This is a genomic window from Streptomyces sp. NPDC087859 (assembly GCF_044742595.1).
Classification (GTDB): Bacteria; Actinomycetota; Actinomycetes; order Streptomycetales; family Streptomycetaceae; genus Streptomyces; species Streptomyces canus_F.
This window is the reverse complement of sequence record NZ_JBIUUU010000009.1, coordinates 397,614-455,284: the sequence shown is the minus strand read 5'-3', so window position 1 is coordinate 455,284 and position 57,671 is coordinate 397,614. Positions and strand designations below refer to the sequence as shown.

Below are 57,671 nucleotides of genomic sequence, written 5' to 3'. Positions count from 1 at the left end.
GCCACGGGGCCGAGCCATGGCTACGACCTCAAGCGACGCCACGACGAACGCTTCCCGCAGGCCCGCCCACTGGCCTACGGGCAGGTCTACACAACCCTTCAACGACTCGTCCGCGACGGACTGGCCGAGATCGAGGGCACCGACTCGGACGGCGGACCGGAGCGCACGATGTACCGCTCCACCGCCGACGGGCAGCGCGAACTCGCCGAGTGGGCCGGGGAGATCACCCCGCCCGCGCCCTTCGTGACCAACGAGATCTTCGCCAAGGTCGTCGTCGCGATCCTCGCCGGCGGCGACCCGGAGGCCTATCTCAGCGCCCAACGCACCGCCCATATGGCGCGGATGCGTGAACTCACCCAGCTCAAGACGGCCAAGGGCGCGGATCTCGCGACCGTGCTCTCGGCGGACTACGCCCTCAACCACCTCGACGCGGACCTCCGTTGGATGACCACCACGGCGGGCCGGCTGACCACCCTGACCGCGGAGGTCGACACAGCATGAGCAACGAAGTGCCGCTTCTGGCGGCCCGTGACCTCGTCAAGGCGCACGGCAGGACCGAGGCCCTGCGCGGCGCCTCGGTCGAGCTGCGGGCCGGCGAGATCCTCGCCGTCACCGGCGCCAGCGGCAGCGGGAAGTCGACGCTGCTGCACTGCCTGGCGGGCATCGTCCGCCCGGACGGCGGCTCGGTCTCCTACGCCGGTGAGCGGCTCGACACCCTGCCCGAGAAGCGGTTGAGCGAGCTGCGCCGGACCGAGTTCGGGGTGGTCTTCCAGTTCGGCCAGCTGATCCCCGAGCTGACCGCGCTCGACAATGTCGCCCTGCCGCTGATGCTGGCGGGCGCCTCACGCGGGGACGCCCACGAGACGGCCGGTGAGTGGCTGGAGCGGTTCGGGGTGCGCGGGCAGGAAGGGCTGCGGCCCGGCGAGATGAGCGGCGGACAGGCCCAGCGGACCTCGCTGGCCCGGGCCCTGGTCACCCAGCCGAAGGTGGTCTTCGCCGACGAGCCCACCGGCGCGCTGGACTCGCTGGCCGGCGAGCAGGTCATGACAGCCCTGGTGCACACGGCCCGCGAGCAGGGCACCGCGGTCCTCCTCATCACCCACGACGCGCAGGTGGCGGCGTACGCGGACCGCGAGGCACGCCTGAGCGACGGCCTCGTGGCACCAGCAGGGGTGACGGTGTGACAACCGGCCCGCACACCGGCAGCGACGGCGCGAGCTCCACGGACACCGATCCGGGCACCGGGCCCGTCGAACCTCCCGAGAACGGCAGGCCCCGACCCCTGCGGACCACGCGGCCCGCCCCGGACGCCCAACCCGACGGCAGCCCCGAGAACACCAGGACCCACCCTCCACAGGCCGCCCCCACCACGCGGCTCACCCGCACCGGACCCGGCGGCCCCACCGGCAACACCGACACCCGACCCGCACGGACCGAGCCGGGCGGCCCGCCCGGCGACACGCGACCCGGCCGGCACGTCGGCCCGACCAGAGACGGCACCATGCGATCCCCGCACACCGACCCCACCACCCCGCTCGGCGGCACGAGTCCCCAAGGCACCCAGGCGGGCCGACGCCCCGGCGGCAACGGCTCCCTGGGCGCCGACCTCCGCCTCGCCTGGCTGCTCACCCGCGGTTCCGACCGGCACGAGTGGTGGCGGGTCGGACTCACGGCGCTGGGCGCGGGGCTCGCGACCGGGTTCGCGCTGGCCGCGGTGAGCCTCGCCGCGCTCCAGGGCCGCTACGACGTGTCCGTGGGCGCGGGTCTCCTCGACGACCCCGGCACCCGCTCCGGCGTCATCGTGGTCCTGCTGCTCCTGCTGATCCCCGTCCTCGGCTTCCTCGGCCAGTGCGCCCGCATCGGGGCCGTGCACCGCGACCGGCGACTGGCCGGGCTGCGGCTGGCAGGAGCCTCGGCCGGACAGGTGCGGCGGATCGCGGCACTGGAGACGGGACTGGCCTGTCTGCTCGGCTCGCTGCTCGCCACCGTCGCCTCGGTCGCGGCCCTGCTGCGCCAGTGGCAGCACCCGACCTGGCTCGCCTGGGCCGGGATCACGCTGGTCACCCTCGGTGTGCCGGTGCTCGGCGCTGCGGCGGGTGTGCTGGCGCTGCGCCGGGTGGTGGCCTCGCCGCTCGGCTGGGTCCGCCGGGTGCGGACGGGGTCCGGGCGCGAGTTCTGGGCGCTGTTCACCGGCGGGGTGCTGGTCGTGGCGGCGGTGGCGCTGGCCGCGACACGCAGCACGGCCTCCGGTATGCCCGGCGGGGGCGGCTCGTACGCGAACGGACCGCTGATCGTGGCGGGGGCACTTCTCCTGGTCGGCGTGGCCGCGGTGGGGATCGCCGGGGCGGTGGCCACGCTGACCGGCCGGTGGCTGGCCCGCCGGGCCCGGACCGCGGCAACGCTGATCGCGGCGGAGAGGCTGCGCGACGACCCTTGGGCCGCGGCCCGCACCCATGCGGCGGTGCTGCTGGTGACGGTCGTCGGGACGGGTTTCGTGGGCGTGCGCCAGGTGCTGCTCGCCGAGCTGGACTCCAGGAAGCCCGACGAGCTCGCCGCGAGCATGTCGTACTACACCACGGGCGTGAACCTGGTCGCCGCCGCGATCGCCGCCACTCTCGTGATCACCCTCTCCGGCCTCGCCGTCGGCACCGCCGAGTCGCTGGCCACCCGCCGCCGGGGCCTGGCCGCGCAGACCGCCGCCGGGGTGCCGCGGCAGGTGCTCGGCCGGGCGCTGCTCCTGGAGACGGCGCTGCCGCTGGCGCCCGCACTGCTGCTGGGCGGCGGCGGGGGCATGGCGATCGGGGTCGGGTACTCCCGGCTGGTCGGGGACGGGCCCGCCGTCACGCCGTACGCCGCGCTCCTGGTCCCCTTCGCGGTGTACGCCTGCTGTCTGCTCGCCGCCGCCACGTCGCTCCCGCTGCTGCGCCGCTCCCTCAATCCCGCGGAGCTGCGCTACGCGTGAGCGGTGAACGACCGGTCCCGGGGGCACGGGGGACCCCCGGGACCGGTGCGCAACCGTCCGCGGCAACACGAAGGCCCGGATCGTCGTCAGGCAGAGATGCCGTCGATCCGGGCCATGGCGTCCTCCGCGCCGTACGGTTGCAAGTACGGCAGCCAGCGCGGGTCCCTGTGTCCGGTCCCGATGATGCGCCAGGCCAGACCGGTGGGCGGGGCGGGTTTGTGGCGCAGCCGCCATCCGATCTCGAACAGGTGTCGGTCGGCCTTCACGTGGTTGCAGCGGCGGCAGGACGCCACCACGTTGTCCCAGACGTGCTTGCCCCCGCGGCTGCGCGGGATGACGTGGTCGACGCTGGTTGCGACGCCACCGCAGTACATGCACCGGCCCCCGTCGCGCGCGAAGAGCGCCCTGCGGGTCAGAGGAACGGGCCCCCGATAGGGAACCCGGACGAATCGCTTGAGCCGGACCACGCTTGGTGCGGGGACTGTGACGGTTGCACTGTGCATGAAGGCGCCGGATTCCTCGAGGGAGACCGCTTTGTTCTCCAGGACGAGGACGAGCGCGCGACGGAGCGGTACGACGCCCAGTGGCTCGTACGACGCGTTGAGGACCAGGACATGCGGCACGGATGCCTCCTTGGGCGTCGGCGGCGCGTGGCTCGCGCCGGGACGATCTGTAGTCAGTGTCCCCTCATGCCTGGTGGAAACGCCACCATCTCCCGGTAACGGGCTGAGAGTGTTTTCGACCACACCTTTCTTCATCCCCAGGTGAGGACGGTCTCTCCCCCGAACATTGCAACGATCCACACACGATGCACCGTTAGTGTGGTGGGTCTGCCGCCCGGTGACCTTTCCGTGACCTTCACGATCTTTGACCGCCGTACCGGGAGGCAGGCGCTGCACCTGGAGGTACCTGCCGTGTCGTTGTCCGCCGCCCTATCGGCCGCGGTGTCGCCGTCCCCGTCCCCTTCGGACACGTCGACGCCCGCCGTCCCCTCACTTCAGGACGCCCAGGAGAGCGCGACGAACGCCGCCAGCTGGGTCGAGCAGAACTGGTCGACCTGGCTGGCGATCGGTCTGCGCGTTCTGCTGATCCTGGTGATCGCGGCGGTGCTGAGAGTGGTGGTGCGGCGGGCGATCACCAAGCTCATAGATCGCATGAACCGCACGGTCCAGGCGGTCGACGGCACGGCCCTCGGCGGCCTCCTGGTCAACGTCGAGCGGCGCCGTCAGCGCTCCCAGGCGATCGGCTCGGTGCTCCGCTCGGTGGCGAGCTTCATCATCATGGGCACCGCGGCCCTGATGATCCTCGGCACCTTCGAGATCAACCTGGCCCCGCTCCTCGCCTCCGCGGGTGTGGCGGGCGTGGCGATCGGTTTCGGCGCCCGCAACCTGGTCACCGACTTCCTCTCCGGTGTCTTCATGATCCTGGAGGACCAGTACGGCGTCGGGGACACCGTCGACGCGGGCGTGGCCTCCGGCGAGGTCATCGAGGTCGGCCTGCGCGTGACGAAGCTCCGGGGTGACAACGGCGAGATCTGGTACGTCCGCAACGGCGAGGTCAAGCGCATCGGCAACCTCTCCCAGGGCTGGGCGACGGCCGCCGTGGACGTCACGGTCCGGTCGGACGAGGACCTGGACAAGGTGAAGGGGACCCTCGACGACGTCGCCGAGCGGATGAGCAAGGACGAGCCCTGGAACGAGCTCCTCTGGGGCCCGATCGAGGTCCTGGGCCTCGACAACGTCCTGCTGGACTCGATGGTCGTCCGCGTCTCGGCGAAGACCATGCCGGGCAAGGCCCTGACGGTCGAGCGCGAACTCCGCTGGCGCATCAAGCGGGCGTTCGACGCGGCCGAGATCCCCATCGTGGGCGGCCCGGCCGTCCTCACGGACGCCACCGCGGACACCGACCCGACGGCGGGCATGGCGGCCCCGTCGGCCTACGCGAACACCTCCTCCCCGCAGGCCCAGGCGGCCACTCCGATAGCGCCGCCGAGCGTGACGAAGTAAGACGCCACACCTCACCTACGGAAAAGCCTGATCGCGATGACGGCGTGACGGCTCCCGAAATAATCTTGTTCACAGCTTCTCCGCATTCCCAACAGCGCCCTCCGCCGCTTAGGTTCAGGCCATCAGCGGGTCCTTGTTCTGAGCGCAACGCCCAGGGGCCCGCCCTGAATGTGGGGAAAAGCATGAGAAAGCTCGCCATAGGCGCCGTCGTCTCCGGTGCCCTGGCTCTGTCCGCGCTGGCCGTGCCCGCCGCCCAGGCCGCCACGCCGGACCTCGTCTTCGCGGACGTCGTCGTGAACAACGGCAAGACGATCGTCGTGGGCACCACCAACGCGGTGACGGTCCCGGTGACGTACACCCTGACCCGCCCCGCCGACCTGACGATCGACTACGAGAACAACGCGGCGGGCGTCCTGCTCTACCGCGGCTCGCTCGCGACCTTCGAGAACGAGCTCGAGAGCGACGCCTCGCCGGCCTGCACCACCACGGCGACGACGGACACCACGGTGACGGAGTCCTGCTCCGACACCCTCGTCATCGACCCGTCGTACGGCGACCTCTTCGAGGCCGCGGACGCCACCACCTGGAAGGTCGGCGGCTTCTACGGCCAGGCCGCCTCCGACCTGGACGACTCGGACGACAAGGTCAGCTTCGAGTACGGCTTCGCGGCCTGGGGCAACAAGGGCACCGCCAAGATCCAGCGTGCCGCCAAGGTCACCGCCAACGCCTCGCCGGAGCTGGTGAAGAAGGGCAGGACCATCACGGTCACCGGCAAGCTGACCCGCGCCAACTGGGAGACCGGCAGCTACAGCGGCTATGTCTCCCAGAAGGCCACCCTGCAGTTCCGCGCCAAGGGCTCGGAGACCTACAGCACCGTCAAGACGGTGACCTCCTCGACCGGCGGCTACCTCAAGTCGACCGTGACGGCGTCGAAGGACGGCTACTACCGCTACGTCTTCGCGGGCACCGCCACGACCGCCGCCGCGAAGGCCACCGGCGACTACATCGACGTCCAGTAGTCACCCCCGCACCACCCCTGACCGCCCCCGCAGGTAACGACTCCGTTTCCTGCGGGGGCGGTTTGTTCTACCCCCCTTGACTCCCCCACGACCGGGACCTATGTTCCCTGCATCCGATAGGAAACCTTCCTAACAGTTACCTTCCGTAAAGTCTGCTGCGGAACCGTCCCGGGAGAGGGGTACACATGGCCGGCACCCCGAGCACGCTGCGCGCCATGAACGACCGCGCCGCGCTGGACCTCCTCCTGGAGCACGGCCCGCTGTCCCGCACCCGGATCGGCAAGCTCACCGGCCTCTCCAAGCCGACCGCCTCCCAGCTCCTGGCCCGCCTCGAAGCCGCGGGACTGGTCCTCGCCACCGGCACCACCGAGGGACGACCCGGCCCCAACGCCCAGCTGTACGAGGTCAATCCGGCCGCCGGACACGCCGCCGGACTCGACGTCACCCCCGAACGAATCCTCGCCGCCGTCGCCGACATCACCGGCCGCACGGTGGGGTCGTACGAACTGCCCACCCCCGGCAGACGCCCCGCGCAACCCGTCGTCCAGCAGGTCACCGATGCCCTCGACGGCGCCGTGAAGGCGGCCGGGCTCGCCCGCGCCGACGTCCACCGCCTCGTCATCGGCACCCCCGGCGCCTTCGACCCCAACACCGGCCGGCTGCGCTACGCCTCCCACCTCCCGGGCTGGCACACCCCGACCCTGCTCGACGAACTCGCCGCCGCGCTGCCGATGCCGGTGGAGTACGAGAACGACGTCAACCTCGTCGCCGTGGCCGAGCAGCGGCTCGGTGCCGCGCGCGGCCATGAGGACTTCGTGCTGCTGTGGAACGAGGGCGGCCTCGGTGCGGCCCTCGTCCTCGGCGGCCGGCTGCACCGCGGCTGGACCGGCGGCGCCGGCGAGGTCGGCTTCCTGCCCGTGCCCGGCGCACCCCTGGTCCGGCAGGTCACCAAGGCCAACAGCGGCGGCTACCAGGAACTCGCCGGCTCGCAGGCCATCCCGAAGCTCGCCCGCGAGCTGGGCATCGACGACATCCCCGCCGGCCCCTACGCCGAGGTCGCCGCCGCCCTCGTACAGCGGGCGGCGGAGTCCGAAGACCCGCGCCACCAGCGCCTGTTGGAGACCTACGCGACCCACCTCGCCACCGGTCTCGCCTCCCTCGTCTCCGTTCTCGACCCCGAACTCGTGGTCCTGAGCGGCGCCTCGCTCGCCTCCGGCGGCGAAGTGCTGCGTTCCCTCGTCCAGTCCGAGCTGGAGGAGCTGGCCGCGGCCAGGCCCAAGCTCGTCCTCGGCGACGTACCCGAACACCCTGTGCTGCGCGGCGCGCTGGAGAGCGCGCTGGCGGCCACCCGCGACGAGGTCTTCGACACCTCGCGCTGAGCCCTCACCCCCGGTAAGCCCCCCTCTCGTCCCAGCCCTCTCATCCGTTCCCCGCCCCAGGGAGACCTCGCCATGCCCAAGCGCGCCCGAATAACGGCTTTTGCCCTGATCGCCTCCGCGGCTCTTCTCACCACCTCCGCCTGTACCGGCCAGTCGAGCTCCGGCGCCGACGACGACGCCTCGAAGGAGACGACCCTCAACTTCTGGCACGCCTGGAGCGCGCCCGCCGAGGTGAAGGCGGTCAAGTCCCTGATCGCCGGCTTCGAGAAGGCGCACCCCAACATCCACGTCAACGTCGTCGGCAACATGACGGACGACAAGATCAACCAGGCGCTGCGCGCGGGCGGTTCCAAGGCGCCCGACGTGATGTCCTCCTTCACCACCAACGCCGTCGGCAAGTTCTGCTCCTCCGGCGCCCTGGTCGACCTCAACCCGTTCTTCGAGAAGTCCGGCATCGACCCGTCCAAGACGTTCCCGACGGCGATGAACGAGTACACCCAGTTCGAGGGCAACCGCTGCACGGCTCCCCTGCTCGGTGACGCGTACGGCCTCTACTACAACAAGACCGCGTTCGAGAAGGCGGGCATCAGCGGTCCGCCCAAGACCTGGTCCGAGTTCGCGGCCGACGCCAAGAAGCTGACGATCACTCAGGGAGACAGCTACAAGCAGCTCGGCTTCATGCCGAACTACCACGGCTGGGAGACCACGACCGAGCACTACATGGGCCAGTTCTCCCCGACGTACTTCGACAAGAGCGGCAAGTCGACGGTCGCCACGGATCCGGCGGTGTCCTCGGCCTTCACCCTCCAGAAGAAGCTGGTCGACGAGCTCGGCGGCTACCAGAAGCTGGAGAAGTACCGCACCAAGCTCGGTGACGAATGGGGCCCCAAGCACCCCTTCCACACCGGCCAGGTGGCGATGCAGCTCGACGGCGAATGGCGCCTCGGCATGGCCCTGGAGGCCAAGCCCGACTTCGAGATCGGCGTCGCCCCGCTGCCCGTCCCCGACGACCAGGCGGACCAGTACGGCAAGGGCTACATCACCGGCACGATCACCGGCATCGCCGCGACCAGCAAGAAGCAGAACGCGGCCTGGGAGCTGGTCAAGTACATCACCACGGACACGGACGCGGTGGTGGGCTTCTCCAACGCCATCCACAACGTGCCCTCCACGCTGGCCGCCCTGAAGTCCCCGAAGCTGAAGTACGACCCGCGCTTCAAGACGTTCCTGGACATCGCGGCGAACCCGGACTCCACGACGAGCCCCGCCTCCCTCAACGGCGGCGTGTACCTCACCACGATCCAGAACTTCGGCTACGAGTACGAAAGCGGCAAGACCAAGGACCTCAAGGCAGGTCTGGCCGCCACGGCCAAGCAGATCGACACGGACATCGCGCAGGCGAAGTAGCGATGAGCACCAACACGTTGAGGTCGAAGCGCCGCCGTTCGGCGCTTCGCACCGCCGCCTTCATGTCGCCCTGGCTGATCGGTTTCACGGTCTTCTTCGCGTACCCGATGATCTCGACCCTCTACTTCTCCTTCATGCACTACGACGGCTTCAAGCCGCCGACCTGGAGCGGAACGAAGAACTGGACCTACGTCTTCGAGAACTACCCCTACTTCTGGCCCGCCCTGCGCAACACCCTGTGGCTGGTGGTGATCACGGTGACCCTGCGGGTCCTCTTCGGACTCGGCATCGGTCTCCTGATCACGAAGATCAGGACCGGCACAGGTGTCTTCCGCACCCTCTTCTACCTGCCCTACCTGGCCCCGCCGGTCGCGGCCACGATGGCCTTCGCCTTCCTCCTCAACCCCGGTACGGGCCCGGTCAACTCGATCCTGGAGAAGATCGGCATCCCGGCCCCCGGCTGGTTCAACGACCCGAGCTGGTCCAAGCCGGCCCTCACTCTGCTGTTCCTGTGGGGGGTGGGCGACCTGATGGTCATCTTCATGGCCGCGCTGCTCGACGTACCGAAGGAGCAGTACGAGGCGGCGGAGCTGGACGGGGCCTCGGCGTGGCAGCGGTTCCGGTTCGTCACCATCCCCAATATCTCGCCGATCATCATGTTCGCGGTGGTCACCGGGGTGATCGCGGCGATGCAGTGCTACACCCAGCCGCTGGTCGCCGGAAAGGTCGCCTCGGGGGTGATCCAGGGCGCGGGCACCATGTTCGAGCCCGGCTACCCGGACAAGTCGACCCTGACGCTCCCCCAACTCGTCTACAACCTGGGCTTCCAGCGCTTCGACTACGGCGCGGCCTGTGTCGTGGCCCTCGTCCTCTTCGCCCTCTCCATGGCCTTCACCGCGATCCTGATGCGGCGCCGCGGCGGTCTCATCCAGGCAGGTGACTGACTCATGACCCAAGTACTGGACCGGCCGGTGGAGTTGAAGACCCCGGCCTCCCCCGCCGAACGCACGGCCCGCCGCAAGGCGCTCCTGGAATGGATCGCGATCCACTCCCTCGGGATCGCCGCGGCCCTGTTCTTCACGCTTCCCTTCGTGTTCGTCTTCCTGACCTCGCTCATGAGCGACGACCAGGCCCTGAGCCGGGACCTGATCCCGCACACCTGGGAGTGGGCCAACTACCGCAAGGTCTTCGACACCCCGGGCTTTCTGACCTGGTGGAAGAACACGCTCCTGTACGCCGGGCTCGGCACCGTCCTCGTGGTCGTGTCGTCGGTCCCGGTGGCGTACGCGCTCGCCAAGTTCCGCTTCCGGGGCCGCAGTCTCTCCCTGATGCTGGTGATCTCGATGATGATGCTGCCGCCGCAGGTGGTCGTCATCCCGATGTACCTGTTCTGGGCGAAGCAGCTGGACCTCTCCGGCACCCTGTGGCCGATGATCATCCCGCTGGCCTTCGGGGACGCCTTCTCGATCTTCCTGCTGCGCCAGTTCCTGATGACGATCCCCAACGAGTACCTGGACGCGGCGAAGGTGGACGGCTGCGGGGACCTGCGCACCCTGCTGAAGGTCGTCCTGCCCATGGCGAAGCCGGGCATCGCCGCGGTGGCCCTCTTCCAGTTCTTCAACGCCTGGAACGACTACTTCGGCCCCCAGATCTACGCCTCGGAGAACCCGGGCGCCTGGACGCTGAGTTACGGCCTGGAGTCCTTCAAGGGCGCCCACCACACCGACTGGAACCTGACCATGGCCGCGACCGTACTGGTCATGGCCCCCGTGATCCTCGTGTTCTTCTTCGCCCAGAAGGCGTTCGTGGAGGGTGTCACGCTCACCGGAGTAAAGGGCTGAACGCATGAAACTCACCGTGGTCGGCGGAGGCTCGACCTACACACCCGAACTCATCGACGGCTTCGCCCGGTTGCGGGACACCCTCCCGATCGGGGAACTGGTCCTGGTCGACCCTTCGGCGGACCGTCTGGAGCTGGTCGGCGCCCTGGCCCGCCGCATCTTCGCCCGGCAGGGCCACCCGGGCCGGATCGTGACGACCTCCGACCTCGACGCGGGCGTGGACGGCGCCGACGCGGTGCTCCTCCAGCTCCGCGTCGGCGGCCAGGCGGCCCGCGAACAGGACGAGACCTGGCCGCTGGAGTGCGGCTGCGTGGGCCAGGAGACCACCGGCGCGGGCGGCCTCGCCAAGGCGCTGCGCACGGTCCCGATCGTCCTGGACATCGCGGAACGGGTCCGCCGTACGAACCCGAACGCCTGGATCATCGACTTCACCAACCCGGTGGGCATCGTCACCAGGGCCCTTCTCCAGGCCGGCCACAAGGCGGTGGGTCTGTGCAACGTGGCCATCGGCTTCCAGCGCAAGTTCGCGGCCCTGCTCGACGTGGCACCGCGGGAGATCTTCCTCGACCACGTGGGCCTCAACCACCTCACCTGGGAGACGGGCGTACGCCTGGGCGGCCCCGAGGGCAAGGACGTACTGCCCGACCTGCTGACCGGGCACGGCGAGGCGATCGCGACCGATCTGCGTCTGCCCCGCGCTCTCCTGGACCGCCTGGGCGTGGTCCCGTCGTACTACCTGCGCTACTTCTACGCACACGACGAGGTCGTACGAGAACTGCGGACCAAGCCCTCCCGGGCGGCCGAAGTGGCCGCGATGGAGCAGGAGTTGCTCCGCCTGTACGCCGACCCGGCGCTGGACGAGAAGCCGGAGCTCCTCTCCCGGCGGGGCGGCGCCTTCTACTCGGAGGCGGCGGTGGACCTGGCGGCCGGTCTGCTCACCGGCACCGGAAGCCCGTACCAGGTGGTGAACACCTACAACCACGGCACGCTGCCCTTCCTCCCCGACGACGCGGTGATCGAGGTGCAGGCGGCGGTGGGCAGGACCGGCCCGACCCCGCTGCCGGTCCAGACCGTGGACCCCCTCTTCGCGGGCCTGACGGCGGCGGTGACGGCCTACGAGGACCTGGCCCTGGAGGCGGCCCTGCACGGCGGCCGCGACCGTGTCTTCCGCGCCCTGCTCTCCCACCCCCTGATCGGCCAGTACGCGTACGCGGAAGAACTCACCGACCGACTGATCGCACACAACCGGGAGCATCTCGCGTGGGCATGACCGCACGTGTCCTCGCCATAGACGCGGGCAACAGCAAGACCGACGTCGCGGTCGTGACGGCCGACGGAACCGTCCTGGCCACCGCGCGCGGCGGGGGCTTCCGGCCACCGGCGGTGGGCGTGCGGGCCGCGGTGGACGCACTCGCCGGACCAGTGGCCGAGGCCTTCACGGCGGCCGGGATCACCTCGGTGGACCATGTCTCGGCCTGTCTGGCGAACGCCGACTTCCCGGTCGAGGAGGAGCAGTTGGCCGCGGCCCTGCACACGCGCGCGTGGGGAACGACGGTGGAGGTCCGCAACGACACCTTCGCCATCCTGCGGGCGGGTGTCACCGAACCCCGCGGTGTGGCGGTCGTCTGCGGCGCCGGCATCAACTGCGTCGGCATGCGCCCCGACGGCCGCACCGCCCGGTTCCCGGCGCTGGGCCGTATCTCCGGCGACTGGGGCGGCGGCTGGGGACTCGCCGAGGAGGCCCTGTGGCACGCGGCGAGGGCGGAGGACGGCCGAGGGGAGCCGACGGCCCTCTCCCGCACCCTGCCGTCCCACTTCGGCCACGACACCATGCTCGCCCTCATCGAGGCCCTGCACCTGGAGCACATCGAACCGGCCCGCCGCCACGAACTGACCCCGGTCCTGTTCACCACGGCGGCGGACGGGGACCCGGTGGCCCGCGCCCTGGTGGAGCGCCTCGCGCAGGAGGTGGCGACGATGGCCACGGTGGCCCTGACCCGCCTGGACCTGCTGACGGAGGAGACCCCGGTCCTGCTGGGCGGCAGCATCCTGGCGGCACGCCATCCCCAACTGGACGACGGCATACGGGACCTGCTGGCCGCCCGCGCCCCCAAGGCCGTACCGCAGGTGGTGACGGCGAGCCCGGTGCTGGGAGCGGCCCTGCTCGGCCTGGACGGTCTGGGGGCGACGGCGGCGGCACAGACCCGGGTACGGAGGTACTACGACGCCTGACGCGCCCTGGCACCGCCCTCGAAACCCGAACCTGGAACCGAACAGATTCCCCCCGCGTGTGAATGGGCAGGGGGTGGTGCGGGGCGCCGAGCAATGCCGGAAACCCGCGCACCGCACTGCAATCCGATCAAGATCCAGTGAAGGCCGGTGCGGATGTCGGTCCCGGCGGCGATACTTGCCGCGACGGATGACCATGGGGGAGGTCAACAGTGACACACCCGCCGAAAAGCAGCGCGGCACCACCACCGGTACCAGGCGTGCCCACCATGCCGGCGGTACCACCACAACCGACGTATTCCAACGGCTCACCGGGCGGCTCCCCCACACCCGCCCCACCGCCGGAGCCCCGTCGTACCGCGTTCGCCGAGGGCGTCGACCGGCTGCGCGCCGCGGCCACCACCGAACCCGGCCGGCTGCGGATCATCGGCGCCTTCCTCGCCGCCCTCGTGGTGGCCTTCGGCGCGGTCACCGCCTGGCAGATGACGGACCGCGCGGCGGCCGCCGACGACGTCCTGAACAAGAGCCAGCCGCTCAGCAGCGCCGCCGCCGACATCTACCGCAGCCTCGCCGACGCCAACACCACCGCCTCCGCCAACTTCCTGGCGGGCGGCCAGGAGTCGGCCGAGTCCCGCGCCCGCTACGAGAAGGACATCGACCGGGCCGCGGCCGGCCTCGTCAAGGCCGCCGCGAACTCCGACCCCGGCTCCGCCGCCGCCGCGACCGTCTCCGAACTCAACCGTCTGCTGCCGCAGTACAAGGGCTATGTGGAGCGCGCGCGGACCAACAACCGCCAGGGGTTCCCCGTCGGCGGCGCCTGGCTGCGCTTCGCCAACGAGACGATGCAGAACGACATGCTCCCGGCGGCCGAGGATCTGTACAAGAAGGAGAACCAGCGGCTGCGCGCCGACTACGCCGACGCGACGCCCTACCCCTGGGCCGCGATCGGCCTCGGTGTCCTCGCCCTGGCCGCGCTCGCCTGGGCCCAGCACCGCAACTACCAGCGCACCAACCGCCTCATGAACCACGGTCTGGTGGCCGCGACGGCCACCGCGACGGTCGTCATGCTGTGGCTCGTCGTAGGCCACAGCGTCGCGCGCGCGGACCTCAACGACTCCTACGACCACGGTGTCCGCTCGCTCAACGTGCTGCACGACGCCCGCATCGCCTCTCTCAAGGCGCGCGGCAACGAGAACCTGACCCTGGTGGCCCGCGGCGCCGAGACGAAGACGGTCAAGGACGCCAACGGCGAAGAAGTGAGCGTGGACGCCTACGACTACGACTTCGACACCGACATGAAGACCCTCGGCAAGGGCCTGGCGGAGGCGGCGAAGCTCGCCGACGACGGCTCCGGCAAGAAGCCGGTCACGGCCGCCGAGGGCAACATGAAGGTGTGGCAGGAACGGCACGAAGGGGCCCGTGAGCAGGACGAGTTCGGCAACTACGAACAGGCCCTGGACCTGGTCATCGGCGCCAAGGGCGCGACGGGCGAGTGTTTCGACAGCGTCGACGACAACCTCGCCAAGGCGCTCGATCACGAGGAGGCCGAGTTCGAGCAGGCGGCCGGCGACGGCCGGGGCGCGATGACGGGGCTCCCGGTGGGCGCCGCCGTGCTCGCCGTCCTGGGCGCGGCCGGCGCGGTCCTCGGTATCGGCCGCAGGCTGTCGGAGTACCGGTGAGAGGGGGCAAGCCGATGCGAGCACCGTACGCACCGAAGGCACGGCGTACACGACGTGAGCGAGCGCTGCGGACCGGTCTGAAGGGCTGGGGCGGGGTCGCCGCGATGGCGGTCGTCTGCGCCCTCGCGGTCGCCTTCGTCCTGCTGCTGCCGCTGACCCAGTCGTCCGGCGAGGGCGAGAGCGCCGGCGGCCCGGGCGCGGCCCACGGCGTCCAGGCGAGGGCCGAGGACGACCCCTGCCTCGACCCGCAGATCAAGAAGGCCCCGGAGAAGCAGACGCTGTCCCCGTCGGCCGCGGACGGCGACACCATCAAGAAGATCAAGGCCCGCGAGGGCGAGAAGCGCAAGCTGATCGTCGGCGTCGACCAGAACAGCTACCGCTGGGGCTACCGCGACCCCAACAACGACGAGGGCGGCAACACGCTGGAGGGCTTCGACATCGACCTGGTGCACCGGATCGCCCAGGAGATCCTCGGTGACCCGAACGCCGTGCAGTTCAAGGCGATCCCCACCAACCAGCGCATCCCGGCGATCCAGTCGGGCCGGGTCGACATGGTGGTCCGCACGATGACCATCAACTGCACCCGGATGGCCGACGTGGCCTTCTCCGCCCCGTACTTCAAGACGGGCCAGCAGGTCCTCGCCCCCAAGTCCTCGCCGATCACCGGCCCCGACGACTCCCTCGCCGACAAGAAGGTCTGCACGGCGGCGAGTTCGACGGCCAACTCCGAGCTGACCGTGCGCCAGAAGGCCGGCAAGCTCCCCAAGACCACCGACATCACCTCCACCGTCGTCCCCAACCAACTCGACTGCCTGGTACGGATCCAGCTCGGTGAGGTCGACGCCGTGGTCACCGACGGCGCGCTCGCCGCGAGCCAGGCCGCGCAGGACCCCACGGTCGAGCTCAAGGGCGACGCCCCCTTCACCACCGAGTACTACGGCGTGGCGATGAAGCTCGACGCCGACGATCTGGTACGCCGGGTCAACCAGATCCTGGTGGACTACCGCAAGGACACCGCGAACGGCTGGCAGGCGTCGTACGACAAGTGGCTGTCGGCGACACTGGGAACGGACTCGGCGAAGTCCGAGCCGCCGGCTCCGGAGTACCTGCGCAAGAGCTGACACGGAGCGCCCCCCACACACAACACGAACCCAACCCCGACAACGCAGCAGCGAGAGGTGATCGATGGGCGTCACGGGACCCCCCGGGCCGGTGATGGACCGGGACGAGGTGGACCGTGCGCTGGCGCGGCTCGGCGCGGAGTACGAGGCGATCGAGACCTCACTCCTCGCCCTGCAGGACCACTCGGGCCGCAGACTGCTCGAGGGCGCCGCGCTCACGGGTGTCACCAAGGAGCGCTGGACGTCCGCGGAGGCGTCGATCACGCTGCTGTGGGCGTACTTCGACGCGTACACGGACGCGCTGCGCAGCGCCCGGGAGATCAGGTCCCGCCGCCGCTGGTCCAGCCAGGGCGATCTGGCGGAGCTGACGGAGCTGCTGCGCGGCGAGTCGGTCACGGTCGCCGGCAGCGCCACGGCGACGGCCAACGCGCCGACCCTGCACGGCAATTCGGGCAAGCTGAGCGAGCAGTTCAGCCTGGTCACCCTCGTCGACCGGATGAACGAGCTGTACGCGACGAGTCTCGACATGGTCGTCGCCTCCGACGCGGTGTGGTCGGCGCTGCCCGCGCGCATAGATTTACTGGCCGCGGAGCTCCAGCGCACCCGCAAGCTCGCGCACTCCGTCGGCGTCCGCCCGGGCGAGCACCCGGCCGGCGACGACCTGGAGCGCATCACGCGCACGCTGACGCGTCTGCGTGAGCAGGTGGTGTCGGACCCACTGGCGTACTGGCTGCCGGCACAGGGGAGTTCGGCGCCGGGCGGCGGCCGGCCCGACACCACGGTGTACGACCGGGAGGCACGCGCCCTGGAGGACGTGCGCCGGGAGATCGACGCGGTGCTGACGGTCCGCCAGGACGCCGAGCAGCGCCTGGTCAGGCTACGTGACGTGCTGTCCCGCGCGGACCGTACGCTCGCCGAGGCCCGCATCGCGCGCGGCGAGGTGCTGGCGAAGATCGCCGCCACGGAGGTACCGGTCGTCAGCGGACCGCCGACCGTGCTGCAGGAGCAGCTGGCGACGGCCGCCGAGTACCGCAGACAGGCCCAGTGGCACCGCCTCTCGCCGCTCCTGGAGTCCCTGGAGCAGAAGGCGGAGGACGAACTGCTGCGTGCCCGCGAGTCGTTGAGCGCGGTCACCCAGCCACTGGCGGTCCGCGCGGAGCTGCGCGGCCGCCTCGACGCGTACAAGGCGAAGGTCGCCCGGCACGGCCTCGCCGAGGATCCGTTCCTCATCGAGCGGTACGACGCGGCGCGCCGCATGCTGTGGAGCGCGCCCTGCGATCTGCGCGTCGCCGAACAGGCCGTCCTGCGCTACCAGCAGGCGGCCGCCGACCTGTTCCGCACCCCGCGGGTGCCGGAGCAGAGCGGGCCCGAGGACCGTAGGGGGGAGGCCCAGTCATGAGTGAGGCACAGCAGACCTGTCAGCGGCCCGGCTGCGGCGGATCGTACGAGGACGTGGGCGGCGGCGAACTGTACTGCGACACCTGCGGTCTCGCACCGGTGGTGTCGTCGAAGGGGATGGTGGGTTCCCCGCCGACCGGCATCACCGGTGGCGGCAAGGGCTCCCGTGGTTCGGGCAGCAGCAGTTCGCGCGCCAGCAGCCGTACCAGTTCCCGTACGTCGTCGCAGTCGTCGAAGTCCCGGCGCTCGGTGTCGGGACGCCTCTCGCGCGCCCTGTCGGGCCGTACGACGGGCCGCTCGGTGTCGGTGCGCAGCTCCGGATCCAGCACCAACACCAGCGCCCGCAGCCGGCTCGGGGTGGGCCTGGTCCAGGTCCCGGGCGTGCCGCGGCCCGACCCGCGCGTGATGGTCCTGGAGAACCCGGAGGTCCCCGAGCGCAAGAGGTTCTGCTCCCGTTCGGACTGCGGGGCGCAGGTGGGCCGCTCCCGCGGGGACCGCCCGGGCCGCACCGAGGGCTTCTGCACGAAGTGCGGGAACCCGTACTCCTTCGTCCCGAAGCTCAACGCCGGTGACATCGTGCACGGCCAGTACGAGGTCGTGGGCTGTCTGGCGCACGGCGGTCTGGGCTGGGTCTATCTCGCGGTGGACCGCGCGGTGTCCGACCGCTGGGTGGTGCTGAAGGGCCTGCTGGACACCGGGGACCAGGACGCGATGGCCGCCGCCATCTCCGAGCGTCGCTTCCTCGCGGAGATCGAGCACTCCAACATCGTGCGGATCTACAACTTCGTCGAGCACCTCGACCAGCGCACCGGCTCGCTCGACGGCTACATCGTCATGGAGTACGTCGGCGGCAAGTCACTCAAGGAGATCGCCAACGACCGCCGCACCCCCACCGGCAAGCGCGACCCGCTGCCGGTGGAGCAGGCCTGCGCGTACGGCATCGAGGCCCTGGAGGCCCTCGGCCATCTGCACAGCCGCAATCTGCTGTACTGCGACTTCAAGGTCGACAACGCCATCCAGACCGAGGACCAGCTCAAGCTCATCGACATGGGCGCGGTGCGCAGGATGGACGACGACGAGTCGGCCATCTACGGCACGGTGGGCTACCAGGCGCCGGAGGTGGCGGAGGTCGGCCCGTCGGTGGCCTCCGACCTGTACACGGTGGCGCGGACGCTGGCGGTCCTGGCCTTCGACTTCCAGGGCTACACGAACGTCTTCGTGGACTCGCTGCCGGACCCCGACAACATCGAGGTCTTCCGTCAGTACGAGTCGTTCTACCGGCTGCTGGTCCGCGCGACCGACCCGGACCCGGCCCGCCGGTTCGCCTCCGCGCAGGAGATGGCCGAGCAGCTGACGGGCGTACTGCGGGAGGTCGTGTCCCTTCAGACGGGGCGCGCCCGGCCCGCGCTGTCGACGCTGTTCGGTCCCGAACTGCGGGTGACGGACACGGAGTTGTTCCCGAAGCTGGACGGTGAGGTGTCCCGGTTGGGGGCGCGGGTGGTCGTCACCCGCCGTCGTTCGCCGTCTCCTCTTCCGCAGCTGTCGGCCGTCGGTGGGGTCGTCCCGACGCTCGGCGGCACCGAGACCCTCGTCAAGACGGTGGGGACACCGGCCGCGGCGCTGGCCCTGCCTGTTCCCCGGGTCGACCCCGCCGATCCCAACGCCGGGTTCCTCGCCGGGCTCATGGCCACCGCGGCCGCCGAGCTGCTGGGGGCGCTCGCCGCCGCGCCCGCGCCCTCCGTCGAGACACGGCTGCGGCAGATCCGGGCGTGGCTGGAGAACGGGGACGCCCACACCGCGCTGGAGGCCCTGCGGCGGCTGGAGGAGGAGCGGCCCGACGACTGGCGGGTGGTCTGGTACCGCGGAGTCGCCTCGCTCGTCACCGGCGATCACGAGGCCGCCGCGCTCGCCTTCGACGCGATCTACGACGCCTTCCCGGGCGAGCCCGCGCCGAAGCTGGCGCTCGGCCTGTGCGCGGAGGTGCTGGGACAGCTCGACAACGCGGCCGAGTACTACCGTCTCGTGTGGTCGACCGACCCCAGCTATGTCAGCGCCGCCTTCGGTCTGGCCCGCGTCCAGCTCGCGAGCGGGGACCGCACCGGCGCCGTACGGACGCTGGAGTCGGTCCCGGAGTCCTCCATCCATTACACGGGCGCCCGCGTGGCCGCCGTACGGGCGCGACTGCGCGGACGCACGGCGGCCGCCGGTGACGTACCGTTCCTGGACGACCTGACCGCGGCCGCGGGGCAGGTCGAGGCGCTGGACGCGTACGGGCTGGATCCGGCGCGCCGGGAGCAGTTGTCCGTGGAAGTCCTCGGCTCCGCGCTGGACTGGATACTCTCCGGTGGCCAGGGCGCCGCACCGTCCGCACGCCGGGTACTGCTCGGCAGCGAACTGGACGAGCGGGGACTCCGCTTCGGACTGGAGCGTTCGTACCGCACGCTGGCCCGGCTGGCCCGAGGCGGCGAGGAGAGGATCGACCTGGTGGAACGTGCCAATCGTTACCGCCCCCGGACGTGGGTGTAGTTGATGTCGCAGATGCCCCAGCCGATCGCCCTGTCGAGGTGCCCGATCTGCGAGGAACCCCTCGAGTCGGGTGACCGCTTCTGTGGTGCGTGCGGATACGACCTGTCCGCCGTGCCCGCCCCGCCGGACGACGAACCGACGCTCGTCGTCAACGGCTCGGGTCCGGCCGAGGGGGTCCCCTGGCCGGTCGCCCCCGAGCCGGCCGGTGCCGACACCCCGCCGGCCACCCATCTGCCGACGGACCTGGCGGGCACCGACTCCGGCGGCCGTGAGCTGCCGGCCGTGCCCGTGGCGGGCGCCCATGAGCCCCCGCCCACCGGGTCCCCGGTCTCCCCCGTCACCGGTGTGCGCTTCGACCGCCCGCCGGAGCCGGACGAGTACCCGCTCCAGGCGCCCGACCCGCGCGTCGCCCAGGAGACGCCGACCCCCGCGGAGGGCGTCAAGGTGTGTGTCGCTTGCCGTGCGGGGCGCGTCGACCACGACGGCTACTGCGAGAACTGCGGCCACGCCCAGCCACGCGAACGCGATCACATGGAGCAGGAGTCCGGCCCGATCGCGGCCGTCAGCGACCGGGGCCTGCGCCACCACCGCAACGAGGACGCGTTCGCCATCGGCAACGCGACCCTGCCCGACGGCCGGCCGGCCGCCATGGCGATCGTCTGCGACGGCGTGTCCTCGGCGACCCGGCCCGACGACGCCTCCCTGGCCGCGTCCCGCGCGGCGAGCGAGTCGCTGCTCGCCGCCCTGCCGCGCGGCACCCACCCGCAGCAGGCCATGCACGACGCGATCGTCGCCGCCTCGCGCGCGGTCAACTCGCTGGCCGCGGAACCGGCCACGGCCCGTGAGCACGCCCCGCACCAGAACGCCCCGGCCTGCACGATCGTCGGCGCGATCGTGACGTCCGGGCTGCTGGTCGTCGGCTGGGTCGGCGACAGCCGCGCCTACTGGGTCCCGGTCGACCGCAGCTCGCTGCCGGCCCGGCTCACCGAGGACGACTCGTGGGCCGCACAGATGGTCGCCGCGGGTCTGATGAACGAGGCGGAGGCCTACGCCGACGAGCGCGCCCACGCGATCACCGGCTGGCTCGGCGCGGACGCGTACGAACTGGAACCGCACACCGCTTCCTTCAAGCCGGACCGTGCGGGTGTAGTGGTGGTGTGCACCGACGGACTGTGGAACTACGCCGAGGCGGCGCAGGAGATGGCCGAGGCCGTACCGCTCGACGCGGCGGTGCGTCCGCTGCACAGCGCACAGGTGCTCGTCGGTCACGCCCTGGACGGCGGGGGCCACGACAACGTAACAGTGGCCGTCGTGCCGTTCCCCGCCCCGTCGCAGGGGGCAGGATCGGCCTGAGGCCGATTTCGGGGACGTCTCAGCGGACCGGAGGGGACCGGTCCGCACACAGTCATCACCTCACGACAACCGTGGGGTCTGCGAGGGGGATTCAGCAGGCATGGCCAATTTCTCGAAGTCCAACGTGCCGCAGTTCTCGATGGACGTGTACCAGAACGAGTACCTGCCGGAAGGCGCCCGCGAGGTCAACGGCATCGTCACGGTGACCGCGACCGGTGGCGGCACGATCGGCAGCGCCGTCGCGGCACCGCACCTGTTCACACCGGGACAGGGACCCGACGCGGCCGTGGCGATCATGGTCGACTGTTCGGGGTCGATGGACTATCCACCGACCAAGATGCGCAACGCCCGGGACGCCACCGCCGCCGCCATCGACACCCTGCGCGACGGGGTGCACTTCGCGGTGATCGACGGCACCCATGTGGCCAGGGAGGTGTACCCGGGCGGGGGCCGGCTCGCGGTCGCCGACGCCACCACCCGCGACCAGGCCAAACAGGCCCTGCGCAAGCTCAGCGCGGGCGGCGGCACCGCCATCGGCACCTGGCTGCGGCTCGCCGACCGGCTGCTGTCCTCGGCGGACGTCACCATCCGTCACGGCATCCTGCTCACCGACGGCCGCAACGAACACGAGTCGGCGCAGGATCTCAAGGCCTCCCTCGACGCCTGCGCCGGACGCTTCACCTGTGACGCCCGTGGCGTGGGCACCGACTGGGAAGTGAGTGAAGTCACAGGGATCGCCTCGGCCCTGCTCGGTACCGCGGACATCGTTGCCGACCCGGCCGGTCTCGCCGCCGACTTCACACAGATGATGGAGACGGCCATGGGCAAGGAGGTCGCGGACGTCTCCCTGCGGGTGTGGACACCGGTCGGCACCACCATCAGGTTCGTCAAGCAGGTCGCGCCCACGGTCGTGGAGCTGACCGACCGGCGCACCGAGGCCGGCCCGCGCGCCGGGGACTATCCCACCGGTTCCTGGGGAGACGAGTCCCGTGACTACCACCTCTGCGTGGAGGTCCCGGCCGCCGCCCTCGGCCAGGAGATGCTGGCCGCCCGGGTCTCCCTGGTCGTCCCCCAACCCGACGGGTCCGCGCAGAACTTGGGCGCGCAGGGTCTGGTACGGGCCGTGTGGACCGACGACATGGTCGCCTCGACGTCGATCAACCCTCAGGTCGCCCACTACACCGGCCAGGCCGAACTGGCACAGGTCATCCAACAAGGCCTCGATCTTCGCAAAGCGGGCGATATGGATGGAGCAACGGCCAAACTGGGCCGGGCCGTTCAGCTCGCGAGCGCCTCGGGGAACGCCGATACTGCGAAACTGCTTGCGAAGGTGGTGGACGTGGTCGATGCCGCGACAGGTACTGTGCGGTTGAAGGCGAAGGTCGCGGAAGCGGACGAGATGACTCTCGAGACCCGGTCCACAAAGACTGTTCGTGTAAAGAAGTAACCAGAAGTGACCAGAAGTGACCTAGCAGGACCCTGGTAGGACAGAGAAGGAGAGGGGGACGCGCCGACATGCCGACCTGCCCGAACGGACACCAGTCGGGTTCCGACGACTGGTGCGAGGTCTGCGGTCACCGCATGGCTGGTGCCGTACCTCCGCCCCCTCCCCCGCCGCCGCCCGGTGGTGGTTACGGCTTCCCGCCGCCGGGTCAGCCCGGTGGGCGCCCGCCGCATCTGTCCGCCGTCCCGGACCACGAGCCGGAGCTCTGCCCGCAGTGCCGTACGCCCCGTGAGGGCGGTGCGCCGTTCTGCGAGGAGTGCCGGTGGAACTTCCTGACGAACACGGCCACCTCGTACACCCCGGCCGCCCCGCGCCCGCCGGCCCCCGGCCCGGGCGTCCGCTTCCAGGGACCGCCGCAGGGTTCGTCGTACGGCGCCGGTGACTCGTACGAGTACCAGGGCTCCCGCCCGTCCCAGATGAACCGTCCCGCCGAACCGATCCCGCCCTTCGGCAACGACCCCTCCGGCCCGTCCGGAGGCCCGCCCCCGCCGCCCGGCCCGAACGGCCCCGGAGGCTTCGGCGGACCCGGCGGCCCGGGCAACCAGGGCGGCCAGGGAGGCCCCGGCAACCAGGGCGGCTTCGGCGGTCCCGGTGGCCCGGGAGGCTTCGGCGGCCCGAACGGACCTGGTGGCCCCGGCAACCAGGGCGGCTTCGACGGCCCCGGTGGTCCCGGCAGCACCAACGCTCCTGGCGCACCCGGCGGTTATCCCGGTGGACCCGGTCGGCCCGGCGGTTATGACGGTCCCGGCGGCCCCGGTGGCCAGGGAGGCTTCGACGGCCCCAACTCTCCCGGCGGCCCTGGCGGCTTCGGTGGACCCGGTGGTCCCGGTGGTCCCGGCGCTCCTGGCGGCCCCGGCCGTCCGGGCGGTTACGACGGTCCCGGTCGACCCGGCGGACCCGGCGGCTACGACGGTCCTGGTGGACCCGGCGGCCCCGGTCGGCCCGGCGGCCCCGGCGGGCAAGGTGCCCCCTCCGCCTTCGGCGGCGACCCCTCGCGCCCGGTGCCTCCGCCTCCCGGACCGACGCCGCCCGCCGGCCCCGGTGCGACCGGTGGCGCCCCCTCGGCCTTCCAGCCGTCCGGCCCCGGTGGCTTCGGCGGCGGTGACGACGACTGGGTGATCTCCCCGCCGTCCTCCACCGCGCCCAACGGTCCCGGCGGCGGGTACGGCTACCCGCAGCCCGGCTCCACCCAGCCCCCGCCCGGACCCGGTCCCGGCTACCCGCAGCAGCCCGCGACCTGGTCGGCGACGATCGGTCCGGACCGCGAGTACTTCATGGCGATGATGCAGCGCTCCGGCCCCGAGGCCGCGGGGCTCAACCTGCCCGCGTACTCGCCCGAGCAGCAGCGCACCCTCACCGGCAACCAGATCACCATCGGCCGCCGCCGGCACTCCACCGGTGACACCCCCGACATCGATCTGTCGGTGCCGCCGGAGGACCCGGGCGTCTCGCACCAGCACGCCGTGCTGGTCCAGCAGCCCGACGGCACCTGGGCGGTCGTCGACCAGAACTCGACGAACGGCACGACGGTCAACGGCGCGGAGGAGCCCATCCAGCCCTTCGTCCCGGTCCCGCTCCAGGACGGCGACCGCGTGCACGTGGGCGCGTGGACGACGATCACGGTCCGCCGCGGATAGTCACGACGTCCAGGGGGCCCGGCGCACCACGCGCCGGGCCCCCTGCCCATGTCGGCCACGAGCACGCACATCCGCCGCCGCACCGGACCGCCGCTTCCGCCCACCCCCACCGCGCCGGCTTCCCCCGCCGTGCCAGCCCCCGAGCGGCCACACATACAGCCCCTCCCGATCACCCGGCCACACACACGCACGTCCCACGCCCGCACCGCACCGCCGCTCCCACCCCGCCGGCGCCACCCCCACCGCGTCGGCTTCCTCGCCATGTCAGCGCCCAAGCGGCCACACATACGGTCCCTCCGGGTCGTCCAGCCACGCCCACTCGTGTCCGTCGCTCACCGTGATCCCGTACCGCTCCCGCGGCGGCCACCCCTCGCGCTCCCACAACTGGTAGGACTCCTGCGGATCGAGGCTGCCCCGGCTCAGTTCCAGCAGGAAGCGGAACAGCTCGTTCTCCCGGACCCGGGACGGCACCCCGCCGAGCCGGGCGGGCTCCGGCTCCGGGCGTCCCTCGCCCCGCAGCGGCACGAAGTAGGCGGGCGTGTGCAGGAAGCGGCCCTCGGCGTGCCCCGCGTCGCGGACGGTCAGCGCGATCAGGCCGGTGGCGAGGGGGGCGAGGATCCGGGCACCGGGGGCGCACTGGGCGAGCCAGGCCCGCGGGACCGAGGCCAGGGTGCAGGTCGCGATGATCCGGTCGAAGGGGGCCCGCTCGGGCACCCCGCGCGCACCGTCGCCGGTGACGACGAGCGGGCGGTACCCGGCGGCGGCCAGGTGCTGCCGCGCGGCCTCGGTGATCTCCGGCTCCAGGTCGATGGTCGTGACGAGGCCGTCGTCGCCGAGCCGGTGTGCGAGCAGGGCCGCGTTGTACCCCGTACCCGCACCGATCTCCAGGACCCTGGCGCCGTCCTCGACCTCCAGTGCCGCCAGCATCATCGCCATCAGCGAGGGCTGGCTGCTGGAGGAGACCAGCTCGCCGTCGCGCATCCGCGTGGCCAGCGGGGAGTCGGCGTAGGCGCCGCGCACCCAGCGCTCGCGCGTACGCGGGTCGGAGCTCTCGCCCCACCGGCGCTCGTAGCCGCCCATGACGCCGACGTAGTAGTACGGCACGAACACATGCCGCGGTACCGCCGCGAAGGCCCCCCTCCACACCGGGTCGTCCGCCCACGCCCCGCTCGCGTCGATCCGGTCCACCAGCGCGGCCCGCGCCTCGGCGGCGACGACGTCCAGGTCCTTGCGGAGAGCATGCGCACCCATATGTCCACTGTCCTGCGGGACCGCGGCCGAAGCGAGCACCACGGCCCACCGATCCGGAATCACCCCCTCCCGGCAAGAGGACCTAAGCCCCAAGTCCTGGTTCCCCCGTCTGAGACCATGGACCGGTGAAAGAGATTCCGCGCGGCACGCTTCAGGAGCAGACCTTCTACGAGCAGGTCGGCGGGGAGGAGACCTTCCGCCGCCTCGTCCACCGTTTCTACGAGGGTGTGGCCGAGGACCCGATCCTGAAGCCCATGTACCCCGAGGAGGACCTGGGCCCGGCCGAGGAGCGCCTGGCGCTGTTCCTCATGCAGTACTGGGGCGGTCCGACGACGTACAGCGAGAACCGCGGCCACCCCCGGCTGCGGATGCGGCACGCCCCGTTCCAGGTGGACCGCGCGGCGCACGACGCCTGGCTGAAGCACATGCGGGTCGCCGTCGACGAGCTCGGTCTGTCCGAGGAGCACGAGCACACGCTGTGGAACTACCTGACGTACGCCGCGGCCTCGATGGTGAACACCGCCAGCTGACCGGCTGAGTCCCGGATTCCGGTCGTTCGACGCCGGATTCCGATCACGATCCGGTCAAGCCCGGTCCACAACCGCTTACCCGCCCCCACCCTCCTCTGACAACATCGCCGGGAGGTCTGGACAACACGGCGGGGGGCCGGGTCGGAGTGACGGGGTTCGGGGGATTCGCGCGGTTCGTCCTCCTGCGCGCGCGGGCACACCGTCCGCTGCTCGCCGCCGCACTGCTGGCGGTCCTGCTGACCACGGCGGTCCTGGCGACCCTCACCGCCTACTCGGGCGCGATCGGCGACGCGGCCCTGCGCCACTCCCTGACCGACCCGCGCAACGCCGCCGACACCGCGCTCGTCGTCAAGGCCGACGTCCCCGCCGAGGAGCGCACGGCCGCCGACACCGCCGTACGCGAAGGGGCGCGGAAGACCTTCGACGGGCTGCCGGTGACCGTGCACAAGCTCATGCGGTCGGGCCCGTACGCACTGCCCCGCTCGCTCAGGCCCGCCGCCGAGCGGTCCGAGGACCCGGATCTGACGCACTTCGCGGCACTGGACGGATCGCAGGTACGGATCACCGAGGGCCGGACGCCCTCCGCCGTGGACGAAGTGGCCTTCCCGGAGAGCGCCGCCCGGCTGCTGAAGCTGAAGCCCGGCACCCGTCTCACCCTCGTCGACCGCCTGGACGGCCCGGACGTACGGATCACGGTCGTCGGCCTGTACCGGCCGGCCCGCACGGACGCCCCGTACTGGCAGCTCCTCGACGACCTGCACGGCCGCGGCGTCAACAAGCTCGACTTCACGACGTACGGCCCCCTGCTCGCCGCCCCCGCCGCGCTGACCGACGGCCGGGTGAGCGCCGGGGCGTCGGCGTGGCTGGCGACGGCCGACTTCTCGACGCTGACGACCGGGCGGATCGACGCGCTGCGCGAGGCGGCCCTCGGCGGCAGCGCGGCGATGCGCGGGAAGGCCGCGCTGAGCGGCACGACGGCCGCGAACACCCAGCTGCCCGCCGTCCTCGACCGCGTGGACCGCTCCCTGCTCGTCTCGCGCTCCACCCTGCTGATCGTCGCGCTCCAGCTGGGGCTCCTCGCGGGCTGTGCGCTGCTCCTGGTGGCCCGGCTGCTCAGCTCCCAACGCACGGGCGAGACCCGGCTGCTCAGGGCCCGCGGTGCCTCCCGGCCCCGGGTCGCGGGCCTGGCCGCCACCGAGGCGCTGCTGCTCGCGGTGCCCGCGGTGACGCTCGCGCCCCTGCTGGCCGGACCGCTGACCCGGCTGCTCGCCGGGCAGGGCGCGCTGGCCCGGATCGGGCTGCGTCTCGACGTGCCGGCCGGCGGACGGATCGGGGTGTGGCTGGTGGCGGCCGGTGTGGCGCTGGGCTGCGCCCTGGCGGTGACCCTGCCCGCGCTGACGTCCTCCTTCGCGACCGGCCGGGCCCGCGCGCTGCCGGGCGCGCTGCGCTCGGGCGCGGACATCGGGCTGCTGGTGATCGCCGGGGTCGCGTACTGGCAGCTCAGCGGACAGACCACCGGTGCCGTCACGGGCGACAGCTCGGGTGCCCTCGGCGTGGACCCGCTGCTGGTCGCCGCCCCCGCCCTGGCACTCCTCGCCGGTACGGTCCTCACCCTGCGTCTGCTGCCGCCGCTGGCCCGTCTCGCCGAACGCCGGGCGGCCGCCGGGCGGGGCCTGGCCACGGCCCTCGCGGGCTGGCAGATCGGCCGCCGCCCGGGGCGCGGCGCGGGTCCGGTGCTGCTGCTGGTCCTCGCCGTCGCGCTCGGCATGCTGGCGATCGCCCAGGGCGCCTCCTGGGACCGTTCGCAGGACGACCAGGCCGACTTCCGGGCGGGGGTGCCGGTGCGGGTCCTCGCCAACGGGCAGGACGACCTCGGCCGCACCGACGAGTACGCGGCCGTCGACCACGTACGACAGGCGGCTCCCGCCGTCCGCACGGAACTGCCGCTGTCCGGCAACCGCACGGCGGCGGTGCTGGCCCTGGACACCGCGCACACCGCGGACACCGTGCTGATGCGCCAGGACCTGGCCTCCGAGCCGGTACGCCCGCTGCTCACCGGACTCGGCTCGAAGGGCGCGACGGCGGGCGCGCGGATACCGGCGGGCACGTCCCGGCTGCGGCTGACGGCGACCCTGCGCGGCGCCACCGCGGACACGACCGCCGATGTGACGGTGACCCTGGAGGACCGCTACGGCACCCCCTACCGGGTTCCCGCGGGCACCCTCGCCGGCGACGGCCGTCCGCACACCCTCGAACTGGCGGTCCCCTCAGGCCCGTTGACGCTGACGGACGTACAGCTGGTCCAGCCCCTGCCCATCGGCCGCGCGCAGCAACAGCGTCTCGTTCTGGGCGAGTTGTCGGCCGTACGGTCCGACAGGTCCGTACGGCGGGTTCAGTTGCCCGCCGACTGGACGGTGCGCTCCCTCGCCGACGGGATCATCGAGAACGCGGACGGCAGCAACCTCCCCACCAAAGCGCGCGTGACCGGGTCGAAGCCGCCGACGGCCGCGTACGGCACGGGTTACATTCCGGCCGACAACCCTTATGTCATCGCCTCGTTGACCGTCCGCCTGCGGGTCGCCCAGCCCGCGCAGCCGCAGATCACGGCCGTCGCCACCGACCGCTACCTCGCCTCGGCGGGCGCCGCGACGGGGCAGCGCGTCGATGTGACGTTCGGCGGGCGGACCCTGCCCGTGCGGATCGTGGCGTCCGTGGCGGCGCTGCCGACGACGGTGAACGACGGCGGAGCCCTGCTGGTCGATCTGCGGTCCGTGAACCGGGTGTTGGAGGCACGGTACGGCGAGAGCGTCACCCCGACGGAGTGGTGGCTCCAAACCGACCGGCCCGCGGAGGTGGCGTCCGCGTTGCGGGCCCGTACGGACATGGACCCCGCTCAGGTCGTCGTACGGGACGAGATCGCTGAGGAGTTGCGCGACGACCCGTTCGGGGCGGGCCCCGAGGCGGCGTTCACCGCGGCGGCCGGGGTGGCGGCGGCGCTGGCCGCGCTCGGGTTCGCGGTGAGCGCGGCGGGCTCCCTGCGGGAGCGGGACCCGGAGTTCGCGGTGCTGCGCGCGCTGGGCGCCCCGCGGCGCAGGCTGGCCCGCACGATCGCCCTGGAGCAGGGCGTCCTGGTGACACTCGCCCTGTCGGTGGGGGCGGTGCTGGGGACGGTACTGGCGCGGGCGGTGATCCCTCTGGTCGTCCTGACCACCGAGGCGACGCGGCCGGTGCCGGAGGTGCTGGTCGAGCTGCCGGTCCCGCAGGTCGTGGTGCTGCTGGGGGCGGTGGCGGTGATGCCGCTGGTGGTGACGGGGGTGTTGGCGTTGCGGCGGGCGAATCCGGTGGTGGCACTGAGGGAACAGGGTGGTGAGTGAGGTGAGGTCCAGGTCTGTCGTGGCCCCGTGGATCCGCACCCGGCTGCGCGCCGCCCCGGGTGCGGCACTCGCCCTCGCCGTGATGGTGGCGCTCACCGCGTGTCTGGCCGCGGCCTTCCCGCGCGCGGTCGACCGGTACGAGGACGCGGGCCTGCACCGCGCCGTCGAGCGGGCGGGCCCCGACCGGACGGCCGTGCAGCTGTACGCGCAGCCCGAGTACGGCATCATCTCGGAGCACGACGTCCTCCCGGCGACGCTGGCCGACCAGTACGCGAAGATCCTCGCCGCGGTCCAACGGCCCGTGGTCGCCGACCGCGGCCAGTCGACGTACGGCGTGCGCACCGCCAACAGCATGGAGGTGCCGGACCCCTGGATCCCGCAGCCCACCGGTACGCCCGCGCAGGTCACCCTGGTCGCCCAGCACGGCCTCGCCGACCACGTCCGCTCGGTCACCGGTCGGCTGCCGCGCGCGTCGGACCCGGTGACCGCGTCGACGCCCGAGGTGGAGGGGGCGGTCAGCGCGGCGACGGCCAGGAGCCTGCACATCGAGGTGGGTGCACGGATCCACGTGCCCGGCGAGGGCCGCGACCCGCTGGTCGTCCGCATCACCGGCATCGTCACCCCGAGCGACCCCGCGGGCGGCTACTGGTCGACCCACCCCGTCCTGCACCGCCCCTCCCTGGTCCCCGTCCCCGGGGCGAACGCGGAGAAGTACTGGCTCGGCGCCCTGCTGCTCGCCCCGGAGGCGGCCCCCGTGCTGCTGGGCACGCCCGGAACGCCTTGGCGGTACTGGCAGTTGGCGCCCGCCACGGACGCCCTGCACGCCCGTGACACCGAGCGTCTGAAGGCCGCGGTGGCGTCCCTGGAGGCCGGTCCGGCACTCCAGAAGATCCGTGCGGCGACCGGCCCGCTCACGGACGCGGACACCGACCTCGACGAGATCCTGACCGCCTACGACCGGCTGCGGGAGGGCGTCACCCCGCTGGTCGCCGTCGCCGCGGTCGGCGCGGGCACGGTGGCCGCCGTAGTCCTGCTGATGGCGGGCGGCCTGGCGGCCGACCGCCGCCGCACCGAACTGGCCCTGCTGCGCGCCCGTGGCGCGTCCCTGCGCGGCCTGGCGGGCCGGCTGTTCGCGGAGACGGCGACGGTGGCCGTCCCGGCCGGTGCCCTGGGCCTGACAGCGGCCCTGCTGCTGCTCCCCGGGGGCCGCCGGACGTACGCGCTGGCGGCGGCCGCCGCGGTCACGGCCGCCGCCTGTGCCGCGCTGCCGCTGCGCGCGGTGGTCGCCCATCGGGTCGTACGGATCCACACCGGCCGCGAGGACGTGGCGACGGCCCGGCCGTCCCGCCGCCGCACGGTCGCCGAACTGACCCTGCTCGTGCTGGCCCTGGCCGCGGTGGAGACCCTGCGCCGACGCGGCTCCGAGGGCGATGAACTGTCGTACGTCGCCCCGGTGTTGACGGGCGTGATCGCGGCCCTGGCCCTGGTCCGCCTCTATCCGCTCCCGCTGCGCCGTCTGGCCCGCCCCGCCGGCCGCCTGCGCGGGGTGGTGGCCCATCTGTCCCTGGCCCGCGCGGGCCGTACCTCCGCCTCCGCGGTCCTGCCCCTGCTCGCCCTGCTCACCGCCCTGACGACGGCGGCCTTCGGCGGCTCGGTCCTGAGCGGCGTGAACGAGGCCCGCGACCACGCGGCGCTCCTCGCCATCGGCGCGGACGCCCGCGTGGACGCGAACGAACCCCTGCCCGCCGCCCTGCCCGACCGGATCCGCCGTACGCCGGGCGTGCGGGACGTGACGGCGGTGAGCATCGCCTACGACGCCCAGCTCGCGGGCGGCCGGCAGTCGGCGCCGCTGGTGGGCGTGGACCCGGCCGGATACGCGGCACTGACCGCCCGGACGGGCCTGGGCCCCTTCAAGAAGGGCGAGTTGACGAAGGCGCGGGAGCCACGGGAGGCGCTGACCGCGGTGGCCTCCCCCACGGTGGCCGCCACGTACGGCACCCGCCCCATCCCCGTGCGGCTCCAGGACGGCACCACCTTCACCGTCCGCATCACGACGGTCCGGGACCGCACTCCGGCGGTGTCCGGCACGGAGTTCCTGATCGTGAACCGGGCGGAACTGCCCGCGTCGGCGGCCCGCCCGACGGCACTGCTGCTGACCGGCGCGCAGGTGGACGCGACGGCCCTGCGCAAGGCGACGGGCACGGTGGGCCATGTGCAGCTGAGGTCGGAGGAACGAGCCCGCTACGTCGGCTCCCCCCTTCAATCGGGTGCCGAGGACATCTACACGGTCGCGGTCGCGGCGGGCGCGGGCTACGCGGTCCTGGCCCTGCTGCTCTCCCTCCTCCGCGCGGCCCCCGAACGCACCGCGCTCCTGGCCCGCCTCCGCACGATGGGCCTCACCCGCGCCCAGGGCCGCCGCCTTTTGATCCTGGAGTCCCTGCCCCAGGCGGTACTGGCCGCGGTGGGCGGCGCGTTGACGGGCTGGGCGACGGTGGCCCTGCTCTCCCCGGGCATCGACCTGACGACGATCGCCCTGGCTTCCTCACCGTCGTCGGCGGACCGGGCCGAGTTGAGCACGTCCGCCCTGTCCCTGGCGATCCCGGCGGCCTCGGTGGTGCTGGTGACGGTCGGGGTGGCGGGGATACAGGCGTGGTGGTCGGGGCGACGGGGGTCGGTGGGGGAGCTGAGGGCGGGGGACGCGAGATGAACCGCCGGAGAAACCCGCCCCGCCACACCCCGGCCGACGACCCGAGGAGCCCTCAGTGACCACCAACCCCACCCTCGCGGATCTGACCACCCGCGCCGCCACGGCCCGCAACGCCCCCACCTACGGTCACGACGCCCTCATCACCTGCGACCGCCTGGTCCGCATCTTCACCACGGACGGCATAGAGGTCCAGGCCTTGCAGGGCCTGGACCTCCTCGTCCGCGACGGCGAACTCATGGCCCTGGTGGGCGCGTCCGGCAGCGGCAAGTCCACCCTGATGAACATCCTCGCCGGCCTCGACACCCCCACCGCCGGCGCGGCCCGCGTGGCCGACCACGACCTCCTGGCGATGACCCCGAAGGACCGCCTCGCCTACCGCCGCAGGACCGTCGGCTTCGTCTGGCAGCAGACCGCCCGCAACCTTCTCCCCTATCTGACCGCCGCCCAGAACATCACCCTCCCGATGCAACTGGCCACCGGCGCCACCCGCAAAGCCCGCAAGGCACAGACCGAACGCGCCCTGGAACTGCTGGAGTTGCTGGACATCGCCGACTGCCGGGACCGCCACCCGAACCAGATGTCCGGCGGCCAGCAGCAACGCGTGGCGATCGCCGTGGCCCTCGCCAACTCCCCCGCCGTCCTGCTCGCCGACGAACCCACCGGCGAACTCGACTCCCACACCGCGGAACAGATCTTCGCCGCGTTCCGCACCGCCAACGAACACCTCGGCACCACGATCGTCATCGTCACCCACGACCAGGCCGTGGCGAGCGAGGTCCGCCGCACGGTGGCCATCCGCGACGGCCGCACCTCCACGGAGGTCCTGCGCCGCAGCGAGGTGGACGCGGCGACGGGCCACGAGACGGTCGTGGCACGCGAGTACGCCATGCTCGACCGGGCCGGCCGCCTCCAGCTCCCCGCCGAGTACACGGAGACCCTGGGCATGCGCGACCGAGTGGCACTGGAACTGGAACCGGACCACATCGGCGTATGGCCGGACGACAGCGACCGCGCCTGAGGGGCGAGGTGCCGAGGTGTCGAGGTGTCGAGGTGTCGAGGATCAGGACATCGAGGGTTACAACGCTCAGCGCACGCTGACGTCCAGCGCCCCGAGTCCCGCCCGCCGTACGGCGATGGACCCATAGGGCGTACGAAGCCGCAGCCACGCACCGGAGGAGAGCAGCGCCAACTCCCCGGCGGCGCGCAGGAACCCGAGGGACTGCGCCGCGTGCACGGCCCGCACCGGAAGATGCGTGTCCCCGACGGTCCGGGACCAGATCTCCCGCCCGATCCGGTCGAGTTCGGCGCGCGTACGCCGCTCGTCCGCCAACTCCCCCGTACGGGACCGGAATTCGGCGACCCCCGCACCGACCATCGCCCGCAGCGCCTCGGACGCGGGCAACCCCGGCACCGGCCGCCATCCGCCCCGGGGCGGCAGCACCCCGGCCCACGGCGGTCCGGTGACCTCCTTCGGGACGACGGCCGTCGCGCCCGTCTCATCGACGGACTCGAGCAACTCCCCGGCGGACACGGTCACATCGAGCGTGGCGTCCAGCCCGTTCTCGTACGGCTTCGCCAGCCGCACCGCGCGGATCGCCAGTACGTCGAAGGACGGCGGCCGCCCGAAGACGGCGAGCGCGGTACCGGCCGCCTGGAGACGCACCGCGGCCCCACGGTCGTAGTGGAGCAGTCTGGAGAGGAAGGCCGCGAGATCCGCCGCCTCCCCCTCGTCGGCGAGGTGGAGAACCGTCATGCGGCGACGGCCTCCTCCTCGTCGTCATCCCGGTACTCCTCCAGGAACTCCCGCTCCTCGGAGGTGATCCGACGCGGCCGCTGCGTCTCGAAGTCGAACGGCACGATGACCGTCGAGGCGCGTACGTAGATCTCGGCGCCGTCCTTCACCTCGTAGGAGATGGTGAAGGACGCCGCCCTGATCTCCGTGACCCACAGCTCGACGTCCACGGGCGTGTGCCGGTGGACGAGCTGCCGCTTGTAGTCGATCTCATGGCGCGCCACCACGGACCCCTGCTTGAAGTCCTTCTCCGGGCGGAACAGGAAGTCGATACGGGCTTCCTCCAGGTAGCGGAGGAAGACCACGTTGTTGACGTGGCCGTACGCGTCCATGTCCGCCCAGCGCAGCGGGCAGTGGTAGATGTGCCGCAAGATCGATCAGCCCCGGGTCAGCTTCTTGTAGGTGGCGCGGTGCGGACGCGCGGCTTCGGCGCCCAGCCGCTCGATCTTGTTCTTCTCGTACGACTCGAAGTTGCCCTCGAACCAGTACCACTTGGACTCACCCTCGTACGCGAGGATGTGGGTCGCGACCCGGTCCAGGAACCAGCGGTCGTGGGAGATGACCACGGCCGCGCCCGGGAACTCCAGCAGAGCGTTCTCGAGCGAGGACAGGGTCTCGACGTCGAGGTCGTTGGTGGGCTCGTCGAGGAGCAGCAGGTTGCCGCCCTCCTTGAGCGTGAGCGCCAGGTTCAGACGGTTGCGCTCACCACCGGACAGGACGCCGGCCGGCTTCTGCTGGTCCGGACCCTTGAAGCCGAAGGCGGAGACGTAGGCCCGCGACGGCATCTCGACCTGGCCCACGTTGATGTAGTCCAGCTCGTCCGACACCACGGCCCACAGGGTCTTCTTGGGGTCGATGTTGGCACGGCTCTGGTCGACGTAGCTGATCTTGACCGTGTCGCCGATCTTGACCGTGCCCGAGTCCGCGGGCTCGAGGCCCTGGATCATCTTGAACAGCGTGGTCTTGCCCGCGCCGTTCGGGCCGATGATGCCGACGATGCCGTTGCGCGGCAGCGTGAACGAGAGGTCGTCGACCAGGACCTTGTCGCCGAACGCCTTCGAGAGGTTGTTGACCTCGACGACGATGGAGCCCAGACGCGGGCCCGGCGGGATCTGGATCTCCTCGAAGTCCAGCTTCCGCATCTTCTCGGCCTCGGCCGCCATTTCCTCGTAGCGGGCGAGGCGGGCCTTGGACTTGGTCTGGCGGCCCTTGGCGTTGGAGCGGACCCACTCCAGCTCTTCCTTGAGGCGCTTGGCGCGCTTCTCGTCCTTGCGGCCCTCGACCTTGAGACGAGTGGCCTTCTTCTCCAGGTACGTGGAGTAGTTGCCCTCGTAGGGGATCGCGCGGCCGCGGTCGAGCTCGAGGATCCACTCGGCGACGTTGTTCAGGAAGTACCGGTCGTGAGTGACGGCGACGACAGCGCCCGCGTACTTCGAGAGGTGCTGCTCCAGCCAGTTCACCGACTCGGCGTCGAGGTGGTTGGTGGGCTCGTCGAGGAGGAGCAGGTCCGGGGCCTCGATCAGCAGCTTGCAGAGCGCGACACGGCGCTTCTCGCCACCGGAGAGGTTGGTGACGGGCCAGTCGCCGGGCGGGCAGCCCAGCGCCTCCATGGCCTGCTCCAGCTGCGCGTCCAGGTCCCAGGCGTTGGCGTGGTCCAGGTCCTCCTGGAGCTTGCCCATCTCGTCCATGAGCGCGTCCGAGTAGTCGGTCGCCATGAGCTCGGCGACCTCGTTGAAGCGCGTGAGCTTGCCCATGATCTCGGCGGCGCCGTCCTGGACGTTCTCCAGGACCGTCTTGGACTCGTCGAGCTTCGGCTCCTGCATGAGGATGCCGACGCTGAAGCCCGGCGACAGGAACGCGTCACCGTTGGAAGGCTGCTCGAGCCCCGCCATGATCTTCAGAACGGTGGACTTACCGGCACCGTTCGGCCCGACCACACCGATCTTCGCGCCGGGCAGGAAGCTCAGCGTCACGTCGTCAAGGATGACCTTGTCGCCGTGCGCTTTGCGCGTCTTGCGCATGGTGTAGATGTACTCAGCCAAGAGAAACCGTCCGGCAGCTTGAAATCTGGCAGTGGGCAGATACACCCCATCTTGCCTGACGTCCACCCTCGGGTGGTAACCCGTTTGGCTGGACCGCTGTGACCTGCGGGTTCGCCGTCGGCGGCGGTAGAGCGACCGTCACTGTCGGTTGTCGTCACTCAGACGGACCGGGCCTTGCCCAGCGAGTCCCCCAGGGTGCCGACCACCCGGCCCGGCCACAGCGCGAGGCCAAGCGCTTCCCGAAAGGTGTCATTCCGGATGCCCCATACAGAATGGGACGACAGGCGGATGCGCAAGCTTTTGCGCGAATTGGACGAGGATGAGGAGTTATACAGGCAGCATTTCGGCGATTATGATCCAGGACTGTATGCGGACGTACTCGAACCGCAGCCTTCACATCTGCCGGACGGCGATGCTGTCCGCGGGCTGATAGAACTTGCGAATGTGGACCTCGCACTGCAGCGCCGCAGGAAGTTGCGATCGGAGATCCACAAGCGGCGCGGGATGGAAGTGCGCCTCCAGCTTGAGCGCGAGTTCGACAGAATTCAGGCACATGAGACCAAGCAGGCGGGTCTCAGCTGGCCCGAGCTGCTTATCGGCGTCTCGCTCTCCCCCTTCTTGCAGTCGATCGCGAGCGCCTACGGCACCCGGGCAGCCGGCAGCTTCGGACCTTGGGCCCGCCGCCGGGTCAGACGCCTCATCCGGCGTGAGATCGGATCCGCGACGCGGAGTTCGCGAGAGTCGGGCCGACGGCGTGAGGCCTTGAGACCGGTACTCCAGCTCGAACACGAGAATGGCGTGAAGGTCGTGCTCGATGACAGCACGCCGGTCGAGGCCGTTACGCAACTCCTGCGGATCGACTTCCTGTCATTGGGTCCCAGCTACGACCGCCCCCCGCATCTCATCTGGCTGAGCGATTGGCAACTTTGGTGCGCCCAAGGAACCAGGGGCGAGGAAGCCTTCTATTCCACATGGGATCCTGATCAAGGGAATTGGAGGCATGGCTCCCTTCCGGGCCCGGAGAATGACACGACCACGCCCTGATATGGAGCTGATCTCACGGTGAACCCGCGTGTCGTCACCCCGACACCGCGGCTCAGTCCTGCGTCGGCGTCTTCCTCTGGCGGACGAACACCAGCGCCGCCCCGCCGATCACCACCAGAGCGATGGCCACCCCCGCGATCACCGGCGTCGCGCTGGAGCTGCCCGTCTCGGCCAGGTTCGTGCCGGCGGCACCGCCCACCGTCGCCGGGCTCGGCTCGCTGAGGGTCTGGACCGCGTCCCCGGTCTCGGCGCCCTGCGTCTGGCAGTCGAGGACGCCGGTGAAGCGCTTGTCGAGGCCGCCGGGACCCGTGATGGTGAAGTCGTACGCCTGGTCCTCCTGGAGCGGGATCGTCGCCGTCTGCGACTCGCCCGCCGGAATGCTGTGCTCGACGCCCAGCAGCTCGAAGGTGAAGGCCGCGTCGCCCGCGTTGGTCGCGGTGATGTCCACGCCGCCCACCGCGCAGTTCTTCGCCGCGGACAGCGCGGTTATCGCGCCCTGATCCGCCCACGTCGCACTCGCCGTCGCCGAGACCGTCGACTCGCTGGAGCCGGCCAGGATCTGCGTCTGGCTCCGGCTCTCGGAGGCGAAGGCACGGCCCACCGGCACGGTGGTGGAGGCCTGCACGGTCAGCTCGGCCGAGCCGGCCGCCGCGTCCTCGGGCACGTCGAAGAAGAGCTCGGCGCCACTCTTCGCCGACGTCAGCGGCTTGCCGTCCTTGCCCACGATCCGCACACCGCTCGTCTGGGCGTCGGCCGGCGGCGTCACCGTCACGCTGGCCGCGTCGGTACGAACCGTCACCGGACCGAGCAGACCGCCGGGGCGGCCGGAGACGGCGGCGGGGTCGAGGGTCAGTGACGCCCTGGGCTCCGCCAGATCGCGGGCGCTCTTCTGGAGATAGTCCGCGAGCTTCTCGGCCTGCGGGTCGACGGCGTCGACGTCCGCGTCGTCCGAGTAGCGCCAGATGGCGACCTGTGTACCGGCCGCCGCGTCCTGCTCGGTGAGACCGCTGCCGACACCCGCCTTGGCGGCGAGCGCCGCGAGGTCGTTCACCTGCGGGTAGGAGTTCTGCAGGATCCAGCGGATCCTGCCCGCCTCCTTGTTGACGCCCAGCGAGGTCCCGCTCCAGGGCGTCTCGTGGTACTTGGCGTCCTGCTGCGTGGGGTTGTGGAGGTCGACGCAGTAGGTCTGCAGGGTGCCGCCGCCGTCGACGGACATCTCGAACAGGCCCGCCGACACCTCCAGGTCCCCGGAGTCGTCGTGTATGACGGCCGCGCCGTACGTCTTCAGACCACCCATGGTGGCGGTCGCCCCACCCTGGTTCTGCGCCGTCGCGTCAGCGGCGGCGGCCGTGCCGGCACCGGCCGTCAGCGCGCCGGCCGCGACAAGTCCGGACACCAGCGTCGCGGCGGCGCCGCGGACCGCCCTTCGCCTGCACGCGGACAACAACGCAGAAAACACAGAATTCCCCTTCGAGCAGGACCCGTTGATGTGGGGGAACGGTCCCACCAGCAGAATCAGCAGCCCCGAGAGCTATGCCCGGCATCCTAGGTACGTGCTCGCACCACGGTTCCCGGTGATGCACTCGGGCGGCCGATCCGACTCGGAATCGTTATCGCCAAGATCGCCTGCGAGCAGGGCTTATCGACAAATCCACCGGATCGTTCGGTACGCACTCGCCGATAAGCCGCAGTTCGGTCGCTGACGTCAGGTCACCGCGGCGATCTCCGGCTCGCGTTGAGCCTCGCCGTCCTCGACGGGCGTCTCCCAGTTCGGCTCGGGCCGGGACGGCACCCCGGTCGTCTCCGGTTTCGGCTCGCGCCGGAACATGGACGTGCCCCGCGCCATGTCGTGCCCGATCGCCACGGCGTCGATGTCCGCCGAGGTCCAGTTCTTCCCGTCGTGCGCATCCGTGCGGATCTTCAGACGGCCGTGCACGATGACGGGCTCCCCCACCGACAGACAGGCCGCCACGTTCGCGGCGAGCTGCCGATTGGCCCACACCGTGAAGAAGTTGGTGTGCCCGTCCTTCCACTCGTTCTTCTCACGGTCCAGATAGCGTGCGGTCACCGCCATCCGGAACCGTGCCGACGAACCGTTCTCCGTCTCCCGGAACACCGGCTGTGTCGCCACGTTCCCCACCACACCGACGATCGTCTCGTTCATCTCGAACCCCTCCCGGATACGCCGAACGGGCCCGTCCCGTACGGCTGCGTCTGCCGCGCCGACCGCATCCGTCGCGATCGCCGCGAAGCCAGACTGCCTCCGCCGGCACGAGCCCGCCGAGCACTGTGGACCACCGGCCCACCTGTGGAGAACTCCGCCACCCGAACGAGCGACACCCCCTCGGGTAGGCCCTCGAGTAGGCCCCAAGAAGGCCCTCGAGGGGCACGTCACCGCACCCCGGCCTCCACCCCCAACACCCTCCCGTACTGCTCCCGGACCTCCCGGTACCGCAACAGCTCCGCCGCCACCGGATCCAGCACCCTGGCCCGCCCGCACCCGGCCGCCGCCTCCCTGAGCCGCCGCTCCGCCTCCGTCCCGTACCGCCGTGCGGGCCCCCGCGCCGCCATCCGGCAGCTCCACTCCACGAGCGGCCCACCGATGATCCCGACCACCATCAGCAGCACCGGCACACCGAGGTTCGGCGCCATGAACCCGGCGATCTGACCCACCAGCCACAGCCCGCCGACGACTTGGAGAAGCGTCATGGACGCCTGCGCGAACACGGCCGCCGGCCACCAGCCCGGCCGCGGCGGCCGCCCCGGCGGCAGCCCCGCGCGCGCGGCCAGCTCGTCCAGCGCCTCGGGCAGCCCCTGCGAGCCCCGTGCGGCCGCCTCCCGCACCGCCTGTGCCCACGGCGGCGCGAGCCCGGCCGAGGCCCGGTCGGCCACCGTCCGCACCGCCTGCTCGACACGCTGCCGGGCGGTGACCTCCTCGTCGGCCGGAGCGCGCAACGGGAGGCGCCCGGTGGGCGGTTCGAGCCGGTCCTGGTGCCACCGCCACAGCCGTAGCCACGGCGTCCCGCACGCACGGTTGGCGTTGCGCAGCCACGCCCGCTCGGCCGCCTCGCCGGCCGCCGTCGCACCGACCGCGTCCGCGAGCTGCACGGCGAACTCGTCCCGCGCCTCCTCGCTCAGCCCGGTCCGCCGCCCGGTGGCGTACACGGACCGCAGTCGCCACGCGGCGGCGTCCACGTCGGCCGAGATCCGGCGCCCCGGCGCCCCCCGCTCGGTCACGAACTGGCCGAGCGTCTCGCGCAGTTCTCCCACGCCGTCGCCGGTGAGCGCGGACAGTGCGAGCACGGTCGCGCCCGGTTCGCCGTACTCGCCCAGCGCGATCCCGTCCTCGTCGAGCAGCCGCCGCAGGTCGTCGAGGACCTGCTCGGTGGCCTCCCCGGGCAGCCGGTCGATCTGGTTGAGGACGACGAACATGACCTCCGCGTGTCCCGCCATGGGCCGCAGATACCGCTCGTGCAGCACGGCGTCGGCGTACTTCTCGGGGTCGACGACCCAGATGACCGCGTCGACGAGGTCGAGGACGCGGTCCACGTGCTCGCGGTGCTGTACGGCCGCGGAGTCGTGGTCGGGCAGGTCCACGAGCACGAGCCCGCGCAACTGCGCCTCCATCTCGGCGTTCTGCACCGGGCGGCGCCTGAGCCGGGGCGGGATGCCGAGCCGCTCGATGAGGCTCGCCGCGCCGTCGCTCCAACTGCACGCGATGGGCGCGGCGGTGGTCGGACGCCGCACACCCGTCTCCGAGATGGTCACCCCGGCCAGCGCGTTGAACAGCTGCGACTTGCCGCTGCCCGTGGCGCCCGCGATGGCGACGACGGTGTGCTGCCCGGACAGCCTGCGCCGCGCCGCCGCCTCGTCGAGCACCCGGCCCGCCTCGGCGAGCGTCCGGCTGTCGAGCCGGGTCCGGGAGAGCCCCACCAGTTCGCGCAGCGCGTCGAGCCGCGACCTGAGAGGTCCGTCGTACGCGAGCGGCGCGGCGATCTGCGCGCCGGAACCGCGCGTCTCGACCACGGCGACGGGCTCCGCGGCTGCGGCGTCGGTGACCCGCCGCGCGATCAGCCCGTCGTCCCACGCGTCCGAGGAGTCCGCAGAGTCCGTACGGTCCTCCTCGCGCGCGTGCTCGTCGTCCGGCTCCTCGGGCTCGTCCTCCGCGAGGTCCACGGCGTCCCCGGTCTTCACTGCCTCGTCCTCCGCCGGCCTGCCGTCCTCGTCCTCGGAGACGGCGTCCTGCGTGTGATCGGTCTGGTCCTCGTCAGTGACGGCGGTCACCGGTCACCTCTCCTTCTGCAGTACGGACAGCGCGGCGATGAGTTCGGCCTGGGGTTCGGGGTGTACGTCGAGGGCGTCGAGCGGCGCGAGCCGGCGCTCGCGTTCCGTCCGGACCACCCGGTCCAGGTGCTCGGTGAGCAGCCGTCCGCCCCGGTCGCGGAGTCTGAGCGCGCCGTGCGCCCCGATCCGCTCGGCAAGTCCCTCGCCCGCGGAGCGCGCCCGGCGGCCGCCCAGCAGCGCGGTGGCGACGAGCGCGGCGATCACCTCGGGGTCGGGCGCGACGCTGCGGTCGAGGTCGCGCACCTCCTCCTCGGCGAACTCCTCGAGCTCGCGCCGCCACCGTCGTACGGCCATCCCGATCCGGTGTTCGGCGCTCTCCGGCGCCGGGTCCCGGCCGGCCAGCTCGGGGGCGCCCGCCGCAGGTTCGCGCCGCCAGGCCTCGTCGACGCGCTCGTCGGCGGCGCTGACGGCGCACAACAGGAGCGCGGCGAGGCTCTCCGTGAGCGCGTCGAGAAGCTCTGCGGCGGAGCAGTCGAGCGGGAACGCGCGCCACCGCTTGAGCGCGTCCCCGGCGAGTACGGCGCCCGCCTGAAGGCGTCCCCGCACGCGCGCGTGCTCGCTGTCGTACGCCCCGTCGACGGCGGCGGTGAGCCGCAGCGCGGCGGCGTACTGGGCGGCGGCGGCGCTGGCCAGCTCGGGCATGCGGGCCTTGAGCGAGTCGAGGACGCCGTGGGCGGTGCGGCCCAGGGTGTGCTGCCGGGCGGCCGGGTCCTGGGTCTGGTGGACGAGCCAGGCCCTGAGCGGTGCGACGGCGGTGGCCGGCAGCAGTCCGCCGCCCCATGCCGACTCGGGGAGCTCGGGCACGGTGAAGCGCGGTACCTCGCCGAGTCCGGCCTTGGTGAGCAGTGCCCCGTACTGGCGGGAGACCTCGGAGACGACCTGGTGCGGCACCCGGTCGAGGACGGTCACGAGGGCGGCGTTGTACTCCTTGGCGGTACGCAGGAGATGCCAGGGGACGGCGTCGGCGTACCGGGCCGCCGTGGTGACCATGACCCAGATGTCGGCCGCGCAGATGAGTTCGGCGGCCAGGGTGCGGTTGTCGGCGACGAGGGAGTCGACGTCGGGTGCGTCGAGGAGGGCGAGGCCGGGCGGGAGGCTGTCGGCGGTCTCGACGCGCAGCACGCGCGCGGGATCCTCGCCGGGCAGCAGGAGTTCGTCGCTCACGTCCCGGTGCGGCACCCACACGCGCGTGAGGTCGGGCAGCACGCGCATTCCGCTGAACCAGTGATGGTCCTCCGGATGGCACACCAGCACGGGTGTCCGCGTGGTCGGCCGCAGTACGCCCGCCTCGCTGACCCGTCTGCCCACAAGGGAGTTGACGAGGGTCGACTTGCCGGCGCCCGTCGAGCCCCCCACGACGGCCAGCAGGGGCGCTTCGGGTTCCCTCAACCGGGGCACCAGATAGTCGTCGAGCTGGGCGAGCAGTTCGTCGCGGTTGGCACGCGCGCGTGGAGCCCCCGCGAGGGGCAGCGGGAAGCGTGCGGCGGCGACACGGTCGCGCAGGGCGGAGAGTGCGTCGAGCAGCTGAGGCCGTACGTCCAAGGTCACCACATGTGAAGAATGCCCAATTTTAGGTGATTTCTGAAGCATATGACCATGTCTGCGCGCCGATAGAACACAAGGGGACGGAAGGGACGACTGGGACAACGGCACAGTCCAGGCATAACGAGTGCACAACACCCGGGGCGTGAGACGCCAAAAGCGATGCACGATTCGTACCTGCCTGCGATTATCAGGACCGCTTCACCGAACCTCCACATTGAGCCACGGAGGCGAAGCAGCAGGGACAAGGATCCGGGAGCCCTATCCTTGTCCCCGGCAACGTCACGGATCAGCCCACACCCGGGCACCAGGTACGAGGCCACCACACCGGCCCCCGTAGCTCAGTGGATAGAGCAGGCGCCTTCTAAGCGCTTGGCCGCAGGTTCGAGTCCTGCCGGGGGCGCCCTTTTCCCAGCTCTCCTCCGGGAGGGCTTTTTTGCTGCCCAGGGCCCGGAAGTTGCCCGAAAATCACCGCGCACGGGCCCCCGAGCCACGGGACCGCGGCCCGCTCGGGTCGAATCCCCTTGCCGTGTGCGGCGTACAGTCGATCTTCTGAGCCATGAAGGACGGAGAGAGGACCGACGTGCGGCTGCGTTGCGCTGTGCTCGACGACTTCCAGCGGGTGGCGACCGAGATCGCCGACTGGTCACCGGTCACGGACGACGTCGAGGTCGTCGGCTTCGACACCCACATCGCGGACGAGGACGCGCTCGCGGAGGCGCTCGCCGGGTTCGACATCGTGGTGACGCTGCGCGAGCGGGTGCCCTTCCCCGGGTCCCTGATCAGCCGTCTGCCCCGGCTGAAGCTGCTCGTCGCCTCCGGGATGCGCAACAGCGTCATCGACTACGCCGCCGCCGAGGCACACGGCGTCACCGTGTGCGGTACGGCCAGCTCCTCCACCCCGCCCGTCGAACTCACCTGGGCGCTGCTGCTCGGCCTGGCCCGCGGGATCGTCGAGGAGAGCAACACCCTGCGCGCGGGCGGCCCCTGGCAGTCCACGGTCGGCGCCGACCTGCACGGCCGCCGGCTCGGCCTCCTCGGACTCGGCAAGATCGGCAGCCGGGTGGCCCACATCGGCCTCGCGTTCGGCATGCACGTCAGCGCGTGGAGCCAGAACCTCACCAAGGAGTACGCCGACGAGGTGGGCGTCGCACTCGCCCCCTCCAAGGAGGACCTCCTGCGCGACAGCGACTTCGTCTCCGTCCACCTCGCCCTGGGCGACCGCACCCGCGGACTGCTCGGCCCCGCCGAACTCGCCCTCCTCAAGCCGACGGCGTACCTCGTCAACACCTCCCGCGCGGCGATCGTCGACCAGGACGCCCTCCTCGCCACCCTGCACGCGGGCCGTATCGCCGGAGCCGGCGTCGACGTCTTCGACCTCGAGCCGCTGCCCGCCGACCACCCGATGCGCACGGCCCCGCGTCTGCTCGCCACACCCCATCTGGGCTATGTGTCGCGGGCCAACTACCGGACGTACTACGGCCAGGCCGTCGAGAACATCCAGGCGTACCTCGCGGGTTCACCCGTACGGCTGCTGCCCTGAGGGCTCAGGCCGCCCGCCGGTAGATCCCCTCGCTCCGGTCCAGGTGGTGCAGGTCCACCAGATGGCGCCGGAGCGTCACATGGTCGACGTCGCCGTCCTCGCACCAGCCCTGGAGCTTCTCGTTGACGGCCCGTTCGGGATATTCGACGCCAGGCTCGAAGGTCTGTTCGGCGATGTACCGCAGCACAAGCTTCTTACGGGTCCACTGCGCGGGCAGCCGGACCAGCCGCCCCTCCCGGACAAAGGTCTGCAGGGTGCGCTCGTCCCGGGACCCGACGTTCTCCGATGCCGTCTCCGTGCGCTCCACACGCGCGGCCTCCTGGAAGGCCTCGTAGGCGACGCGCAGTTCAGCGCCGTCCCCGGCCGTCACCACGCCCTGCTCCCGCAGCTTCAGCAGCGCCAGGGCCGCGTCCTTGGCGGACAGTCCGGCCGCCCGAGCGACCTCCTCCGAGGTCTCCGCGCCCAGGGCCACCGCCGCGAAGGCGCGTACCCGGGTCTCGTCGGTGAACAGACGCATGAGTCGGTCGGTAGCCATGCCGGGAGGCTAGTTGAGGACCCTCGCGGGAGCTAAGGATTTTCCCGTCCCCCCGATGCCGGGCGGCGCGCCCGCTCTTCAAAAAGGGTGATCCGCACATGATCGCCGTTACCAGCCGTCAGCGGCGGCGTTGAACGGGAAGTGCGGCGGCGAGTCCAGCTGCCGCGCTCATCGATTCACTAAGGAGAACGTGATGTCTCGCATCGCGAAGGCTGCCGGTGTCGCCCTCGGCGCCGGGGCCGTGGCGCTCGGCAGCGCCGGTATGGCCATGGCGGACGCGGGCGCCCAGGGTGAGGCCGCCCACTCGCCCGGCGTCGGCTCCGGCAATGTCGTCCAGGTTCCGGTCCACATCCCGGTCAACGTGTGCGGCAACACCGTCAACGTGATCGCCCTGCTGAACCCGGCCTTCGGCAACACGTGCGCCAACGTCAGCGACGGCCACGACGACCGTGGTGGCTACGGCGGCTGACGCCTCGTCGACTTGGAAGGGCCCCGGCACTCCGAGCGCCGGGGCCCTTCCGCGTACCCGCCTCGTCGGCGACGCCGCGTCAGGCGTACCGATAGATCGCGCTGACGTCCTCCAGTGAATCCGGCGTCACATTCCACGGCGGCATCTTCTCGTGCCGCGCGACGATCCGCCGGTACTGGGCGCTCCCGGCGGCCGGCGGCTTCGCCGGCAGATAGCGGGCGCCCCGGTGCCGCAGCTGCCAGCGGTACCACTGCAGGTCGACGAAGGCATGGTGCATCCAGAAGACCGGGTCGTTGACGGACGCGCCGCCGACCATGGCGCCGCCGACCCAGCGGTGCACACGGTTGTGGTTGCGCCAGGCGGCCTGGCCGCGCCCGCTCCCCCAGCCCTCCAGCCGGTTGCGGAACCCCTTCGTGGACGTCGAGTCCCAGGGCGAGACGTCGTAGACCGGGTCATCCAGGGCCGACTCCAGATCGCCCTTGGTGGGCAGCGCGATCGGGTCGCGGACGCGTCCGAGGTCCCGGGTGAGGTATTCCTCGTCGGTCACGCCCTCCCTGATGGTCCAGTTGCCGCCCGCGTAGGCGAACGGACCGGTCATCACCTGCCGGTCCGACGACCGCCCGGTGCCGCCCAGCAGGTCCTTGGTCCAGGGCGCCGACCCCGTCCCGCGGTCCTTGGTCCAGTCCCAGTACGGCACGGTCACCGACGAGTCCACCCGGCGCAGCGCCCGCTCCAGGTCCAGCAGGAAGCGCCGGTGCCAGGGCAGGAAGGACGGCGTCATGTGGGCCGTCCGCAGTCCGCCCTCGCCGTCGCTGACATAGAAGTCGATGTGCATCCGTACGAACTCGTCGTACTCGCCCCGCCGTTTGACCTCCAGCATCGCCTTCACGAACCGCCGCTTCTCGGCGCTGGTGAGCGTGCTCGCGTCCTTACGGATGTACGCCATGGTGTCCCCCCGTGTGTGTCTCGCTCTCGCGCAGTTGCTGCCCCGGCCCCAGCTCGTCGACGGCGGCGCGGGTCGCGGCGAGGGGGGTGGCGTACGACCGGTAGTGGTCGACCATGCTCAGCCACGTGCCGTCGGCCCGGCGCATCAGATGCAGGGACCGGCCGTCGACGGTGACATGCCACTCGGCGGCGCCGGGGGTGCGGCCCGCGGAGGTCTTGACACCGCGGATACGACGGCCCCGATACGTCTCCTCGAAGCCGAGCTCTCCGGGGTCGTCCCCCTTCTGCGGCGGCCGGGAGGCCGCGACGACCGGGGCGAGCGCGAGGGCGCCGACCGCGGCGAGCAGGCCTCGCAGCACGTCCCGCCGACCGCTCCGCGCCGAGCCCGGTCTGGCCTGGCTTTTCGCTGCGGGCTCCGCCCCTACCGCCACTCCGCCGACACTGACGACCATCGTGTGCTCCTCGTCCGGTTCGGTTGATCCGTAGCGGTAACCGCGAAGGAGCCCGCTCGGTCACCGTCCGATGGTCCGAGCGGGCTCCTGGGAGCGAGCGGCCCCTACAGTCCGGGGCCCATCACCAGGTTCGCGGCCGGCACGGTCTGCAGGACCGGCGTGAGGACGCCCACCTGCGGCAGCTTCGGCTCCGGCAGGCCGAAGTTGTCGGCGTTCGGCGCGGTCAGCGGGGCGTCCAGGGACAGGCCCGGGGCCAGCGTGCGCAGGTCGGAGGCCTGGGTGCCGACGCCGAGGTGGTCGAAGTCGTCGCCGAGGAGGTGCGGCAGGGGCGCGCGCAGACCCGCGCCGGGCAGTCCGGCGCTGACCGGCAGCTGCGGGATCACCCGCTCGGGAAGGAGCCGCCCCTCGACGTACTGCGGGCCCTCGGGCGCGCCCGGCATCGGCAGCGGGATCTCGCCGCCGACCTTGGGCAGCTCCACGTTGAGGGACTTCTCGATCCCGTCCAGCGGCACCGGGACGGGGACCGTGTCCACCGCCGCGGCGGGGGTCGCGGCGGCACCCATCGCGGCCGCGACGCCCGTGAGGACTGCGGCAATGGTTCCTCGGGTGGTCGACTTCATCTCAGGTACGGTCCCTTTCCGGATTCGGTGGCTCAACGTCCGTACCGCATAACGATCCTGGAACAGGCACCAGCGCAAGATTCGCCCGACTGCCGCAGTAGTACGACCGCTGAATTGTCAGCTCGTCCAGAAGTCCCACCAACGGGTCAGGATCAGCATTCCGACGATCCCGAGGTGCAACACCGCGACCACCCAGGTGAATTCGCCGAAGAAGGCCCTCAACCAGCCGGGCGCGGGCAGGAATCGGTTCCGTACGGCGAACGACGTCACGTACCAGAACAGGAGAATGGTCGCGACCCACGCCAGACAGCACCACAGGCACAGGGCGTTGATCCGGTAGAGCGACTCGAACTGCAGCCACGACACGAATCCGACGCCGAAGGCACAGCCCGCCTCGAAGGTGAGCCAGTACCAGCCGGGGAAGCGCGCACCGGCCAGCAGGCTCATGCCGACACCGATGACGATGCCGTAGGTGACCAGGCCCAGCATCGGGTTGGGGAACCCGAAGGCCGAGGCCTGGTCGCTCCGCATGACGCTGCCGCAGGACACCACGGGGTTCAGGCTGCAACCCGGGGTGAAGTCCGGGTCCTCGAGCAGCTTGAACTTGTCGAGGGTGATGACCCAGGAGGCCAGCAGTCCGGCGGCCCCCGTGATCACCAGCAGAACGGCGAACGCGCGACTGGCGCCCGCGGTTCGCGTCATCAGCCGCGCAGGCTGCGGGCGGGGAGGACGATGTGCGCGGCCGCGTTCAGGGTGTCGTCGGCGCCCGCGAAGTCGGCCAGCGCCTCCGGCTCGATGGGCCGGCCCGGCTTGGCCTCGGGCCACGGGCGGGTGGTGAACACGAAGTAGGCGAAGCCGCGCTCGGCCACCGCCTCCAGCCACTCCGCCGGCGGGGTGCACTGGGCGTTGAAGCCGGGCATGTTGACGACGGCCGTACCGGCCTCGACGAGCAGGCTGACCGGCAGGTTCGACCGGGCGTTGCCGTCGACGAGGTCGCCGCCGACGGGCAGGCCGTTGTTCTCCAGCAGCGCTTCGACGGCGGCCGTGGAGGCCTCCGGTCCGGCCGCGGCGTCCCCGAGGGTGTAGGCGAGGAGGTAGGGCATGTGGCCGTCGGGGGCATCGCCGCTCCAGGCCATGACGACGAGCGTGCCCAGGTCGGCGGCGTTGAAGGGGCGGGTTTCGCTTTGGGTTGAGGTCACCGCGCGACCATATCGACGGGCCGGAACCCCGCTGCGCCCGTTCTCACCCGACCGGGCGATGCCCCCCGCACGGTCCACACGAACGAGGGACGCGCCCTCGAACAGCGCGAAGGACCGATCCCCCACGCCACGGAACCGGCCCTTTCGGCGAGAGCGATACGTCAGCCACCCAGCGGAAGTCCGCCGAGCAGACCGCTGTTGTTCAGCGTGGCGGTCGCACCCTTCACGGTGTTGAGCACGGAGTCCTTGTTCTCGGTGTCGAGCGCGTTCGACTGGTGCTGCAGCGGCATCACGTCGGCGGGGGCCAGCTGACCACTGGTGAGCGAGTTCACGGCGCCGGTGAGGCTGGTGGGCGTGACGTCGGCGGGGCTGTAGGCGAACGCGGGCGCGGCAGCACCGGCGAGGGCCACGGTGCCGGCAACAACAGCGGCAGCCTTCAGGGACTTCATCATGTTCCTTTCTTCGGCAACTCACGTCACCAGAGAGAATTCCGACGCCGTGCCTAACGATCCCCGACCGGCCCGGAAACCCCGTACGCAGAAAACTTCTGCAACCACCCGTTGGGATCCCCGGGGGGTTATTAAAAAGCAATAGGAAAACAGAACAGCCGTTGTGCCGGTCAGGCCGACCGGCACAACGGCTGGGGTGACGACTGCTTCGCCTCAGGCGCCGCCCTGGTTCCAGGAGGGCACCGGCGGGGTCAGGAGGCGGGCAGCGGAAGCGGGACCGGCAGGGGCGGCACCGGTACCGGCAGGTCCGCCGGGAGGGGCAGCGGGAGTCCGCCGCCCAGCAGCAGCGCGAGGATGGCGTTGAGGAGGCTGCTCACCACCTTCGTGGCGGCCGGGACCACCTTGGTGGGGTCGCCGGAGGTGGCCGCGGCGAGCAGGTCGGCGACCGCCGTCTGCAGGGCGGCGAGCGCGTCGCCCACGGCGTCGGCGGAGGGCGCCTTGGAGTCCGCGGACGCGGCCTTGGAGTCGTCGCCGCTCTTGTCCGCGGGCAGCGGGAGCGCCGGCACGGGCAGGGGCAGCGCGTCGGTCGGCGTGGTGGTGGCCGGTGGGGTCGCCGGCGTGGTGGTGGCCGGCGGGTCGGCCGGCAGCGGCACCGGCGCGGGGGCCGCGGCGGTGACCTTGGCGATGGCGGCCTTGACCGCGTCCAGGAGCTGCGTCGCCTGTTCGGGGGAGACCTGTCCGTCGTCGGCCTTGAGGACGGCGTTCAGCACGTCGGTGACCGGGGCGAGGACGCTTCCGAGGTTGCCCAGGGTCTGGACCTGCGCGAGGAGCCCGTCCACGCCGGGGAGAGGCGCCTTCGCCGCCTCCTCGATGCGCTCGCGCTGCGACGCGTTGTCGACGGCAACCGCGGCTGGTGCGGTGATCCCGATCAGGAGGGTGGCGGTGACGGCGGCCGACGCGAGACGTCGTGCGGACTGAGCACGCATGGAGGAGCCCTTTCGATGCGGGGAGGATCTTGTGCCCACCGTGAAAGCGCTCACCGCGCTCTGCAACCGAACGGACCCGCACCGTAATCACCAGGCTCGGGCTTCGTCCCTGGTGAGACGGCATGTCAAGCCCCGCTCACCGTGTCGCGGCCCCCACCCCCCATTCGGGGCAACGCAAACCGGCCGCCCTCCCGAGGGGGAACCACGGGAGGGCGGCCGGCAGGGTGATGCGCGCGGACGTCAGTCGTTGACGCAGGTGTTGCCGAAGGCGGGGTTCAGCAGACCGATGACGTTCACGGTGTTGCCGCAGACGTTGACCGGAACGTGGACCGGGACCTGGACGACGTTGCCCGACAGCACGCCCGGGGAGTGGGCGGCCACGCCGTTCGCGCCACTGTCGGCGGCGGCGATGCCGGCACCGCCGGCGACGGCCGCGACGGCGGCGGAGGTAAGGACCAGGCCCTTCGCGATACGCGACATGGAGAGGTGCTCCTTGGGGGTTGACACAAAACACCCGGGCGGGGATGCCCGGCGCTGTGTCAACGCACGGGGCGCGCGCGGGTTGCGCCGCCAATGGGGTGATCTCGTGAGAGGCCCGACTTCACCAATCCGACACACTTGCCCGGTTTCAAGGCATTAATACGGATAGCGGCTAGAGTTGCGGACCTCTTGACGCACCCCTATAGCCAGCAAATCGCACTCATGACGCCCTGGCACCACGACCCGGGCGTGCCACCTCCCGACCCGCACCTTTTCCCGGAAGGTCCACCCGGTCATGCGCCATTCCCTGCGCACGTTGCTGCGCCCGGCGGCGGTAGGAGTCCTCGCCCTCGCCACGATCTGGGCCCCCGGTGGCGCCCTCGCGGCCGCCCCGCCCTCCCCCGAGGCCGGGCGGCTGCCGTTCGCCGAGCGGTTCCGGGCACTCCAGCACGGCGGGATGGTCCGCGCGGCCAACGCCTCCATCAGCTGCCGGGCGGGCACGGCCCAGCCCTCCTGCCCCGCCGTCCGGGACGGCGGGACGGCGGTCAACGGCGGCCTCGACATGTTCTACGTCGACGTCGACACCGACCCGAACACCTACAACTCCTCCCGCGCGGAGGTCCGGCTGCCCGAGGGCGCCCGGGCCACGTACGCGCGGCTGTACTGGGGCGGCAATCTCCGCGTCGGCGAGCAGAAGCCGCCGAAGGACAACGGCCGGGTGCTGATCGCCGAGCCCGGCGGCCAGTACAAGGAGGTCCTCGCGGACACCCTGGTCGGCCATCGGGTGGCCCAGGGCGCGGACGCCTTCCAGGCCTCGGCGGACGTCACGAAGCTGGTCCGTCAGAGCGGTTCGGGCCTCTACACCGTCGCCCAGGTCAATGTGGCGATGGGGAGGTCGGCGGCCGGTTCGTGGGGCGGCTGGACGCTGGTGGTGGCGTACGAGAAGGCGGCGGAGCCGCTGCGCCATCTGGCCCTGTGGGACGGCTTCGAGACGCTCGGGTCGGCCCAGGAGGTCCGGCTCCGGCAGCTGGGCTTCCCGAAGGGCGCCTCCGGACGGGCGGGACTGGTCGCCTACGACGGTGACCGCGGCCGTACGGGTGACTCGCTCACCGTTTCGACCAGCGCGACGGACCGCAGGGTGCCCGTGGCGCTGACCGACGCCGCCAACCCCCGTACAGATGTGCTGAATTCAACGATTTCCGAGCCCGGAACGACGCCGTCGCAGCGCGTCCCCTCGTATGCGAACACCCTCGGCTACGACTCCGATGTGTTCGATCTCGGCACGGCTCTGCGGCCCGGTGGTGACCAGCTGGCCTTCCGGCTCGTTTCCCAGCGGGACGCGGCGTGGACCGGCGCACTTTTCGTCGCCGTCGACGCGCAGTGAGGCGCGTTCCCGCCCGTCCCGAGTGCCATCCGTGAGCGAGGAAACCGCGCAATGCACCAGTCAGCAACCGACCCTCGGCCACGGGTCCTTCACCTCACACAACCCGTGGAGGGCGGGGTCGCCCGGGTCGTGACGGACCTGGTGCGAGCCCAGCTCGCGACCGGGATGCAGGTCGCGGTGGCCTGTCCGGACGGCGCCTTCGCCGACAGTCTGCGGGAGCTGGGGGCGGACGTACGGCGGTGGCGGGCGACACGTTCGCCGGGACCGTCGCTCGTCGGGGAGGTACGGCGTCTCGCTCAGGTGATCGAAGAGGTACGGCCCGAACTGGTGCACGCACACAGTGCGAAGGCCGGTCTGGCCGGGCGGCTCGCGGTACGGGGACGGGTGCCGACGGTGTTCCAGCCGCACGCCTGGTCCTTCGAGGCGGTCGGCGGGGTCACCGCGGCACTCGCACTGAAGTGGGAACGGTGGGGGGCGCGTTGGGCCTCCCGGGTGGTGTGCGTGAGCGGCGCGGAGCGCACGACCGGTGTGCGTGCCGGGATCGCCGGGCGGTGGAGCGTCATCCCCAACGGCATCGACCCCGCCCGCTTCCACCCCGCCTCCGTGGGCACCGTACGCGCGTCACTGCTGCCGGACGTCGATCCGCAGGCCCCGCTCGTCGTGTGCGTGGGACGGCTGTGCCGGCAGAAGGGGCAGGACGTCCTGCTCGACGCGTGGGACGCGGTACGGGAGCGGGCGCCGCGGGCACGGCTCGTGTTCGTCGGCGACGGACCCGACCGCGCCCGGCTCGCCGCGCGCGCACCGGAGTCGGTGCTGTTCGCCGGGGCCGCCACCGACACCGCCCCCTGGTACCAGGCCGCCGATCTGGTCGTCCTGCCCTCACGCTGGGAGGGCATGGCGCTCGCCCCGCTGGAGGCGATGGCCTGCGGGCGGCCGGTCGTGATGTCCGACGTGGACGGCGCCCGGGAGAGCCTGCCGCCGCATCTCGCACCCCGCTGCCTGGTACCGCCGGGGGATCCGGCGCCGCTCTCCACCGCCGTCGCCGAGCTGCTCCTCGATCCGCTGCTGTGCGAGTCGCTCGGCCATCAGGGGCGCCAACACGTCCTGTCCACGCACGACGTGCGGCACACGACCGAGGCGGTGGCGGGTCTGTACCGCGAACTGCTCGGCGCCGTGGGGCCCGTCGTGCCCACCGAGTACAGGGAGTCCATCCACTCGTGACCGCCGAAAGTACCGTCCCCTCGCCCGGCGGGCAGCCACGGGATCGCGGATTCTCGCCCGTCTCGGTCATCCCGTCGCGCGGTGTCGCCGGCGGCTTCCGCTTCCCGCACCGCCGTCCGCAGCCCCGGCCCGCCTCGCCGGTGCCGCTGCTCGCCGCGGACCTGACCGCCGCGCTGCTCGGCGCCCTCGCGCTCACCGGCACCACACACCACCCGCTGCTCGCGGCCCTGCTGGTGTCCGCGTCGATGCTGCTGCGCCCGCACCTGCCCCGCGCGGTGCCGGGTGTCCTGGACGAACTGCCCGCCGTCTGCGGCCGGATCGCGGTGTCCTGGCTGGCGCTCGGCGCGCTGGTCGCCGCGTACGCCCCGCAGCACGCGCTGCCCGCCGACACACTCACCCTCGGTTTCCTCCTCCAGTCGGCGGCGGCCTGCGCGGCCCGCGGCGCCGTGCACTGGCGGCGCCGCACGGTCCTGCTGAACCGCCCGCGCGCCGCCCTCGTCATCGGCCCCGCGACGACCGCGCAGCGCGTGGCCGCGGGCATCCTGCGCCACCCGCGCTGCGGAGTACGCCCGGTGGGCGTCGTCACCGAGACACCGGACGGCAGTGACGGCCTGCCCGTGCTGACGACCGGTCAGGAGGTCGAGCGGGCTCTCATCCAGAACGGCGTACGGGACGTGCTGGTCGTGCATCCGTCCGTACGGTCCCAACAGGGGCCTCTGCTCCGGGCGTTGGCCGAGTCGGGCTGCGCGGTGTGGGAGGTCGACGCGGACTCCCCGTCGTACGCCACCCGCGACCAGCTCGCCGGATTCGCCTGCCGGCGCCTCGACATGGGCGGACGGCGACGCGGCAGCTTCGGCAAGCGGATGCTGGACGTGCTGGTGGCCGGGACCCTGTTGCTGCTGGTCAGCCCGCTGCTGCTGGTGTGCGCGGTGGTGCTGCGGCTGACCGACGGACGCGGTGTGGTGTTCCGCCAGGAACGCATCGGCAAGGACGGCCGCCCCTTCACGCTGCTGAAGTTCCGCACCCACCGCCCGGTCGACGAGCACGAGTCGGCGACCCGCTGGAGCGTGGCGAACGAACGCCAGATGTCGTGGTTCTGCCGCTTCCTGCGCAGGACGTCCCTGGACGAGCTGCTGCAACTGTGGAACGTCTTCTGGGGCGACATGAGCCTGGTGGGGCCGAGGCCCGAACGCCCGTACTTCGTCGCGAACTTCAGCCAGACCTACCCCGGGTACGCGGCCCGCCACCGTATGCAGACCGGCATCACCGGTCTCGCCCAGATCCACGGCCTGCGCGGCGACACCTCCATCGAGGACCGGGCCCGCTTCGACAACGCGTACATCGACAACTGGTCGCTGTGGCAGGACATCTGCATCCTGGCCCGCACCGCCGCCGCCCTCGTGCGTCCGACGGGGAGTTGAGCATGGACCACGTGCGCAGATGCGCGCCGGTGCTCCCGGTGGTGGCGGTGATCGCCCTGCTGGGGCTGCCGATCGGGCCGGGCGGCGAGGGGGGCGCGGGGCCCGCCGACGCGGTCTCGGCGCTGGTGGTCCTCTACTGCGGGATCCTGCTGGTACGGGACCGGCGGCGCCCCTTGTCGCGTACGGCGGCCGTGGTGCTGGGCCTGCCGGTGCTCGGGCTGGCGATCGCCGCCGCGGGAGCCTCCTCACCGGGTGCCGGGATCACCGGCATGGGCCGCTATCTGCAGATCTTCGTCCTCGTCCCGGCCGCGGTGCTGCTGCTGATCCGGGGCCGGGGCGACTTCCGTGTCCTGGCCTGGTCCTTCGTGGGGCTCGCCCTGTGGCAGGGGGCGATCGGGGTGCACCAGTTCCTGACCGGGACCGGTGCCTCGTACCAGGGCCAGGAGATCCGTGCCGTCGGCACCTTCGGGGCGCAGGACGTGATGGGCATGGCGACGGTCGTGTGCTTCGGGCTGGTGTGCGCGGTGGGGCTGGCGCTGGGCCGGACGCCCGTACGGCACCGGGTGATCGCCGGCTGCTGCGCGCTGGCCCTGCTGGTGCCGCTCGCGCTGTCCTTCAGCCGCGGGGCGTGGATCGCCACGGCGGTGACGTGCACGGTGCAGCTGATGCTGGCCGGGATGCGGCGGGCGCTGCGGGTGGGGGCCGTGATGATGGCCCTGGGCGTGATCCTGGTGGGCGGTTTCGGGGTCGGTTCGGCGATGCTCCAGGAGCGGATCAGCAGCATCACGCAGGTCACCGACGCGCCCGACCAGTCCGTCACCGACCGGTACACCATGTGGGCGGCGGCGGTCGGCATGTGGCGTGAACAGCCTTTGACCGGCGTGGGGTTGAAGGGCTTCCCCGAACACCGGGACGCGCACGCCTCACTGGCGCTGTCCGCCGGCAGCGACACGGAAGGCGCGGGCGCGGCTTTCCGTAAGCAGCCGCTGCTCTCCCCGCACAACATGTACCTCCTGATCCTCTCCGAGCAGGGCCTCATCGGTCTCCTCGCCCTCGTCGGCGGCTGGCTGGCCCTGCTGGTGTGCGGGCTGCGGGGGCTGGCGCGGGTACGCCGGTCCGGTCCGGGGCTCGACTGCGGCCTGGTCGCCTGCGGCTTCCTGGTCTGGCAGCTCACCGACTTCGCGTACGCCGACATCGGCGGACCCTCGACGGTACTGACAGCCGTGTGCTTCGGCCTGGCGGCCTGGTGGGCCCTGCTCGGCAGCGCCCCGGAGCGGCCCGCACCGACCCCGACCCCGGCACCCGACCGCGCCGAGGAGGCGGCAACCCGATGACGGTGACGCCGCCCCGGACTCCCGGGGACGCGGCGGGCTTCCCGAGCGGAAGAAACACGGGGCCCACCGGCGCATCCGCGGTTCCGCCGAGCACCCCGGGCGGACGGGACACGAAGCCCGCCGAGACATCCGGACGACCCTTGGCCTCCCAGAGCCAGCGGACTTCCGACGTTTCGCCGGGCACGCCGAACGGACGGGGCGCAGGGCCTGACGAGGCTCCGGGGCGGACCTCGACCGCCCGGAGCACCTGGGCTTCCACGGTTTCGACGGACTCCCCGGGCGGACAGGACGCAAGAGCCGCCGAGACTTCAGGGTGGACCACGACCGCTCGGGACACCCGGACTTCCGCGGTTCCGCCGAGCACCCCGAGCGGACGGGACACGAAGCCCGCCGAGACATCCGGACGACCCTTGGCCTCCCAGAGCCAGCGGACTTCCGGGGTTTCGCCGGGCACGCCGAACGGACGGGGCGCGGAGCCGGCCGAGGCATCCGGGGGACCGCTGGAGTCCACTGTTTCCGGGAAGGGCGAGTGGCTCGTAGGGCCCGGGGTCTCCGAGGGGTTCCTCAGCGGTGGTGATTCCGGGGCCCGCGAGGCTCCGGCGGATCCCCGCGTCTCCAGCGCCTCGCCGGCTCACCCGTCATCCCGTACATCGGCCGCTCCCCCGGCCCCGGACGCTCCCGCGCACTCCCGCCACCCACGTGCCGTCCGCGCCCCCCGTCCCTCCCGGACTTCCCGCACCGCGGGACGCGCTCCCGCCCTCCCCTCGGCCCGCCCCGCGGGTCCTTCCACCTCGTCTCCCGCCCTTCCCGACCTCGCCCCCGTCTCCCGCGGCTTCCTGGCCAAAGCCACCCTCGTCACCGCGGTCCTCTCCGTCGCCGGGGCGCTTCTCGGGCTCGCGCGGGATCAGGCGCTGGCGCGGCTCTTCGGGGCCGGGAGCGAGACCGACGCCTTCCTGGTGGCGTGGACGATCCCGGAGTTCGCGTCGACGCTGCTCATCGAGGACGGGCTGGCCTTCGCGCTGGTCCCGGCGTTCAGTCTGGCGTTGGCGCGGCGGGCGCAGGGCGCTCCCGGGGATCCGGTGCGCGCCCTGGTCGTCGCCACGCTGCCCCGCCTCTGCCTGGCCTTCGTCGCCGTGTCCGCGCTGATCGCCGCCACCGCCCCCTATCTCGTCGAGGCGCTGGCACCGGGCCTGCCCGACCCCGCTCTCGCCGTCGACTGCACCCGGTTCGCCGCGGTCTGTGTGCTGGGCTTCGGGCTCGCCGGGTACTGCAGCGCCGCACTCCGCGCCCACCGCAGGTTCCTCGCGCCGGCCGCGATCTACGTGGCGTACAACACCGGCATCATCACGGCGATGTTCGTCCTGGGCGGGCAGTGGGGTGTGCGGTCGGCGGCGATCGGGGTCGCGATCGGCGGCGGGCTGATGGTCCTCGTTCAACTGCCTTCCTTCGTGAGGCAGTTGTGCCGCAAGCAAGTCGCTCAGCCGGAGTCGGGCGCGAGCGGCGACCGTGCCGTCACCGCCGCCCTCGTCGCGACCGTCCTCCTCTTCGCCCTGTGCAGGCAGTCCCAGACCCTCATCGAGCGCTACCTCGCCTCCACCCTCGACGCCGGCGCCATCTCGCACCTGAACTACGCGCAGAAGGTCGCCCAGATCCCGATGACCCTGTCGATGATGCTGTGCACGGTCACCTTCCCGGTGGTCGCGCGCGCCCTCGCCGACGGCGACATCGAACGGGCCCGCAGCCGCGTGGAACGGGACCTGGCGCTGGCCACCTGCATGGTGCTGCTCGGCGCCGCCACGGTGATCTCCTGCGCCCCGCAGATCATCGAACTCCTCTTCCAGCGAGGCGCGTTCACCGCCCAGGACACCACGGCCACCGCGGACGTCATGCGCGTGTACGCCCTCGGTCTGCTCGGCCAGACCCTGACCGGCGTGCTCGTACGGTCG

At 71.8% G+C, this 57,671-nt stretch carries 48 protein-coding genes and 1 tRNA gene (2 of these 49 cut by a window edge); 31 read left to right on the top strand and 18 right to left on the bottom strand.

Annotated elements, in window-relative coordinates:
* The 3 genes from ACIOHP_RS24455 to ACIOHP_RS24445 form a co-directional block, all read left to right on the top strand.
* A protein-coding gene (locus ACIOHP_RS24455; RefSeq protein WP_401890743.1) for a PadR family transcriptional regulator crosses the window boundary here: on the top strand, positions 1 to 501 show its 3' portion. The gene continues 33 nt to the left of window position 1, outside the view; 501 of the gene's 534 nt are visible here — the last part of the coding sequence; its start codon lies off the left edge, out of view; its stop codon occupies positions 499 to 501.
* Entirely contained in the window at positions 498 to 1,184 is a 687-nt protein-coding gene (locus ACIOHP_RS24450) for an ABC transporter ATP-binding protein (protein WP_361478513.1), read from the top strand. Before ACIOHP_RS24455 ends, ACIOHP_RS24450 begins: the two co-directional genes overlap by 4 nt.
* Positions 1,185 to 1,594: 410 nt before the next feature.
* Positions 1,595 to 2,962 carry an ABC transporter permease gene (locus tag ACIOHP_RS24445; protein WP_401890847.1) on the top strand — a complete coding sequence of 456 codons (1,368 nt, stop codon included), beginning with the start codon at positions 1,595 to 1,597 and terminating at the stop codon, positions 2,960 to 2,962.
* 86 nt (positions 2,963 to 3,048) lie between these two features.
* On the opposite strand, the gene ACIOHP_RS24440 is transcribed toward ACIOHP_RS24445, so the two are convergent.
* Positions 3,049 to 3,585, bottom strand: a complete 537-nt coding sequence (locus ACIOHP_RS24440) for an HNH endonuclease (RefSeq protein ID WP_020116449.1) — start codon at positions 3,583 to 3,585, stop codon at positions 3,049 to 3,051.
* A gap of 291 nt (positions 3,586 to 3,876) precedes the next feature.
* Between ACIOHP_RS24440 and ACIOHP_RS24435 the strand changes: the two genes are divergently transcribed.
* The 15 genes from ACIOHP_RS24435 to ACIOHP_RS24365 all read left to right on the top strand — a co-directional run bounded on the left by ACIOHP_RS24435 (position 3,877) and on the right by ACIOHP_RS24365 (position 24,061).
* Entirely contained in the window at positions 3,877 to 4,968 is a 1,092-nt protein-coding gene (locus ACIOHP_RS24435; RefSeq protein WP_401890845.1) for a mechanosensitive ion channel family protein, read from the top strand.
* 182 nt (positions 4,969 to 5,150) lie between these two features.
* Complete coding sequence (locus ACIOHP_RS24430) at positions 5,151 to 5,987, top strand: hypothetical protein (RefSeq protein ID WP_401890738.1); 837 nt, start codon at positions 5,151 to 5,153, stop codon at positions 5,985 to 5,987.
* A gap of 185 nt (positions 5,988 to 6,172) precedes the next feature.
* Positions 6,173 to 7,366, top strand: coding sequence for an ROK family protein (locus tag ACIOHP_RS24425; RefSeq protein ID WP_401890735.1), 1,194 nt, complete (start codon positions 6,173 to 6,175; stop codon positions 7,364 to 7,366).
* Between the two features lie 72 nt (positions 7,367 to 7,438).
* On the top strand, positions 7,439 to 8,773 hold the full coding sequence (locus tag ACIOHP_RS24420) for an ABC transporter substrate-binding protein (protein WP_401890732.1): 1,335 nt from the start codon (positions 7,439 to 7,441) through the stop codon (positions 8,771 to 8,773).
* Between the two features lie 2 nt (positions 8,774 to 8,775).
* Positions 8,776 to 9,717, top strand: coding sequence for a carbohydrate ABC transporter permease (locus tag ACIOHP_RS24415; protein WP_401890730.1), 942 nt, complete (start codon positions 8,776 to 8,778; stop codon positions 9,715 to 9,717).
* A 3-nt stretch (positions 9,718 to 9,720) separates the two neighbouring features.
* Complete coding sequence (locus ACIOHP_RS24410) at positions 9,721 to 10,614, top strand: carbohydrate ABC transporter permease (protein WP_046259548.1); 894 nt, start codon at positions 9,721 to 9,723, stop codon at positions 10,612 to 10,614.
* A gap of 4 nt (positions 10,615 to 10,618) precedes the next feature.
* Complete coding sequence (locus tag ACIOHP_RS24405) at positions 10,619 to 11,884, top strand: 6-phospho-beta-glucosidase (RefSeq protein ID WP_401890728.1); 1,266 nt, start codon at positions 10,619 to 10,621, stop codon at positions 11,882 to 11,884.
* On the top strand, positions 11,881 to 12,846 hold the full coding sequence (locus tag ACIOHP_RS24400; RefSeq protein ID WP_401890725.1) for an N-acetylglucosamine kinase: 966 nt from the start codon (positions 11,881 to 11,883) through the stop codon (positions 12,844 to 12,846). Before ACIOHP_RS24405 ends, ACIOHP_RS24400 begins: the two co-directional genes overlap by 4 nt.
* A gap of 266 nt (positions 12,847 to 13,112) precedes the next feature.
* Positions 13,113 to 14,522, top strand: coding sequence for a hypothetical protein (locus ACIOHP_RS24395; protein WP_401890843.1), 1,410 nt, complete (start codon positions 13,113 to 13,115; stop codon positions 14,520 to 14,522).
* A gap of 14 nt (positions 14,523 to 14,536) precedes the next feature.
* Complete coding sequence (locus ACIOHP_RS24390) at positions 14,537 to 15,643, top strand: glutamate ABC transporter substrate-binding protein (protein WP_361538968.1); 1,107 nt, start codon at positions 14,537 to 14,539, stop codon at positions 15,641 to 15,643.
* Positions 15,644 to 15,707: 64 nt separating this feature from the next.
* Entirely contained in the window at positions 15,708 to 17,042 is a 1,335-nt protein-coding gene (locus ACIOHP_RS24385) for a hypothetical protein (protein WP_361538971.1), read from the top strand.
* Positions 17,039 to 19,567: a tetratricopeptide repeat protein gene (locus ACIOHP_RS24380; RefSeq protein WP_401890722.1), complete on the top strand. Its 2,529-nt coding sequence runs from the start codon at positions 17,039 to 17,041 to the stop codon at positions 19,565 to 19,567. The genes ACIOHP_RS24385 and ACIOHP_RS24380 overlap by 4 nt, the downstream gene beginning before the upstream one ends.
* Positions 19,568 to 20,920: a protein phosphatase 2C domain-containing protein gene (locus tag ACIOHP_RS24375; protein ID WP_361538977.1), complete on the top strand. Its 1,353-nt coding sequence runs from the start codon at positions 19,568 to 19,570 to the stop codon at positions 20,918 to 20,920.
* Positions 20,921 to 21,020: 100 nt separating this feature from the next.
* Positions 21,021 to 22,367, top strand: coding sequence for a VWA domain-containing protein (locus ACIOHP_RS24370; RefSeq protein WP_361538980.1), 1,347 nt, complete (start codon positions 21,021 to 21,023; stop codon positions 22,365 to 22,367).
* A gap of 68 nt (positions 22,368 to 22,435) precedes the next feature.
* On the top strand, positions 22,436 to 24,061 hold the full coding sequence (locus tag ACIOHP_RS24365) for an FHA domain-containing protein (protein ID WP_401890717.1): 1,626 nt from the start codon (positions 22,436 to 22,438) through the stop codon (positions 24,059 to 24,061).
* 264 nt (positions 24,062 to 24,325) lie between these two features.
* On the opposite strand, the gene ACIOHP_RS24360 is transcribed toward ACIOHP_RS24365, so the two are convergent.
* Positions 24,326 to 25,312: a methyltransferase domain-containing protein gene (locus tag ACIOHP_RS24360; RefSeq protein ID WP_401890715.1), complete on the bottom strand. Its 987-nt coding sequence runs from the start codon at positions 25,310 to 25,312 to the stop codon at positions 24,326 to 24,328.
* 125 nt (positions 25,313 to 25,437) lie between these two features.
* Here ACIOHP_RS24360 and ACIOHP_RS24355 point away from each other — a divergent pair, with 125 nt between their 5' ends.
* The 4 genes from ACIOHP_RS24355 to ACIOHP_RS24340 all read left to right on the top strand — a co-directional run bounded on the left by ACIOHP_RS24355 (position 25,438) and on the right by ACIOHP_RS24340 (position 32,941).
* Positions 25,438 to 25,842 carry a globin gene (locus ACIOHP_RS24355; RefSeq protein WP_307030507.1) on the top strand — a complete coding sequence of 135 codons (405 nt, stop codon included), beginning with the start codon at positions 25,438 to 25,440 and terminating at the stop codon, positions 25,840 to 25,842.
* Between the two features lie 146 nt (positions 25,843 to 25,988).
* Positions 25,989 to 29,216, top strand: a complete 3,228-nt coding sequence (locus ACIOHP_RS24350) for an FtsX-like permease family protein (protein ID WP_401890713.1) — start codon at positions 25,989 to 25,991, stop codon at positions 29,214 to 29,216.
* A gap of 1 nt (position 29,217) precedes the next feature.
* Positions 29,218 to 31,923, top strand: coding sequence for an FtsX-like permease family protein (locus ACIOHP_RS24345; protein WP_401890710.1), 2,706 nt, complete (start codon positions 29,218 to 29,220; stop codon positions 31,921 to 31,923).
* Positions 31,924 to 31,978: 55 nt separating this feature from the next.
* Positions 31,979 to 32,941, top strand: a complete 963-nt coding sequence (locus tag ACIOHP_RS24340) for an ABC transporter ATP-binding protein (protein ID WP_401890708.1) — start codon at positions 31,979 to 31,981, stop codon at positions 32,939 to 32,941.
* Between the two features lie 66 nt (positions 32,942 to 33,007).
* Here the strand turns inward: ACIOHP_RS24340 and ACIOHP_RS24335 are convergent, their stop codons facing one another.
* The 3 genes from ACIOHP_RS24335 to ettA are packed head-to-tail and all read right to left on the bottom strand — an operon-like array spanning position 33,008 to position 35,757.
* Complete coding sequence (locus ACIOHP_RS24335) at positions 33,008 to 33,676, bottom strand: hypothetical protein (RefSeq protein ID WP_401890706.1); 669 nt, start codon at positions 33,674 to 33,676, stop codon at positions 33,008 to 33,010.
* Complete coding sequence (locus ACIOHP_RS24330) at positions 33,673 to 34,086, bottom strand: thioesterase family protein (RefSeq protein WP_361478560.1); 414 nt, start codon at positions 34,084 to 34,086, stop codon at positions 33,673 to 33,675. The genes ACIOHP_RS24335 and ACIOHP_RS24330 overlap by 4 nt, the downstream gene beginning before the upstream one ends.
* A gap of 6 nt (positions 34,087 to 34,092) precedes the next feature.
* Positions 34,093 to 35,757, bottom strand: coding sequence for an energy-dependent translational throttle protein EttA (gene ettA / locus ACIOHP_RS24325; protein WP_401890703.1), 1,665 nt, complete (start codon positions 35,755 to 35,757; stop codon positions 34,093 to 34,095).
* 288 nt (positions 35,758 to 36,045) lie between these two features.
* Between ettA and ACIOHP_RS24320 the strand changes: the two genes are divergently transcribed.
* Positions 36,046 to 36,801 (top strand): hypothetical protein, encoded by a 756-nt coding sequence (locus ACIOHP_RS24320; RefSeq protein WP_401890700.1) that lies wholly within the window; start codon positions 36,046 to 36,048, stop codon positions 36,799 to 36,801.
* A gap of 52 nt (positions 36,802 to 36,853) precedes the next feature.
* Here ACIOHP_RS24320 and ACIOHP_RS24315 read toward each other — a convergent pair whose 3' ends face one another.
* The 4 genes from ACIOHP_RS24315 to ACIOHP_RS24300 form a co-directional block, all read right to left on the bottom strand.
* On the bottom strand, positions 36,854 to 38,245 hold the full coding sequence (locus ACIOHP_RS24315) for a Cys-Gln thioester bond-forming surface protein (protein WP_401890698.1): 1,392 nt from the start codon (positions 38,243 to 38,245) through the stop codon (positions 36,854 to 36,856).
* A gap of 261 nt (positions 38,246 to 38,506) precedes the next feature.
* The gene (locus ACIOHP_RS24310; protein WP_401890695.1) at positions 38,507 to 38,965 is read right to left on the bottom strand and encodes a single-stranded DNA-binding protein; all 459 of its coding nucleotides are present in this window, start codon (positions 38,963 to 38,965) and stop codon (positions 38,507 to 38,509) included.
* A 227-nt stretch (positions 38,966 to 39,192) separates the two neighbouring features.
* The gene (locus tag ACIOHP_RS24305) at positions 39,193 to 41,085 is read right to left on the bottom strand and encodes a YfjP family GTPase (protein ID WP_401890692.1); all 1,893 of its coding nucleotides are present in this window, start codon (positions 41,083 to 41,085) and stop codon (positions 39,193 to 39,195) included.
* 3 nt (positions 41,086 to 41,088) lie between these two features.
* Complete coding sequence (locus ACIOHP_RS24300) at positions 41,089 to 42,696, bottom strand: dynamin family protein (protein ID WP_401890690.1); 1,608 nt, start codon at positions 42,694 to 42,696, stop codon at positions 41,089 to 41,091.
* Positions 42,697 to 43,017: 321 nt separating this feature from the next.
* On the opposite strand from ACIOHP_RS24300, the gene ACIOHP_RS24295 reads away from it, so the two are divergent.
* Positions 43,018 to 43,090, top strand: a tRNA-Arg gene (locus ACIOHP_RS24295).
* A gap of 180 nt (positions 43,091 to 43,270) precedes the next feature.
* The gene (locus tag ACIOHP_RS24290) at positions 43,271 to 44,230 is read left to right on the top strand and encodes a D-2-hydroxyacid dehydrogenase family protein (RefSeq protein ID WP_401890840.1); all 960 of its coding nucleotides are present in this window, start codon (positions 43,271 to 43,273) and stop codon (positions 44,228 to 44,230) included.
* Positions 44,231 to 44,234: 4 nt separating this feature from the next.
* Here the strand turns inward: ACIOHP_RS24290 and ACIOHP_RS24285 are convergent, their stop codons facing one another.
* Positions 44,235 to 44,765, bottom strand: coding sequence for a DUF2087 domain-containing protein (locus ACIOHP_RS24285; RefSeq protein ID WP_401890687.1), 531 nt, complete (start codon positions 44,763 to 44,765; stop codon positions 44,235 to 44,237).
* A 193-nt stretch (positions 44,766 to 44,958) separates the two neighbouring features.
* Here ACIOHP_RS24285 and ACIOHP_RS24280 point away from each other — a divergent pair, with 193 nt between their 5' ends.
* Complete coding sequence (locus ACIOHP_RS24280; RefSeq protein ID WP_361478626.1) at positions 44,959 to 45,234, top strand: chaplin; 276 nt, start codon at positions 44,959 to 44,961, stop codon at positions 45,232 to 45,234.
* Positions 45,235 to 45,313: 79 nt separating this feature from the next.
* Here the strand turns inward: ACIOHP_RS24280 and ACIOHP_RS24275 are convergent, their stop codons facing one another.
* From ACIOHP_RS24275 to ACIOHP_RS24240, 8 genes are all read right to left on the bottom strand, one after another.
* Entirely contained in the window at positions 45,314 to 46,180 is an 867-nt protein-coding gene (locus ACIOHP_RS24275) for a tyrosinase family protein (RefSeq protein WP_361539021.1), read from the bottom strand.
* Positions 46,164 to 46,631, bottom strand: a complete 468-nt coding sequence (locus ACIOHP_RS24270) for a tyrosinase family oxidase copper chaperone (RefSeq protein ID WP_361539024.1) — start codon at positions 46,629 to 46,631, stop codon at positions 46,164 to 46,166. Before ACIOHP_RS24270 ends, ACIOHP_RS24275 begins: the two co-directional genes overlap by 17 nt.
* A 104-nt stretch (positions 46,632 to 46,735) precedes the next feature.
* A complete protein-coding gene (locus tag ACIOHP_RS24265) occupies positions 46,736 to 47,251 on the bottom strand; it encodes a hypothetical protein (protein WP_401890684.1) in 516 nt (171 codons plus the stop codon).
* Positions 47,252 to 47,368: 117 nt separating this feature from the next.
* Complete coding sequence (locus ACIOHP_RS24260; protein WP_401890681.1) at positions 47,369 to 47,953, bottom strand: vitamin K epoxide reductase family protein; 585 nt, start codon at positions 47,951 to 47,953, stop codon at positions 47,369 to 47,371.
* Positions 47,953 to 48,450, bottom strand: coding sequence for a DUF5949 family protein (locus tag ACIOHP_RS24255; protein ID WP_361478641.1), 498 nt, complete (start codon positions 48,448 to 48,450; stop codon positions 47,953 to 47,955). Before ACIOHP_RS24255 ends, ACIOHP_RS24260 begins: the two co-directional genes overlap by 1 nt.
* Positions 48,451 to 48,611: 161 nt before the next feature.
* On the bottom strand, positions 48,612 to 48,899 hold the full coding sequence (locus ACIOHP_RS24250) for a hypothetical protein (protein WP_327722495.1): 288 nt from the start codon (positions 48,897 to 48,899) through the stop codon (positions 48,612 to 48,614).
* Positions 48,900 to 49,150: 251 nt separating this feature from the next.
* The gene (locus ACIOHP_RS24245) at positions 49,151 to 49,885 is read right to left on the bottom strand and encodes a hypothetical protein (RefSeq protein WP_401890678.1); all 735 of its coding nucleotides are present in this window, start codon (positions 49,883 to 49,885) and stop codon (positions 49,151 to 49,153) included.
* 240 nt (positions 49,886 to 50,125) lie between these two features.
* Positions 50,126 to 50,365 (bottom strand): chaplin, encoded by a 240-nt coding sequence (locus tag ACIOHP_RS24240; RefSeq protein WP_266892211.1) that lies wholly within the window; start codon positions 50,363 to 50,365, stop codon positions 50,126 to 50,128.
* Positions 50,366 to 50,660: 295 nt separating this feature from the next.
* On the opposite strand from ACIOHP_RS24240, the gene ACIOHP_RS24235 reads away from it, so the two are divergent.
* The 5 genes from ACIOHP_RS24235 to murJ all read left to right on the top strand — a co-directional run.
* Positions 50,661 to 51,749 (top strand): DUF3344 domain-containing protein, encoded by a 1,089-nt coding sequence (locus ACIOHP_RS24235; RefSeq protein WP_401890674.1) that lies wholly within the window; start codon positions 50,661 to 50,663, stop codon positions 51,747 to 51,749.
* 51 nt (positions 51,750 to 51,800) lie between these two features.
* Positions 51,801 to 52,970: a glycosyltransferase gene (locus ACIOHP_RS24230; protein ID WP_401890672.1), complete on the top strand. Its 1,170-nt coding sequence runs from the start codon at positions 51,801 to 51,803 to the stop codon at positions 52,968 to 52,970.
* Positions 52,967 to 54,391: an exopolysaccharide biosynthesis polyprenyl glycosylphosphotransferase gene (locus tag ACIOHP_RS24225; protein ID WP_401890669.1), complete on the top strand. Its 1,425-nt coding sequence runs from the start codon at positions 52,967 to 52,969 to the stop codon at positions 54,389 to 54,391. Before ACIOHP_RS24230 ends, ACIOHP_RS24225 begins: the two co-directional genes overlap by 4 nt.
* A 2-nt stretch (positions 54,392 to 54,393) precedes the next feature.
* Positions 54,394 to 55,725, top strand: a complete 1,332-nt coding sequence (locus ACIOHP_RS24220) for an O-antigen ligase family protein (protein ID WP_401890666.1) — start codon at positions 54,394 to 54,396, stop codon at positions 55,723 to 55,725.
* Positions 55,726 to 56,135: 410 nt separating this feature from the next.
* Positions 56,136 to 57,671 carry the 5' portion of a murein biosynthesis integral membrane protein MurJ gene (murJ, locus tag ACIOHP_RS24215; RefSeq protein ID WP_401890664.1) on the top strand. 435 nt of this gene lie beyond the right edge of the window, so 1,536 of the gene's 1,971 nt are visible here — the first part of the coding sequence; its start codon is at positions 56,136 to 56,138; its stop codon lies beyond the right edge, outside the window.

Bases quoted from the DNA above. Each gene is read 5' to 3' on its own strand.
- ACIOHP_RS24250 (WP_327722495.1), bottom strand. From the start codon at position 48,899: ATGAAGTCCCTGAAGGCTGCCGCTGTTGTTGCCGGCACCGTGGCCCTC.
- ACIOHP_RS24230 (WP_401890672.1), top strand. From the start codon at position 51,801: ATGCACCAGTCAGCAACCGACCCTCGGCCACGGGTCCTTCACCTCACA.
- ACIOHP_RS24240 (WP_266892211.1), bottom strand. From the start codon at position 50,365: ATGTCGCGTATCGCGAAGGGCCTGGTCCTTACCTCCGCCGCCGTCGCG.
- ACIOHP_RS24405 (WP_401890728.1), top strand. From the start codon at position 10,619: ATGAAACTCACCGTGGTCGGCGGAGGCTCGACCTACACACCCGAACTC.
- ACIOHP_RS24280 (WP_361478626.1), top strand. From the start codon at position 44,959: ATGTCTCGCATCGCGAAGGCTGCCGGTGTCGCCCTCGGCGCCGGGGCC.
- ACIOHP_RS24390 (WP_361538968.1), top strand. From the start codon at position 14,537: ATGCGAGCACCGTACGCACCGAAGGCACGGCGTACACGACGTGAGCGA.
- ACIOHP_RS24260 (WP_401890681.1), bottom strand. From the start codon at position 47,953: ATGACGCGAACCGCGGGCGCCAGTCGCGCGTTCGCCGTTCTGCTGGTG.
- ACIOHP_RS24370 (WP_361538980.1), top strand. From the start codon at position 21,021: ATGGCCAATTTCTCGAAGTCCAACGTGCCGCAGTTCTCGATGGACGTG.
- ACIOHP_RS24410 (WP_046259548.1), top strand. From the start codon at position 9,721: ATGACCCAAGTACTGGACCGGCCGGTGGAGTTGAAGACCCCGGCCTCC.
- ACIOHP_RS24385 (WP_361538971.1), top strand. From the start codon at position 15,708: ATGGGCGTCACGGGACCCCCCGGGCCGGTGATGGACCGGGACGAGGTG.
- ACIOHP_RS24310 (WP_401890695.1), bottom strand. From the start codon at position 38,965: ATGAACGAGACGATCGTCGGTGTGGTGGGGAACGTGGCGACACAGCCG.
- ACIOHP_RS24220 (WP_401890666.1), top strand. From the start codon at position 54,394: ATGGACCACGTGCGCAGATGCGCGCCGGTGCTCCCGGTGGTGGCGGTG.
- ACIOHP_RS24235 (WP_401890674.1), top strand. From the start codon at position 50,661: ATGCGCCATTCCCTGCGCACGTTGCTGCGCCCGGCGGCGGTAGGAGTC.
- ACIOHP_RS24270 (WP_361539024.1), bottom strand. From the start codon at position 46,631: ATGGTCGTCAGTGTCGGCGGAGTGGCGGTAGGGGCGGAGCCCGCAGCG.
- ACIOHP_RS24400 (WP_401890725.1), top strand. From the start codon at position 11,881: ATGACCGCACGTGTCCTCGCCATAGACGCGGGCAACAGCAAGACCGAC.
- ACIOHP_RS24395 (WP_401890843.1), top strand. From the start codon at position 13,113: ATGCCGGCGGTACCACCACAACCGACGTATTCCAACGGCTCACCGGGC.
- ACIOHP_RS24335 (WP_401890706.1), bottom strand. From the start codon at position 33,676: ATGACGGTTCTCCACCTCGCCGACGAGGGGGAGGCGGCGGATCTCGCG.
- ACIOHP_RS24380 (WP_401890722.1), top strand. From the start codon at position 17,039: ATGAGTGAGGCACAGCAGACCTGTCAGCGGCCCGGCTGCGGCGGATCG.
- ACIOHP_RS24265 (WP_401890684.1), bottom strand. From the start codon at position 47,251: ATGAAGTCGACCACCCGAGGAACCATTGCCGCAGTCCTCACGGGCGTC.
- ACIOHP_RS24450 (WP_361478513.1), top strand. From the start codon at position 498: ATGAGCAACGAAGTGCCGCTTCTGGCGGCCCGTGACCTCGTCAAGGCG.
- ACIOHP_RS24275 (WP_361539021.1), bottom strand. From the start codon at position 46,180: ATGGCGTACATCCGTAAGGACGCGAGCACGCTCACCAGCGCCGAGAAG.
- ACIOHP_RS24420 (WP_401890732.1), top strand. From the start codon at position 7,439: ATGCCCAAGCGCGCCCGAATAACGGCTTTTGCCCTGATCGCCTCCGCG.
- ACIOHP_RS24320 (WP_401890700.1), top strand. From the start codon at position 36,046: ATGCGCAAGCTTTTGCGCGAATTGGACGAGGATGAGGAGTTATACAGG.
- ACIOHP_RS24365 (WP_401890717.1), top strand. From the start codon at position 22,436: ATGCCGACCTGCCCGAACGGACACCAGTCGGGTTCCGACGACTGGTGC.
- ACIOHP_RS24430 (WP_401890738.1), top strand. From the start codon at position 5,151: ATGAGAAAGCTCGCCATAGGCGCCGTCGTCTCCGGTGCCCTGGCTCTG.
- ACIOHP_RS24415 (WP_401890730.1), top strand. From the start codon at position 8,776: ATGAGCACCAACACGTTGAGGTCGAAGCGCCGCCGTTCGGCGCTTCGC.
- ACIOHP_RS24360 (WP_401890715.1), bottom strand. From the start codon at position 25,312: ATGGGTGCGCATGCTCTCCGCAAGGACCTGGACGTCGTCGCCGCCGAG.
- ACIOHP_RS24425 (WP_401890735.1), top strand. From the start codon at position 6,173: ATGGCCGGCACCCCGAGCACGCTGCGCGCCATGAACGACCGCGCCGCG.
- ACIOHP_RS24245 (WP_401890678.1), bottom strand. From the start codon at position 49,885: ATGCGTGCTCAGTCCGCACGACGTCTCGCGTCGGCCGCCGTCACCGCC.
- ACIOHP_RS24285 (WP_401890687.1), bottom strand. From the start codon at position 44,765: ATGGCTACCGACCGACTCATGCGTCTGTTCACCGACGAGACCCGGGTA.